The organism is Muricomes intestini (assembly GCF_004346165.1).
In the GTDB taxonomy this organism is placed as follows: Bacteria; Bacillota; Clostridia; order Lachnospirales; family Lachnospiraceae; genus Muricomes; species Muricomes intestini.
Genome location: NZ_SLZZ01000022.1, coordinates 1 through 57,117, shown reverse-complemented (window position 1 = coordinate 57,117; position 57,117 = coordinate 1). Strand labels below are relative to the sequence as shown.

Here is a 57,117-nt window from a genome sequence, read left to right as displayed (position 1 = left end):
CATGAGAAAGTAGCCCGAGCAGGGCGGATTTCGAATGTTTTTAGGATTGCGGGAGCACAAAGTGCGGAGCAATCCGTAGGTATCAGGGGTCAAAATACCTTTTGACCCCCACATCATTTTTTTTGTAGTAACAGTTCAGCCATGCAAATTTTCGACAGCATATGCAGGAGAAAGCTTGCTTTCGTATGCATATGCTGCCGAAAATTCATATGGCGCTCTGCCGCAGCGAGATGAAGCGCAGCACATGTCCTTGGTTAGCAACCGTAGTGTGGTTGTTTAACAAGGACGGTACCCTTGGGGTGGAATCGAGCTGATGGCTGAACTGTTACTATTTGTACAATTGCAGCGAATATTATAAAATGGATGGTGAGCCATGTCAAAAGGCTCACCATCCACTGCTGACCAATACGCTCCAAATAACAAGAAAACCGTAGATTTTTGAGCTTGATTCTAAATAGTTACCTTTATCTTATGGAAGCACTATAAATTCCCCGGATTGACCCAGCCAGTGTCCTATCAAATTCTTCCTGGGTCTGACTATCACCGAGTCCCTGAGTAAGGGCACGTGAGAAACTTGCCACAACCCCTGGGTTCTTTGCAAGCAGAGTATTTGCCTCATCCCGGCTGTAACCTCCGGAAAGCGCTACAACTCTCACTACTCTCGAATCTTCCAGCAGATCAGAGTAGAAACCATCTTTCGTAGGCAGAGACAACTTAAACATCAGCCTGGTATCTGAAGGAATCTTATCCAAATGAGTTAACAATTCTTCTTTCAAAATTCTCTCAGCCCTTTCCTTTTCAGGACTGTAAATGTCAACCTCCGGCTCTAATATGGGAACCAGACCCTTTTTGGCAATCTGAATACCAATTCCAAACTGCTGGTCTACAACCTCCCGGATTCCGTTTTTATTTGCCAGTTTAATAACTGAGCGCATTTTTGTCCCGAAAATATGCCTCTCGACAGCATGTTCCAAAAGGGTGCCAAGGTCAGGCATTGGTTTCATGACCTGTACTCCTTCCTCCTCCGGGGCAAGACCTTTATCTACCTTCAGAATAGGAAGAATTCCCTTTTCCTCCAGAAGGTAATCTGCCGTATATTTACCATCCATCTTCCTGTCCATCGTATTTTCAAACAAGATAGCTGCTAATATGTGTTCAGACGTAAAGGCTTTGCTCGTAATAATTCTTGTTCGCATCTTATGTACAAGTTCAAACATTTCTTCATCATTATGATACCGTGACTCATCAATGCCATAAAGCTTCAGAGCCTTAGGCGTGCTGCCACCGCTTTGATCCAGAGCTGCAATAAACCCTTTTCCTTCATGCATCCTTTTCAACTGCATTTCATTCATTCAAAATACCTCCTATTCTACTGTCTGTTTCCAAATCACTATCTATATGTCCATTCTAACACTTCTTAGCGAAACTTTCATTAAAATTTATATGTTTTCAGATATTTCAGGAAATGCATTGAATTATTTATACTATGGCCTGCCTACCTCGATCAGCAAACGTATCCATTTTGCCCGGCTCTATTTTACTCTGAAGCACAATTTCATCAATTTCTCTTGCCCTCAATCGTCTGCTCTATGATATTTTTCATCATGTCACCCGTCAGCTGACCGCTGACATATCCAAATACTTTTCCGTCCCCGGTAATCATAAAAGTAGTTGGGTAGGAATATATGCTGTACTGATCAAACAGGCTGCCGCCGGTGTCCATTAGAACAGGGTATGTATAACCATTCTCCTGCAGAAATTTTTGTACTCCTTCTTCATCCTGTTCCTGCCCATATCCCGGTGCTGCAATTCCAAGAATAACAACTTCCGGGGCTTCCTCACTTTGATAGGACTCATATAATTTCTGGATGTCCGACATCTCTGCACGGCAGGGTGGACACCAGGTTGCCCAGAAATTCATGAACACCGTTTTCCCCTTATAACCAGAAAGCTTATGCACCTCACCAAATTGATCTCTTAATTCAAAATCAACAGCATCTTTGAGTCCGGCGGACTCATCATCGTGCTCTTCCGACTTTCCGTCTTCCTCCCCGGATGTACCTTTCTCTGTTGCCTCTTCCTGTGAACCGCTTTCCTGTGAATTATCTTCTGAATCGTCTTCACGGGATTTCTTTTCTCCCTGAGCTTTCTGCGGCTCCTGTGACGTCTGTATACCCGACAAATATCCTGTAACGGCATTCATTTTCCCGGTAAACATCATAACACCTATTAGTATCATGAGTACTCCTCCCGCCTTTACAGTGTACTTCACAACATTGCTGTGTCTCTTAAACAGATCCAGTAATGTTGTACTAAACACTCCGACAGCCAAAAACGGCAGGATGAATCCCAAGGTGTAGACTCCAATCAAAATAAATCCAAGTGCCTTTGTGTTCGCCGAAGCAGACATTAAAAGAACACTGGACAGTGCCGGCCCAACGCAAGGTGTCCACGCAAAGCTGAAAGTGACTCCCATAATTAATGCAGTCCAAGGTGACATGGCAAGACCTTCCAGCTTAAAAGGCAGTCTGTGTTCACCGCCAAGAACTTTGGAGGTTCCAAATACTCCCAGCTGATACAGGCCAAAGGCAATGACCAGAATTCCTCCAATTCTTGCAAATAATACCTGATTTCCTTTAAAGGCAGCCCCCAGTGCAGATGCGCCAAGTCCCAGGACAAAAAAGGTAAAACTGATTCCTATGACAAAAAATAAAGTGTTAACTATAACCTTTTTCCTGTTATAATGAACTTTCCCATCCTCTCCTTTTGTTCTTGTACCTCCCGACAAATAACCAATATAGAGCGGAATAAGTGGAAGTACGCAGGGGGAAAAGAAGCTCAGCAGTCCCTGAAAAAACACCGTAAAAACCGGCACGCTAACATCCAGCGAAAATCCCATATCTCATCTCCTTCCTGCAAATTAATGCTCTAATAATAAATTTTTCCTTCATAAATTATTTCAGATTTTCCATTTCTTACATCAACTTTTGTCACCGCACAATTCTTAGGAATCCCATCTTCCCAGAATTCTGCAATCTTCTTTTTCCCTTTTATTAAATTCAGCATTGCTGTAAGTGCCGCGCCATGTGAAGTGATCAGTATTGACTTATTCACCAATTTCTGATTTTCATATAACGCTTTCAAAAATCTCTTAACTCTGTCTGACAGCTGCAAAATAGATTCCCCGCCTTCTGGAACTTTATAATGCACCGGATCCGTAAAAAGCTTGTTGAACTCATCACTTCCCGGTTCCTGGTTTTCCCCGCGGCAGTGCAAACCTTCTGCAGCCCCAAATCCCATTTCTAGGATTTCCGGTTCTTCATATATGGGTACATTTCGACCCTCTAGTATAATTTCCGCAGTTTCCTTCGCCCTGACCAGCGGACTTGTATATGCAAGATCAAAAGTAGTATTCTTTAGTCCCCTTGCCGTTTCTTCTGCCAAATATACTCCATTCACATTCAGAGGGATATCAGAATGCCCCTGAACCCTGCCTGCCTTATTCCACGCTGTCTCTCCATGACGTACAAGATATAATTTCATATGTATAATCCTCCATAAATAATATGATGATACCAGGGTCAAAAGGTCATGCGTTTCATGCTTGCATGAAAAAGCATGACTTTGGGACCCGTAAAACATGAGAAAGTAGCCCGAGCAGGGCGGATTTCGAATGTTTTTAGGATCGCGGGAGCACAAAGTGCGGAGCAATCCGTAGGTATCAGATATCCCTTAAACTGATGCTGTTTAAAATCATCTATTCCCCCTCAGTATAATCGACCCACATTCTTTCGTCAACTTGCGGCTTGTCTTATTCCGTTTCTGCCACTATAATGGTATATATAAAATTTTTAGGAAAGGAAATGCATATGAAGAAAATTACAAGTTTCACAATAGACCATCTCAGACTCGTACCCGGACTTTATGTATCCAGGAAAGATTTTGTAAATGAAAGTCCTGTTACAACTTTCGATATCCGAATGACTAACCCGAATGAAGAACCTGTTATGAATACGGCGGAAGTCCACACCCTAGAACATCTGGGTGCCACCTTTTTAAGAAATCATGCAGAATATAGTGATAAAGTGCTGTATTTTGGACCTATGGGATGCCGTACAGGATTTTATCTTCTCCTCTCCGGCAATTATGAGTCCAGGGACATTGTGCCTCTTATGAAGGAAATGTTCAGTTTTATTGCATCTTTTGAAGGGGAAATTCCAGGCGCTTCTGCAAAGGACTGCGGAAATTATCTGGATATGAACCTGCCCATGGCAAGATATGAAGCCAAAAGATATTTAAATAATGTGCTGCTTGATATTCAGGATAATCAGTTATATTATCCCGAATAATCTTTTTTTAGTACTGTTTTCTTTATACAAGAAAATGTTCGTTCCTCGCCTTCTTCGGCAAGCATCCGCAGAAGGCTTTCCAGGAGTGCTTCTGTTTCTTCGTGCATCAGATAGTGGCCTTTTCCTGCCAGGAAATATTGGAGAGGATCTGAGTCCTGATAATCTGACCCCTTATATATTTTTCCGGCAGCTATTCTGTCCAGAAACATTTCTACCACATATCGGACAGGCATTTTCATTCCCACCATATTCTTCTCGTCGTCTAACCCATAGTCTATCCAGTATTCGTAATGGTGTTTGTTCCGCCCCTTATGATGGAGCCATGCATAAGAGCAGCCTTTGTCTTCTCTTTCTGCATTATTGGGGCTCCGGTTCCCTTGATAATACTTACACCCCACGCTGAACTCCGTCCAGCCGTATTTTGATAAATCATGAAGGATTCCCTGTTTATACAGTCCAACCCGGAAGCACTCTTTCATAACCAACATTTTGTGTCTGGTTATCGTGCAAAAATGCTTTATTGCTTTCATATTATTTAATCGTCCTTTCTTGCTTTGTCGTCTTCCGGTATCTTTATTTTCCAATCAAAAATACAATGCTTCTTTCTTTTACAATCATTTTTTTCTGATTTTCTAAAAGTATCGGCTTCCCCCACTCTCCGGCTGACGTATCTGCGGCCCGGTGCCACTTTTTACCGGCGGGCAGCGTGGGAAGTGCAAAGAAATGTTCGATCCAGTGCATATTATATGCAATGAAACAGTCCGTATCCCCCAGCTCTTTCCCACAGTACAATACTCCCAGCTGCCGGCTTGAAATCTCTGACGGAATCTGCCATGCTTCTTCCCCGTGATAAGAGACATCCGGCATTCCACAGGCTATCCGGTCAAGTCCTAGAAGCGGTCCTTTTCTGTGCAGTACCATGTGAGCTCCGCGTAGTGCAATGAGTGCCTTTACATACTGGAACAATACATTATTATTCTTCAATTTATTCCAATTTAGCCAGGACAATTCATTGTCCTGACAATATACATTGTTGTTTCCCTTCTGGGTGTTTTCGAACTCATCGCCGGCCAAAATACAGGGTGTGCCCTGGGCCGTTAACAAAAGGAAAAATGCATTCCTGATCTGCCTTTTTCTCAGTTCCAACACAGCCTGTTTTCTGCTTGGCCCTTCCGCTCCGCAATTCCAGCTGTAATTGTACTTTGGGCCGTCATGATTGTTCTCCCCGTTTGCTTCGTTGTGCTTAGCATCATAGGATACAAGATCATATAAAGTAAATCCAGTATGGGCAGTAATGTAATTGCACCCACCTGCCTCTCCTGTGTTGCGGCAAAGTGCACGCATCACATCCTCCACCATACCTTCGTCCCCTTTCAGGAACCTCCGCATGATATTCTGAAACCAGTCATCTTTTTTCCATATCTTAACACCCTTGAGAATCGGGTCTAAGATTACAGCTTCCCATGGAACCACATATGGATTAATCACAAAACCGTCAATATGATATTCCAACATATAATACCGGAGACATTCCACCGCTATCTGCGGAAGTATCCCCTCTGTAAAGGGCATCTCCATAGCCACTTCAATGCCCGCCTTATGACAGGATCTGACCATCCCTTTCAACTCTCTGCGCACATGATCTGATGCGCCATAGGATGCCTTGGGAGCGAAATAGCAGCCCTTCCCGTATCCCCAGTAATTCTGGCGTGCCCCCTCGTATTCTTTAAATTCATAAATTGGCATGCACTGGATCTGATTAATTCCCAGCTCTTTCAAGTAGGTCAGCTTTTCCGTCACTCCCAAAAATGTGCCTCTGTGTTTCACCTTTGATGAGCTATGCATAGTAAATCCCCTCACATGAAGACTGTAAGCTACCACCTCATGAAAAGGAATATGAAGCGGCTCATCCCCGTCCCAGTCAAAATCCTCTTCAGAAATCCGCCCCCTCACCTTGTGAGAATCTAGATTCACCTTCTGTCCAAACACCTTATGCCCCGTTATTTCCTTCACGTATGGGTCAATTCGCACTTTTTTGTCTACCCTGTAATTATATTCATACTGTGCAGCGTCCAGTCCCTCTACCGCAAGGAAGCGCACCTCCCCTGCAGCATCACGGGCATCCATAGGATACACCTGTGCAGGCTCATCCTCACCTATCCGGTACAAAAGCAATTCACATACTTTTCCTGCCGGAACAGAGAGCGCAAAATTCACCCTGCCGTCTTCGATTGTCACACCCAGTGGCTGTGGGCTCCCCTGCACTTTCCTCATATTCTCCAGATCCTCTCTCCTTTATTACTGCCAGCCGTCAGTTCCGTACATTTCTACATTATCCTTATTAATGAAAACTGTATCCACATAAGTCTCTTTCTCATAATCATTGCCTTCCAAAACAGCAATTGCTGTATCAACAGCCTTTTTACCAATATTAATAGGAGATTGTGCTCCCGTCCCGGCCATACAGGTGCCCGGCTCCAGCAATTTACTCTTCACTCCCGGTGAACCGTCCACGCCATAGACAAGCATATCCGTCCTGCCCGCGTCCTCAATAGCCTGCAAAGCCTCCAGGGCCACCTGGTCATTCCCGCACATTACTGCATCAATGTGGGAGAATTCTGACAAAATTGCTTTCAACTCACTTTGAATATTGGCTTGTGGCTCTTCTGTATTTATTCTCGCCAAAACTTCAAAGCCTCCATCCGCAATGGCTTCTTCAAAGCCTGTAATTCTTTCATTGACGGAATTCACAGATGGGTTCTCCAGAATTACAATCTTCCCGCCGTCCGGCTTCTGCTTTACTAAATCTGTGCCACACAGATACCCTGCATTTTTATTGTCAGAACCAACAAAAGCATTTGTCAGATCTGTGTCCCTGACCTGCGTGTCTATGTTGATAACCGGAATGTCTGCCTCTTTCAGAGCTTCCAGAGCCGGGGTTATTTTTTCCAAGTCCACCGGACATAAAAAGACAGCATCCACGCCTTGCTCAATCATTTGCTGAATCTGTTCAATCTGCAATTCCACATCAGAGCCTGGGTTTTTGGTAATAAGCTGAAATCCTTTTTCATTCAGCATCGTTTCTATGGACAGCTGCAGCGTCTCAAAATAAGGATTGTCCATATCAATACAACTATAACCAAAAGTGTAGACAGAATCTTCTTTAGTCCCCGCCTTTTCCTCTTTTTCTACTGCATTATCTTCAGGTGTACCTACATCCTTCTTGCACCCTGCAAACAGCATGCACGCTGCCAGAATTGTTAGAAATAAGCTAAATATCCGTTTTTTCATCGAATATCCTCCCATTATGTATAATTGATTTTACAGCTCAGCCGTCAGTTTGATTTTGCTGTAAACCAGTCTCTTTTATTCTAACGTGTTTCATAGCAATGTCAAGAGAGACAGGCGTATGTTTTTTCTTGCTTTTTATTTTCCTTTTTGTTACAGTGAATGTATCAACAATAAAAGGAGAAAATTTATGGACGAAAACGAATCACTCACCGTTACACTGACACTGGACAATGATGAGGAACTGGAATGCGCTGTTCTTACCATTTTTGAAACAGAAGGACAGGAGTATATTGCTCTGCTGCCTCTGGACGAAGAAGGTGAAAGCGGTGATGGGGATGTCTTTCTCTATCGGTTCCACCAGACAGATTCGGACGAACCTTCACTTGAGAATATTGAGGACGACGATGAGTATGAGCGCGCCGCCGACAAATTCGATGAATGGCTAGATTCCCTGGAATATGAGGATCTGGAGCCGGACGAAGCACCGGATGCGGATTAAACTTGTTTTTTCTCAAACAGTTCGTCTACAAAGCGGGAAGGATCCTTATCCTTTCCGTTTTTGTTTTTTACATATACAATCTTGAGGAGCTCCTTTGCCCTTGTCATGGCAACATAAAACAGCCGCCGCTCTTCCTCCTCCTTTTGTTCCTTGAGTGATTTCTTATATGGAATCTGACCTTCATTGGTTTCTATAATATACACTGTGTCAAATTCCAACCCTTTTGCAGCATGCATTGTCATCAGCCGTACCCCGCTTGAGTGCGGCTCTTTGCTGTTCTCCCTCATTTTCAACGCATTGGTGTATTCCTCCACATGCAAAAACCACCTCTCCAAAGAGGAAAAAGGGCGTGCCGCCTCTTCCACTTCTGAAAGTATCTCAAATAGATCACTTGCCTGCATCTTCCGGGCAGCAGCATATTCTCTCAGGAAATCATCATATCCTATTTTCTTGCGGAGGTACTGGATTGCCGCATAGGGAGCCATCTTGGCAAGCATCTTCAAATCCCACTCAAACTGGTCCACCCGGTCCAGCATCCAGTCCTTGTCACAATAGAATTTTCTTAAGTCCTCAAAAGCAACTTCCCTCCCGGTAAGGCTGTCTCTGCTAATGTATCTTTTTGGCTTGTTCATAATCTGCAGAAAGTCCTGGCGTATCCTGCTCCCAGCCGCCATTTTAAAATAGGCCTTTATATCCTTTGCAATGAAATGATTATATATATTGGGCAGATGCTCCCTCATCTGAAAGGGAACCCGATGCTCCCAGAGTGTCTCCGCAAGATTTCCTGCATCCGTGTGAAGTCTGAAAAGCACTGCAATGTCCTCCGCTTTTACTCCTGACTGTATACGGCTCTGTATCTCTTCCATTACATATCGGCTCTCCTCCGCCGGGTCTGCCACCTCCTGTACATGAAGGCTCAAGCCCTTAGTTTTTTTTGCATGGATTGCCTTCTCAAAACGTGTCTCGTTATTGCCGATAACTTTTAATGCATTCTGCACAATATTTGAGGTGGATCGGAAATTAATGTCGAGAAGAAGCTGCCGCAAATTTGGGTAGTCCTCTTTAAATTGAAACATCAGCTTTGAATCTGCACCACGAAAGCCATAGATGGACTGGTCATCATCTCCCACGGCAAAAATATTCTGCTGCGGCTCTGCCAGCATTTTAATCACATCATACTGTACTTTATTGATATCCTGAAATTCATCAATCAAAACATAATGAAACTTTTCCTGCCACATTTTCAAAATATCGGGTCTTTTTGAAAATAACTCATAGCAGAGTACGAGCATATCATCAAAATCAATTTTTCTTTCTCTCTTTCTCTGGGCCTCGTATTCCAGATAAATATTCCGGAAATCTTCCGGGCTGCATTTTGATGAATGGTAAGACCTTATGTCTATTCTGTTGTTCTTGACAACTCCAATTTCTGCCGCAATGTCCGAAATGAAATCTTCCTCATCAAAAATCTGGATCTCCTGCCGGCTGGCCACATTCTTGATAATCTGATATTTTTCCTCCTCAGACAAAATATTTCGGGAATCAAAGTGGTATGCCCACTTCAAAATTCCGTAATATATACCGTGAAAAGTGCCTACTGTAGCGGACAGGCTTTTCTTCCCCATCAGATTTTGAAAGCGGCTCTTCATCTCAGCCGCTGCATATTTAGTAAAAGTAATGACCAGAATTTCTTCTGGCCTAACCTTTAACTTCTCTATCAAATATTTCATTCTGTTCACAATCACTGTAGTCTTCCCGGAGCCCGGCCCTGCCAGAACAAGGCAAGGGCCGGTTCCGTGAGTGATCGCTTCTTCCTGAGCCTTACTAAAACCCATGTATTCCTCTTTCTGCCTAACTTAAAGCTGCTTCTAACTTTTCAATTGCAATCTTTATGCGCTTCAGAGACTCCTCTTTTCCGATAATCTCCATAATCTCCGTAGCTCCCCCCGGGGTATTCTGCTTTCCGGATACAGCCGTTCTCACAGGCCACATCACATAGCCGGTTTTGAAACCGTTATCCGACGCATACTTTTTCAAAGTCTCAAATAATGCATCATTACTGTAATCCCCCTGGGCCTCCAAAAGTGGAAGTAGGCTCGTAAGCACTGCAAAAGAGGTCTGCGCATTTGTCTTCATCTTCTTATGTGTGTACATACTGATATCATATTCCGGAAGTTCCTCAAAGAAGTCTATCTGCTCATTTATATCCGGGAAAATCTCGATTCTTGTCTTTACAAGAGCCGCGATTTTCTTCAAATTGTAGTCTTTTGTTACAGTCTCTCTAATATAAGGCTCTGCCATCTCGTAAAATTTGTCAAAGTCCATAGCCTTTAGATATTCCCCATTCATCCATTTAAGCTTTACCGTATCAAACACTGCCGGAGATTTGTTCATGTGATGATAGTCAAAGGCTTCTACCAGTTCTTCCAGTGAAAATATCTCCTTTGTATCCGCCGGACTCCAACCGAGCAGTGCTACAAAATTTACAACAGCTTCAGAAATAAATCCCTGATCAATCAAATCTTCATAGGAAGAATGTCCGCTGCGTTTGCTTAACTTCTTATGGTTCTCATCGGTTATCAGCGGGCAGTGCACATAAATCGGCACATCCCAGCCGAAAGCCTGATACAGGCGGTTATATTTCGGTGCAGAGGAGAGATATTCATTTCCTCTGACCACATGCGTAATTTCCATCAAATGGTCATCAATCACATTTGCAAAATTATACGTCGGGAAACCGTCAGATTTAATCAATATCATATCATCCAGTTCATCATTGGGAACCTCAATATCTCCGTAAATCTCATCATGGAAAACGGTTGTACCCTCATTTGGCACATTCAGGCGGATTACCCACGGCTTTCCGGCTGCCAGATTGGCCTTAACTTCTTCTCTGGAAAGCCCTAGACAATGCTTGTCATATTTCACAATATCAGTTCCGCTTTCTTCAGATACAGTGGTTTTTAAAGAGTCCAGTCTTTCCTTATCGCAAAAGCAATAGTAGGCATCCCCCTGCTCTACCAACTGCTTTGCGTACTTGATATACAGGCCGCTGGCAGAGCGCTCACTCTGCACGTAGGGGCCGTATCCCCCATCCTTATCCGGACCTTCATCATGAACCAGACCTGTCTTTTCCATAGTTCTGTATATAATATCCAAAGCTCCCTCCACAAAACGCTCCTGGTCGGTGTCTTCTACACGAAGGATAAAATCTCCCCCCTCATGCTTTGCTATCAGATATGCGTACAATGCCGTACGCAGATTACCCACATGCATCCGCCCTGTGGGGCTCGGTGCAAATCTCGTTCTTACTTTACCCATTTTTCTATCCCCGCTTCTTCTTTATATCTTATGTCTTACTCATTATAGGACAAATTGTATCATTCTTCAACATAGAAAAAACTTTCTATTTCTTTTCCTATTTTTTTTCAACCTTTTTTAAACGCACCCGAAACAGCGTGTCCATAATAAAAATAGCCAGTGCAATTACCCCTGCAATTTCCAGTGTCTGTGTCAGATAATAGCTGCTTCTGGCTCTGTCATCTGTAATAATATAGTACACAGTCCGGTACATCCCTGCTCCCGGTACCGTAGGCAGAATTCCCGCAATCAGGAAAATTGTCACTGGAGCTTTAAATATCCTGGCAAACGTATGAGAAGCTAGCGCAATTGCAAGAGCCGAGAAAAAAGTTGCAAGAACCGTACCAAAATTGTTATGCAGCCCAAGAAGATATACAAAGCTTCCTATTGCTCCTGCTGCCCCGGCATGGGGCAGGTACTTTTTAGGAGTCTCCAAAAGTATTGCAAATGCTACAACAGCTGCAAAAGAGCCGACTACTCCAAAAAATAATTTCACAGCAGACCACCTCCTGTAAAAAAATGATTTGCGAGGGCCATACCGGCCCCCGCTCCGAGGGCTATGGCCACAGCTTTTAAAAATGCCTCCAGAATTCTCGCTCCGCCGGAAATATAGTCACCCTGCAGAGTGTCACGCACTGCATTTGTTATTGCGACCCCCGGCACCAGGGGCATAATAGCACTTATAATGACTGTATCATTGTTCAGGAAGGGAAACAGTCCTTTTAAAAGCATTGCCGCTGCAGCCACTGCCAGAGAAGATAAAGTGTCCAGTATAAATCCGTTAATCTGTAATCTCTTTCCACCCGTTATCACCAGTGCCAGGATTGCCCCCACTGCCGCTGAAGCCAGCACCTCCGCACTGCCGCCGCCATACAGAGGTGCGAAGCCTGCAGGAACCACCACCGTAGCAAGATTATACACCCAGATACAATATTGCTTTCCACTGATGACTTTCAGTTCCTCAAAGGCATCTTCCAGAGATAATTCTCCTGTACAATAATTTCTGGATATTTCATTTACCCGCATAATCCGGTTCAGGTTCGTCCCTCTTTCCTGTACTCTCTTAATCATTGTAATTGGCTCCATATCCGGATTGCTGATAGTCGCCACGATTCCCGTCATCATCACACTGGCCTCTACAGTCTGGGTCCCCGCCGTGCGCAGGATGTGGTACATAGTATCTTCCACCCTGTATGTCTCCGCTCCGCTGCGCAGCATCAGTTCCCCTGCCATAACTGCCATATTCATCACAAGCTTATAATCCATATTCTTATCCTGCCTCCGCGAAGTATTCTAACATACTTCCGAAATAAATTCATCATTGTAAGGTAAATTTATGCTCCTTCCCGGAAGAACAGTATGCAAAACATAATTACCTGCCTGCAATTTCTTTTTCAGGAAACATGATCCTGTATTCCTCCACGTACTCTCTGGGCACGCATATTGTCAGGGCGCTGCCCTCCAGCGCATTTTCTGCAATCCCGACAATACCGCACTCCACCACATTCAGAACTGACAGCTTTGAGCCTGCAAAAGAATATTCGGCAAGTCCGGTTACGGAACCGGGAACCCTATAAATTCCCACCCGGTCTGCCGGAAATGCCAGAATGGAGGTCATGCTGCGGTCCAGCAGTACACCTTCACTGCTTACATAAGCAGGATTGTCTGTGCTCACTTCAATATCCGCGAGTTCCGTCAGGTCTTTCAGTGCACCTGCTTCGATAAAAGCCATATTGGCAGGAATGTGCAGTTCGCAGATACCAGCTCCCACCCCGGCGAAAGTCCCTGCCAGAATGCCTGTACATTCCTCCCCCGGAAACTCTAAGATACCATCTTCATTCAGCATGCCTGCTCCCGGGTCATAGCTGTAAATCATTCCTTCCTCGTTTACAAGGAATCCTCCGTATTGGTCTACAGGGGCTTCCCCATTACCACTTTCCTCCGGCTCCGTTTCTTCACCACCGCTTTCCTCTGCATTACCCGGATCCACAGTTTCCGGTGATTCCGTAACAGGATTATTTACTGCTGGCAAACCCTCCTTTTCCGGTGCCGGCGCTGTCGAAGAATCCCCCTGTTTAATAGGTACTGTAGGGATGTCTTGTCCGGCCGGTACTGTGGACGGTTTCTCATCCACCGGTTTTTCCGAGACGTTCGGGGCCGCTGCCCCAGAATTAGCGGGTGGAATTTGCGGTATCATATTACCCGGAAAAATATCCGATACAGTTTCGGAAATATTCTCCACTGACGGTGAAGCTACCATAGGCAGTACTCTTTCACCGCTCCGGGAAATACCCGCTTTTAGCCCGCTCAGCGGAACCTTTATATGCATAACTTCTTTTTGCATCCTTTCCTCGGTGCCTTTTAATTGTATGGTTTCCGCCGGCACTATCTCTGCTCCCTGTGCATCAGTCTCAGACCGGGGTTCACATGCAGAATTCGTTTTCGAAAAATCAACTTCCGGCAGTTCATGAGCCGTCCCGATAACAAAAGAAAATGAAAATATTGCTAATATTATACGCAAACCCCGCTTTCTGCCCTCATCAAATTCAACTCTCTTCACACACAATTCCATAATTCTCCTCCTCTCCCCCTGCCTTGCCGGGGTTCCTTTCTCCTTGGTAAAATAGATGATATGATATCAGGGTCAAAAGGCCATGCGTTTCATGCTTGCATGCAAAAGCATGACCTTGCTACATCATAACTATTTTACATACTAAAAAAGAATGCTGCCACAATCTGCAACATTCCTTTGCATTATTTTGGTTATTGTCCGGCCGTGCAGCAGTATACTGCCTGCTACCAGCTCCCGCCTCCGCCGCCGCCGAAACCTCCCCCGGAAAACCCACCGCCTCCGCCGCCGAAGCTTCCCCCGGAAGAACCACCTGATGAGCCTGAACTGCTGGGCTTTGGCACCGACAATTGGGTGGCTGCCTTATCAAAGCTGTTTACCATTAAACTATTGAACACATAGTAATCAAAAAATGTATATTGATGGTACGGTACATACCACTCAGGGGCCGGCAGTGAGAGATCTTTCAATTTTTCGGCGAACACATCAGAGAGTCCGAAAACATAAGCATAAGGTATGATATGGTAAAACCACTCCGGATTTGTTTTTGCCAGTTCATTCATACGCTCCAGCTCCGCAGTCTCAATAAAATCTCTTAACCCGGCCAGTTTCCCTATCCATTCCACACACTTCGGTGTTCTTTTTTTCATAAAACCTGCCATTGCCACCATTATCCCAGTCATAATCACTACCAAAAACAGCACCCAGACATATTGAAATATCTCTCTACGGTATACTCGTAGGATGTAGTTGATTACATATGCAGAGACGGCAAAAAGGCACATTCCTGCACTAATCTCTATGGTTACTCTCCTTGACTTTGCAGATTTCGCATACCATTTATCAACTCCTGTGCAGAATACAAAAGTCCCTGCTGCAAGAAGCCCCCACAAAATCACCTGGATCACCGTTTGAATCGTACCTGTAAGTGAATACCGCCCTGTGACAAGCATAAACCAGCCAAAAGGCAGAGTACAGCATACCGCTGCCACCCAACGGGAAATTCTGGATGCCGCAGTGTATAATCCGCCCCGCTCTTCAATAGAATTTTTGAGCTGCTTTTTTGCTATATCCAGCGTCCCTGCGAAATTATATGTCAAACTGTTGACTTTACGCTTATCGCTGCGTCCGAACAGTTTCTTGAATATAGTAATCTGATATCCAGGTGCATCTTTTGGAATATCCTTCAATTTATAGAGGCAGAGATTATTGCTCTTCTGCTCCTCAATGCGCAGATACCCTTGTTCTGCCCAATATATAATCAGGGAAATCATGTCTTTATTATCAGCATTATCATCGATAATGTAGCCTACCGCTGCACTGTCCAGATTATCCGGAGGCTGATATTGTACGGAAGGAATAATCTGCTCGTCTCTGCCGAATTTCAAGTATAAAAATACAATCAGCGCACACAGCACAACCCCAGGGAGAAGAAGCATCCATGGAAGGAAATCAACATGACCGATTCCGGTAAAATATCCTTCCTTCATCGGTGCATAGAATGTAACCCCATTCCCCATTGGAAGATCCCTCTGTAAAACCCCGGTCACTGTATTTCCCTCCCATGACAATGCAAGGATATCCGCCGCATCCGAGCGTTCTCCTTGTTCTCCATAGTAAAATTTCAACCTGTCATGGTCAAAATCCTTCGGGAATGTAACTGTAAATCGGCTGCCCGCCGGGATATCATTCTGCCACTGTTTCGGAAACACATTATAGTAGGCATTATTATAATCCTTCGTCTCAAATTGCGGTGTAAATGTGTAGGAAATCTGATATTCCCCGCCTGTTTTATACTCGCCTTCGGTGCCCAGACGCCCGAGCCAGCTGCCATTTTTCCTGCTGACCTCCAGAGGTTCATTTGCCTTTGCCTCCGTAATTTTTGCATAATAAGGCACGGATACCAGGTTGTCTTCTTGATCATAATCAACCACCGTTCCTTTATATGGGATATGACGGTAGATTCCCTGCCTGCCCGTATAAAAGCTCACTCCGATATTTTCTGTAACCTTATATGACTGGCCGCCCCCTATAACGATATCTGTATTAAAATACTGCGTTTCCATATTCTGATCCATTGTAAGCTCCGATTCTGAATCATCGAAGATACCTGAAGTCAGAAACATAAAAAGCACATAGAGAAGAACTGGAAAAAGCCACTTGATAGAACCATTTCTGGACTTACTCATGCCAATATCCTCCTCTTTTTAAAAACTCACCTTCACATTCTCTCTCTGTTGTGTCTCTGTCACTTCATACAGCGGTTTTCTCCTGAATCCAAAAATGCCCGCAACAATATTGCCCGGGAACATCTCCACCTTTGTGTTAAAGCGGTTCGCTACGCCATTATAATATCTTCTGGAACCAGCAATCTCCTCCTCAATCCGCTGCAGCTGATCCTGTAACTGCAGAAAATTCTGGTTTGCCTTCAAATCCGGGTAGCTCTCGGAAAGTGCAAAAAGTGATTTTAAAGTACCACTTAAAATATTATCGTTTGCAATCTTTTCTTCCTCGGTAGATGCATTCATCGCCGCGTTGCGTGCGGCAATCACCTTCTCCAGAGTTGCCGACTCGTGTTTTGCATAACCTTTTACTGTCTCTACATAATTTGGAATTAAATCGTATCTCTTTTTCAGCGATACATCCATAGCTGAAAATGCTTCCTCCGTCTTATTTCTGAGCCGGATAAACCCATTGTAGGAACCTACCAGCCAGATAACAATGATAACAATCACTGCAAGTATAATCCAAATTGCCATACCTCTAACCTCCTTTTTCTCGTTGGACCTTGCTGCCATTTTGCTGTAAGCACAGTCTTACTTTGGCAGAGTACTAAATAGATTTTATGTCCTGTTATTAAGATTATACATTAATTTCTGCTTTCACGCCAAGTTCTTTTTTATTCTTCTCCAATAACGGATCAATCACGTTTTTCAGATAAGCTTCCACCTGCTCCTTTGAACGGCCCACATATTTTACCGGATCCATTATTTTCTGCAGATCCTCCGGACTAAGATTAAACCCATCGTCCTGGGAAATCATTTCCAAAAGATTATTGTCCAGGCCTTTTTCTTTTACGTTTCTCCCTGCCTCCATGGACAATTTACGTATTCTCTCATGCAGCTCCTGTCTGTCTCCTCCCGCTTTTACAGCATCCATCATAATGTTTTCTGTCGCCATGAAAGGCAGCTCAGACATCAGATGTTTTTCAATTACTTTTGGATATACCACAAGTCCATCCACTACATTCAGGCACAGATCCAGAATACCGTCGACTGCCAAAAAACCTTCCGGAATACTCAATCGTTTATTTGCAGAATCATCTAGAGTTCTCTCAAACCACTGTACGGAGGCTGTAATTGCCGGATTCAGTGAATCCGCCAGAACATAGCGTGACAGTGAGGCAATTCTCTCACTTCTCATGGGATTTCTCTTGTACGCCATGGCAGAAGACCCAATCTGAGATTTTTCAAAAGGCTCCTCCACTTCTTTCAGGTGCTGAAGCAGACGGATATCATTGGAAAACTTATGGGCACTTGAGGCAATCCCCGCCAGTACGTTTATTACTCTGGTATCCACCTTTCTGGAATAAGTCTGCCCGGACACCGGATAGCAGGCCTCAAATCCCATTTTTTCCGCTATCATAGGGTCAATTTTATCAATAGTTTTCTGATCTCCATCAAACAATTCCAGGAAGCTTGCCTGAGTCCCTGTAGTCCCCTTGGAGCCCAAAAGCTTTAAACTGCCTAAAACGTATTCCAGATCTTCCAGATCCATCTCAAATTCCTGCATCCAGAGAGTGGCTCTTTTGCCTACCGTGGTTGGCTGGGCAGGCTGGAAATGTGTAAACCCTAAAGTTGGCAGTTCCTTGTACTTGCCTGCAAACTTCGCCAGCTCAAAAATCACATTCACCAGTTTCGTTTTTACCAGTTTCAGTGCCTCCGACATGATAATAATGTCTGTATTATCCCCAACATAGCAGGAGGTGGCTCCCAGGTGAATAATCCCTTTTGCCTTAGGACACTGCACCCCATAGGCATATACGTGGGACATCACATCATGGCGCACCACTTTTTCTCTTTCTTTAGCAACATCATAATTGATATCTTCTGCGTGAGCTTTCATTTCTTCAATCTGCTCATCTGTGATATTCAGTCCCAGCTCTTTCTCTGTCTCCGCGAGAGCAATCCAGAGTCTCCTCCATGTCCTGAATTTCTTATCCTGTGAAAAAATATACTGCATCTCCCTGCTCGCATAACGCTCGGAAAGAGGGCTGATATAACGGTCTGTACTCATATAGTATAATCTCCTGTTCTATAATGTAACATCCTGTCACTAGACTCGATAAGACCTCGTCAAGTGTCAGGATGTGGCTCGCACTAAGCTCGAAAGGACCTCACTAAGTGCTCTGCTCAAATTCATGGCTGATGTCTCTGCCGGGGACAGGCATGGGGTATTTCCCTGTAAAACATGCATCGCAAAAACTTAAGCCTCCAACCATATTTTTTAGCTTTTCCACTTCCATGTAGCCAAGTGTGTCTGCATCTATCATTTGACATATCTGCTCCGGTGTATGGGAATGTGCAATCAGATGCTCGTTGGACGGCACATCGGTTCCAAAATAGCAGGGAAACAGAAACGGCGGTGAGCTTATTCTTACATGCACCTCTGTGGCACCTGCTTTTTTCAGCATTCTGATAATGTTGGCACAGGTTGTTCCCCTCACCATGGAATCGTCCACCATGACAATCCGCTTTCCTTTGACCACCTCGGGAATCACATTCAGCTTAATTTTTACACTGGATTCCCTGTCACTTTGTTTTGGCTTTATAAACGTTCTGCCCACATAACTGTTTTTATGGAAAGCCATTCCATAAGGAATCCCGGATTGCTCAGAATAGCCTTTGGCGGCCACAAGTCCGGAGTCCGGCACACCAACCACCAGGTCTGCCTCCACCGGATAAGATTCTGCCAGTGCCTTTCCGGCCTTAATTCTGGCATGGTAGACATTCACACCGTCAATGGTACTGTCCGTGCGGGCAAAATAGATGTATTCAAATATACATCTGGCCTGCTGGTTGGCCGAAACTGCCATACTCATATCAGAAGCTATCCCATCTTTTGTAAAACTTACAATCTCACCCGGCAGCACATCCCGTACAAACTCAGCACCCGCTGCGGTTATTGCACAGCTCTCAGACGCAAGAATATAAGTGTTATCCTTCATTCCGATACACAGGGGCTTTATTCCAAGGGGGTCTCTTACGCCAATCAGCTTGCGGGGACTGCCTATAACAAGAGCATAGGCTCCTTTGATCTTTTTCATGGCATTTTTTACAGCATCTTCAACTGTTGATACATGAAGGCGTTCCCTTGCAATATGATATGCAATCACTTCTGAGTCAACAGTCGTCTGAAAAATGGCCCCTGTATATTCCAGTTCCCGCCTAAGTGCAGATGCATTGACCAGATTGCCATTATGGGCAATAGCAAGTGTCCCTTTTACATAATTGATGACCAATGGCTGTGCATTCTCAGCGCAGCTCCCTCCTGCCGTGGAATATCGGACATGCCCGACTCCCAGATTGCCTTTTAGTTTTTCCAAAGATTCTTCATCAAATACATCATCCACATGTCCCAGACCTTTTTGGGATAAAACTCTGCGCGTTCCACATGTGTCTGTTACTGCAATGCCGCAGCTTTCCTGTCCTCTGTGCTGCAGGGCAAAAAGGCCATAATATATGGATGGCGTCACATCGCCGCCATCCAGATCATATGCCCCAAAAACTCCGCACTCTTCACCTAAACCTGTAGTAAGCCTTTCCAATTTGTTCATGAATACACTCCTGATTATTGAATGCCGATACGGTGAAATACTTCTTTATATGCGTCCTCCACATTTCCCATATCTCTCCGAAACCGGTCCTTGTCCAGCTTCTCATGTGTCTCTTTATCCCACAGCCTGCATGTATCCGGCGAAATCTCATCTGCCAGAATAATATCACCGTGAAATCTTCCATATTCAATCTTAAAATCAATCAACTCAATTCCTGCCTCGTCAAAGAATTTTTTCAATACCTCATTTACCTTAAAAGTATACTCTGTGATCTTGTCAATCTCTTCTCTTGTGGCAGCCCCGATTGCTATGGCAAAGTAGTCATTGATCATCGGGTCCCCCAGCTCATCATCCTTATAACTGAATTCTAAAGTAGGTGCTAACAGTTTTCTTCCTTCTTCAATTCCAAGCTTTTCTGAAAAACTTCCAGCAGCCACATTGCGGACAATCACTTCCAGTGGAACAATCTCCACCTTTTTTACTGCGGTTTCTCTCTCACTGAGCTCTTCCACATAGTGCGTCGGCACACCTTCCCTTTCCAGCACCTGAAAAATATAGTTGGTCATCCGATTGTTAATCACACCTTTTCCAACGATTGTTCCCTTCTTCTCTCCGTTAAATGCAGTAGCGTCGTCTTTATAGTCCACAATTACAATATCCGGGTCATCTGTGGCAAATACCTTTTTGGCTTTTCCTTCGTAAAGCTGCTCCAGTTTTTTCATACGTTCACACCTGTCCTTTTGTACTTTCATTGAGTTAAGCTACCATAAAAGTATAATACAAGGCAATGGTAAAATCAATATATCCACTGCCTTGTATGGGTTCGCGTTCATTATTTATTTGCACCGGTATATATAAGTTATGCTTATGTGATATGCCTTATTTATCATTTATCAGTAGCCAACTTCCCAAGAAATCCTTTCATTCTGGCATTATCGGAGCCAAATACTTCCTCCGGTGTACCCTGTTCTTCAATGATGCCTTTATCCATAAATATGATATGGTCAGCCACATTTTTTGCAAAATTCATCTCATGGGTCACGATAACCATGGTCATCTGTTCTGCTGCCAGATCCTTGATTACTTTCAGAATTTCTCCTGTAAGCTCCGGATCCAGAGCCGATGTAGGCTCATCAAAGAAAAGTATTTTCGGATTCATAGCCAGTGCTCTCGCTATAGAGACCCGCTGCTGCTGTCCTCCGGAAAGCTGATAAGGATAGGCGTTTTCTTTATCTTCCAGTCCCATCTTTTTCAAAAGTGCCCTGGCTTCTCTGAGTACTTCCTCTTTTTCCCTCTTTTGCACCTTCAGAGGGGCATCTGTAATATTCTTCAGTACAGAAAAATGAGGGAACAAGTTGAAGTTCTGGAACACCAGTCCAAATTTCCCTTCATAGTGAATATCACCGCCATCCGGTGTCTCCAAATCTGTGGCACAGCGGAGCAGTGTTGATTTTCCCGAGCCGGAAGGGCCAATAATTGCCAGAACCTCCCCTTCCTCTACTTTCAGAGAAATGTCCTTCAATACTTCCACACCGTCAAAACTTTTCTTAATATGGCTCATTTCCAGTAAACTCATGCATTTCCTCCTACTTGTAGTAATCCAATTTCTTTTCCAGCAATTCCATCGTCACGGCCACAAGCAAGTTAAACAGATAATAGAATATTCCAGCTGAGACTAAAGGAATAATAGAGGTCTGAGATGATGCGATCTGTTTCGCTGTAGTAAACATCTCCGCATAGGCAATGGAAAATGCAAGAGAGGTATCTTTTACAAGGGTAATTACTTCATTTGTCACAGACGGCATAATTCTCTTGATTACCTGAGGAAAAATAATGCGGAAAAAGGTCTGCCCTTTATTGTAGCCTAAAAGCCGTGCCGCCTCATACTGCCCTGTCGGCATAGATTCAATGCCTCCGCGGTAAATTTCCGCAAAATATGCAGCGTAGTTGATTGCAAACGCAATGAGTACGGCACCGAGCCGGTAGGAAGCTGAAATCTGGATTCCAAATATGTAGTAGGGCCCAAAGTATACCACCATCAGCTGCAGCATAAGAGGGGTTCCCCGCATAATGGAAATATAAATCTTCGCTATCCATTGAATAATCTTTATTTTTGACATTCTTCCAAATGCCACAAGTAGCCCCAGTGGCAGGGAGAATAGCAGGGTCGCAAAGAATATGCCTATCGTACCTATCATTCCACCGGACAATTGTCCCAGCATAGCCGCAATACTTATGTTCATTCTTTTAATCCTCCGGATTTACTTGCCCAGGCAGACAGCATCCTCAACGCCCCACTTTTCTGCGATAGTCATAAATGTACCGTCTTTGGCCATCTCATCCAGCGTCTTTTGTACCTGGTCCTTAAGTTTCTCATTTCCTTTTTTAAAGCCGACAGCATACTGTTCGGTAGAAATAGAATCATCCAGTATAACGTATCCGTCTCCTCTTGATTCAATCTGATAATCTGCAACCCCCACATCCATAGCAACGGCTTCCGCTGCCCCTGCTTCTAAGTCCATGAACGCGGTATTATAATCCGGCACTTGTGTCAGTGTCCCAAATGTCCCTGCCAATTCCTTCTGATCCCCCTCCAGTGCTTTCAATGCAGAGGAATCAGCCTGTACTTCCACAATTTTACCTGCAAGATCATCTAAAGTCTTAATTCCCGAGTTCTGGGAAACTACCACCACCTGACTGTTATCCACGTAGGGCTCTGACCATGTATAGTCTTCTTCGCGCCCGTTTATGGTAAATCCGTTCCAGATACAATCGATTGTCCCGGAATTAAGCTCCATGTCCTTGGCATCCCAGTCAATTGGCTGTTTCTCCAGCTCCCAGCCGTTTCTCTTACACACTTCCTGGGCCAAATCTAAATCAAAGCCTACATATTCTCCGTCGTCATCTTTGTATCCGTAGGGCGGAAAGCTTGCATCAAACCCTACTGTAAAAGTGTCTCCCTCTTTCTTTTCCTCGTTGGTTACATCCGCCTTTTTCTCCGTCTTTGCAGAATTACCGGCAGATGCATCCTTACTTTTATCCCCACATCCCACTAAGCCTGCCGACAGTACAAGTATGGCTGCCATTGCCGCTGCCAAGTTTCTCTTCATAATATAATGTCCTCCTCAATCCAGTATACTGACCAGCCTATATTTTTCAAAACATAAACTGGCCAGCGCAATTCACTTTCTTCTTTTATCAATTGATTACTTTACCTTGCTAAAATACCTGCACATAATAACACATTTCGCACTTTGTGTCAAACGCCTTCCATGCTCAATTCCAGTCCCTATAAAACACACTTCACTTCCCCGGTTCTATATGTGGCTTCTTCTATACTGTTGCTTCCATTTTTCCAGCAGTGCAGCACTTCGCTCCATCTGTAAGTGCTCCTTGATATCTTCCATCTCCTGCCGCATTTGGGCATTGACCTCCACATAATCATCATGCTTCGTCAACAAAATATGATACTCCTCCAGGGACATATATTTATAAGATGCATAGAGATATGGCTTTAGCAGCTGGGTATCTTCGCATATCTGATAAGCTCTGTCATACATCTTGGCCGACTCCTGATACAGAAAAAGCCTTCCGTAGGCGGCTCCCAGGCCGGCATAAATCTTCCCATAGAACTTGGGATCCACACTCTCATCCGCTTCCTCATTGAGTATGGCCTGATACACAAGAATTGCCTCCTCAATTTCACCGCTCTCTAAAAGGTTGTCTCCCTTGAATTTCTGCCTCTCAATATCCTTCTGATTCTTCAGACGCTCCAGCACATTCTGAATACGGATCATCTCCGGCTCTCTGAATATCCTGGAGCTTTTCAAGATTGTCAAAACAAACTTCTCCACCGAACCGCGCATGCGGATAACGTCCCTTAAGTCTGCCGCCAGTTCCGGCATTCCAATCTCCTCGTCCAGCCATGTACAGAGCTGTTCATTCATAATTGTGTAATCCACCAGATAAAGATTATTACACAGATAATAGCATAATTCCTCAATTGTAAATATCTTACAATGGATCCTTGTAATTTCATAGGGATGCGTTGCATGTCTGTCATGACAGAGAATTAAACTTCCCATCGTTGCCTCCTAAATGTATAATCTTCTCCTCCTGGAAATCTGTAGGCAGGAAGAACTCTCCAAAGCCTACATCACGCACAGTGATCTTGCAGGTCTTCTCATCCAGAAATAGAGTTTCAATCTGAAGCCGCATAGAATACTCCCCTCTTTTCGGGAAGTTTTTTAAAGAAATCACTTCCGTCTTCAAGGTTCCCTGAACAAGAGATTCAACGTGCAGTTCAATGTCCTCAACATCTTCCAGCAGTACCTCCCACTGATTGTTGGACTCATACCAGTGCGCCCCCCAGGAGACGATAGGATACCACATTTCCTGTCCATCCACCCTCATATTAACTGTAATCTGGTCTGTCAGCTTTGTCTCCGACAGATACACCGGATCCTCAATATGCATGAACATCTTACGGTATGCTGTATAACAGGCACCCTTACTGTAAAGATTGTTCCCGATAAATGCCCGTCTTCCGTTGCACAAAACCCGCAGGGATGTGGGGTACCAGTTATTCTCAAAACCTTCTCCTGTCAAAAAAACGGAGGAAACAATCCGCTTATCGAATACACCTTCGATGAACTTAGTGAAACGTGCATCTGCCTCCTTTGCCTTGTCTTCATTCAACACAGGATAGACCGCGGCCAGTTCCTTCATATGAGCGCTTGCCACCTCGTCCACAGTTACAAACGTAGTCTTGCCGCCCCCCAGGCCGGGCTTTAACCGGCGCAGCATGTATGCCCTGATCTCATTTCTTTCACAGCAAAACAATGCCGCCTCATATTGCCAGAGCTCCTTCGGCTGATAAAACAAATAGTTACAGAAGCTTTCTTTATAGTCCTGGATAAAAATATGCCTTTTATCAACATTCATTCTGACCGCAATTCCCCGCAGGAGACGCGCCAACTCTTCAGTCAGCTCCGGCACACTAAAGACAATGCCTTCTATCTGCGGAAAAGGCTGCAGGGACATTTGAATGAACTTGGACAGAAGCCATACCGCATCATATGTCTCTTCCCCAAATTCAATCTTCTCTCCTGCCAGGCTCTTCTCCAAAAGCCTGGTCACTGTAAATCCTTCTTTAACAGTCACAAGACGCTTCGCCTCTTTGCCGTAGGCCCATGTATCTCTCAGCTTACCGATAATCAGAGGAATCTGATAATTATCAGAATCCACCTCCAGAGTCTCCGGTTCAAGCTGCTGATCGTTATAGAAGCTGATCTGGCAGGCCTTATCATTTATTTCATATCCAATTATATTGCCTTGTCCCACGATAAACCTCCTGCTTATGCTGATTGTTTCTCTTAATACCTTCCAAACATATGTACCGCTACTGCATCTTCTACTGCATAGGATTTCATCCTGTTTTCTCTCTCTTCGCCTTCACACAGGAGAATATCATTCAGGCGGCCATATCTCCCTAATTCCCCAGCCTCTACTTCCTTTATGCAGATTTCCTTATCACTGCGGTATGTATTGCCGTCGATTGTCTCTTTGAAATAATATTTCAGCTTTTCATTTGCAAACAGGACAAACTTTTTCACATAAAGGTCCTCATACATTGGGGTCAGCACTTCCATGGAATAATCCACCTCTTCAAAATCTCCCTTCTGGAGCTGATAGTAAAGCATAACACGGCTGCCCTTCTGACCTTTATATTCGATTAAGGTCTTGTCCCAGAGCTGAAGCTCAATCAACCAGTCCTTTTCATAGGCAAGGAAAAATGGAAAGTAAATCTGTTTTCCGCTGAGCTCCTGCAGAAACTTCTTCAATGTCTTGCGCGTCCCGGAACTGTATTCCCGGTTCGAATAATATTTCAGAACTGCAATCTTACAGATATCAATAGTGTCTTCTCCCTTTTCATACTCTTTACATATGATGTCGATTACACTCTTGCCTATCTTCCGGTCTTCCACCACATAACCTCTGGCCATATAGGCAAGATATGCCTGCTGAAGCCTGAAGTACGCACCTTCCGCATAATATTCCTCAAATATCTGTACCTCTGCAAATAACTCCTCCGAAAACAACATCTGTGTCAGAATCCGTTCTGCCAGGTTATGAGTATGAACCTCGTATTCTTTTGCCTCCCGCCAAAGCCTTTTCATGTCCACAGTTGCACCACAGTAGTAATTTGCAAGATAAGTCAGAATCACCTTGTCATAATTTCCCTGTTTAAACAGCTCAAAACAGATATAGGTCAGAAAATCATCATTCTCGTAATTGTTCTCCCTGATCGTTTTACTGCAGAAGGTGAACAATTCTTCTTCCTCGTAATTTTCTACCCCTTTTCCCTTGACAACGTCCAGGGTCAGAGGCTCCTCTTCTTCCTTCTGCCGGCTCATGCGCATACCGTTTAAATACTTTTTGCACATGTCCATATAGCGAAGCTCATAAAACAGCCGGCGGCTCTCATAAGGAATAGAGTCAGTGTAATGCCTTCCGTCCCTGGCCTCCCACACAAGACGGTCGGTCTTTGAATAAAGGAATACCTGTGCTCCTCTGTCAGTATAAGGTACTCTCTGCACAATATTCCCGTCGTCGGCTATGACATAAATAAACTTCATGTTCGGTATTTTGGTTGTAATTTCATAGGCATAGCAAATATCAAACAGTGCCTTAATCCGCTCTGTGTTCATGGCCTCCTCTACAATGAATCGCTTGTAGATAATACGCAGCCTCTCATCAATGTGTCGTCTTTCCAGCTGATTCCACGCAAATGCCTCCATCTCATCCCTGTAATGAGCATAAATTTCACTGGATTCATCTTCATATGTGATGAGATTTGAATACAATAGTGCACACTTGCGATAATCCAACATGTTTCCATGCATAAAATATAAATACACGGATCTGGGCAGTGCCTTATGAAAACGCTCCTCCTGGATAGAGACCATATAATATTCATATAGCTGTGCAATCTTTTGCTCCGATTCCACAGCATCTTCATACCATTTAAAATATTCCGGGCCCACACAGTTCCCTTTAATCAGCAGTGTACAGATAGCTGTAAGAATCATATACTCTTCATACATCTTATATGACAGAACCAGTGTTTCAAAAAGATGTCTGTCAAATTGCTTCAGCTGACTTGCCAGATTTGCCGTGTACAGAGCCAGCTCTTTTGTCATAAGCTTATGCTTTGCCGCGAAGTGAAGTACCTGCACCTCAAAGGTGCCCAGTTTCTTCAAAGAAGAGCTCTTATCACGGAAGCACTTAAAGGCCTCCATATAGAACCACACACTATGTGCCTTCTCCTCATAGAACTGACGTTCCAGCGCACGCAGACGCTCACTATAAATTTTATATTCTGAATCCACATTCACCAGCATACAGAGAATCATCCAGCTCTCCGGATGCTTCAAATAAGATTTGGACAATTCCTCTGCCACCCGCCTCTGGCCAATGGAGTCATTGCTCAATAAGGTAGTAAGATATAAATAATAAGAGCTTATTTCCACATTTTTACCTATAGCAAATCGATTGTAATTGTAAGACTCCAAAATCAGTTTTGCCTCGTCAAAACGATTTCCAAGAAGACAGATGTGGGCATGAACAAGAAGATATATTTCGTTTCTGCCGTTCTCATTCCGCAGATGTTCAATCTTCTTCAGTGACTCTTCCGTCCATGTGTTTAAATCAATCCGGCCCGCCTCATAAGTCAGGTACCTCTGGACAATGCTGACAAATTCCTTGTCTGCAGCACGGTATTCCTCGTCCCGCCTTACATCCTTTTCCACTACAATCTCATATTTGAGTGTCTCATAAGGTGTCTCAAGAATAATCTGACCAAAGTTGCTTCCCCTGTGGAGATGCTCTGTTGAAATGATATACTCCAGACGGTATGAATTTCCTATAAACTCTTCGGTGGTAACCTTGGAATGCTCTACTGTCAGGAAATCTCCTGCCGTATATACATCCACAAACAAAAATCCCCATGTATTTTTCTTCACTGTAAGGGTCTCTTTCCGTGCCTGCTCCACCTCCATAAATGCACGGCTCTCTTCTTCCAGTGTCAGGAATATCTTCTCCTTCTGCTTACAGCCCACCAGAAACTCTTCAAGTGCCTGCTGGTCCAGCTCCCACTTGCGCATATTGTTGTACAGTGCCTGTATGCGCTTGTCCTCATATTTCAATATCTCGTAAAAGTCTCTGGAGCGGAACAGCTTCTCCGCTTCTGCTGAGTCTCTGAAAGAAAGCTTCTTAAAATCCTCCAGGCTCTGGACTTTTCCATAACTTGTCATTACAAAAGGCTTCTCAATGATTGCCGTAAACGCAACATTGTATTCTCCTCCGTTGCAGACAATCGTAAATCTTCCATGCTCCACATGTCCCGGCAGCAATCCTGAGCCGTCATATGTATAATAAATATTAACCGGATTCCCATCAAAGCCCTGTTCTTCACAATGGACACGATAAGAAGAGGGGTATACAAGCCCCCTGATCGTTCCCTCTCCCTGATTCTGCAGGGAAAAACTTCCTTTGTACATCTCACCTTCCCCGACGCGCATAATAATCCGTGTCTCCGGGAAAATAATCTCCGGCTGAGGAATATGAAAATCCCCTTTGGAAAGACGTTTAATCTTATTTTTCAAGTTGGTCACCTACTCATATTTCTTTCATTGCATTTTTTCATAAGCACGCTATAATGAATTATATCATCTTTATGGTATTTCTTGCAACGGGTGAATAAAAGATTTTGAAAGGAGATTGTATACATGAGTACAATTTCAAGTTTTCACGGCAGTGATTTAGAAAAAGTTGCTGAGCACTACAAAATTCCTAAGGATTCTATCGTCAACTTCGGTGCTAATGTAAATCCTCTGGGGCTTTCCGAAAAGGTAAAGGGTGAAGTGGCCCGCCATCTGGATATTATCTCCTCCTATCCAGACAGAGAATATACTGACCTGCGCCGTGTCATCGGAAGTTACTGCCATGTCTCCCCTGACTATGTAATGGTGGGGAACGGTTCCACCGAACTCATCGCCCTTCTCATAGAACAGAGATGTCCGAAAAAAACTCTGATACTTGGCCCCACTTACTCTGAATATGCAAGAGAACTCTCCTTCTCCGAAAGTATACAGGAATACTATCATCTCAATCCAGATGAAAATTTCCGGCTGGATATTTCAGACTTTACTAAAAAGCTGCAGAATTGCTATGACCTGCTCATCATATGCAATCCAAATAACCCCACTTCCTCTGCAGTTACTACGGAAGAGATGCGGAGGATTCTCGAAATATGCAGGGAATTACAGACTTTCGTCATGGTTGACGAGACCTACGTGGAGTTTGCCTCTGATGTCTCAGAAGTCACTGCCATGTCTCTTGTGGAGGATTTTGATAATCTCATGATTCTGCGGGGGGTCTCCAAATTCTTTGCCGCTCCCGGCCTCCGCTTAGGGTATGGAGTTACCGGAAATACTTCCTTCCTCGCCGCTGTCAAAGAACACCAGATTCCCTGGTCTTTAAACAGCATAGGAGCCTTCGCGGGCAAGCTTATGCTGGAGGACACAGAATATATTCAGAAAACCCGCTCCCTCATTCTCAGTGAAAGAGCCCGGATGCTGCAGGAGCTGCGCCGTTTTCCGCAGATTACCGTTTATGAGGCCCAGGCCAACTTCATACTGATTCATATACACAAGGACAGGATTACTGCCGCAGATGTCTTCGTCTCCTGCATAAAAAATGGACTCATGATACGTGACTGCTCCTCCTTCCAGTGTCTGGAAGGTGAATATGTACGTTTCTGTATCATGCGTCCCGAAGATAATTTACGGCTGCTGAAAGCACTTGGGGAGACGATTTCATGAACACTCCTGACAGAACGGCCTCCACATAGTCTTCTATTTTGTTTTTAGTATTAAAGCTACAAATACAAGATCCTCGTTCCCTGTGTTTTTAGCCCCATGTCCTTTTCCGTCTTCACAGAACAGGACATCTCCCGCTCCTATAGGGACTGCTTTGCCATCATCATCGTACATTCCCCGCCCTGAAAGGATATAATAGGTTTCTGTCTCCCCATGATGCTCATGATATCCCAACTCACAATTTGGCTTCAGCGTAACCTGAGAAAACATTCCACAATGGCTGCCCAGCTGTTCCGGTGTAAGCAGAGCCTCTTTCATAATAAACCCGGCCCCTCCGTTTGCTCTTTCTACTGTTTCTACTTTTCTTTCTCCTGCTTTTGTCATGCCATTTTTCCTCCTGTTTTTAAAATGTCTTTACCATCTGGCGGTAATCCAGATCTTTATATCCCAATCTTTTATAAAGTTCCCTTGCTCTGGTGTTATCCTCTTCCACCTCCAGGCGGAAGCGTGTGACTTCCTCTTCCCGGTTCTTTTCTACATAATTGAAGAATTCACTGCCTAATCCTTTCGAGCGGTACTTCTCCATGATATAAAGCTCTTCCAGCCAGTACACATACCCTCCTGCTTCCTGAGAAAATGTCTTAACCAGCATTCCATATCCTGCCGGTTTCCCCTCATATTCCATGATATAAATCTTTACATAGGTGTCACTTTTCATGCACTCCTCAAAAGTACGCTCTATATAAGAATCCGGTATCGGATGCAGTACCGCCGGCGAACGGTAAAAATCATGTGCCATATTCAGATATAATTCTTTGTCGTCTAATTCTAATTCGCGTATCATAATTTCTTAGTTAACCTCCTGTTAGCTTTTATCATTTTGCACCCATTCCTTTTCTTCTTCGACACAAGAAGATTCGACCTGCAGGATAGAAATCAATGAATCGTGTATTTCCTGACTTTCATTGAAAGCACCGTCCTTCGTACACCATATAAGACAAATTCCAAGAATCTGATTTCGGATTGTGTGGTAGATGTCCAGCGGGGCTCGGGAATTGAGAAATTGCCCTTCCCTCTGCCCTTTTTTTATTATCTGCAGTGTATTTTCTTTCGTGCTGTCCTCTGCAGACGGGAAAAAAGTAGAACGGCCATTTTGCAGATTTATCATAATAATAGTTGACAATATGTCAGAGCCCATCTCCACTGTCCAGTCTATGGTAGGCTTAAAAAGAAGCCACAGCTTCAGCCAGCAATTGTCGGTAGTAATGATTTTGGACTGATATTGCTGTGGAATTTCGATATCATCATAGAAAGAGTCGATAATAGCGTCTTTGCTATTAAAATGATAATAAAAGGTTCCCCTTTGGATATTCAGAGAATCACAGATATCTTTTATAGATACATTTTGATATCCTTTATCTTTAAATAACCCTATTGCTGTGTTTATAATTGTAATCTTAGTTTTTGCTCCATCACTTGGCATATAAGTACCTCTGCTATAAATATATAGGATGATACCAGGGTCAAAAGGTCATACGTTTCATGCTTGCATGAAAAAGCATGACCTTTTGACCCTGGTATCATAGGATAACTGTACCATAAAAAAAATATAGTGTAAATAGCACTTCTTTTTATTGACAAAATAATAACAATGCTATATAGTTTAAATTATACATGTGTATAAAATAAACTATATAGGAGGCAAAGAATATGGGAAGACTTCAGGCTATATCTAGGCCCTGGAAAATCGGGAACATGGAAATCAAAAACAGAACTGTTATGGCGGCAATGGGTATACATTCTCAGCGGATGGTAAACCATGATAACAGTTACACACAGGATGGCATCGACTATTTTGTTGAAAGAGCCAAAGGAGGCATAGGTTTAATTATAACAGGCGGAATGGCTGTACAAAATAAATATGATTCCGTAGAAGGCGGAAACTGTGTGTTAAATTCCGGCGATGAATTTATTACAAATACCAGGAAACTGACTGACGAAGTACATAAATATGGAGCAAAGATCGTCTGTCAGTTAAGTGCCGCCTCAGGACGTACTGCACCGGTGTGGTTTATGTCCGGAGAACCAATTGCTCCATCTGACGGACTCCCCAATGTCTGGAAGCCGGAGATTAAGCACCGCGCATTAACAAAAGAAGATATTGAGATGTATTTACACGGCTTTGAAGTAGGCGCCAGATTATGCAAGGATGCCGGATTTGACGGTGTTGAAATCCATGCAATGCACGAGGGCTACTTACTGGATCAGTTTTCATTGGCAAATATGAATACCCGGGAGGATGAATATGGCGGCCCCAGACTGGAAAACCGTTTAAGGTTTGCAAAGGAAATTGTAGAAAGAATTCACGCTGCCTGTGGTGACGATTTTCCGGTCCTTATGCGCTATAGCGTGACATCAAAAATGAAGGGCTTTAATCAGGGTGCATTACCTGGTGAAACATTTGATGAATTCGGTCGTACAAGAGAAGAGTCTATAGAAGTGGCAAGGCTGCTGGAAAAATACGGATATGCTGCTTTAGATGCAGATAATGGTACCTATGATTCCTGGTTCTGGGCACATCCTCCGGTATATATGCCGGAAGCATGCAATCTGGAAGACTGCGCATTTATCAAAGAAAAGGTAAACATTCCCGTAATCTGCGCAGGGCGTATGGAAGATCCTGCGGCAGATGACAAAGCTATCAGGGAAGGGAAAATTGACGCGATTGGTCTGGCAAGAAGCTTATTGGCCGATCCCTATTGGCCCAAAAAGGCTATGAATGACAAGGCAGAGCATATTCGCCCCTGCATCGCCTGTCATGTTGGCTGTCTGCAGAGAATCTTTAATATGAAGGATATGAGTTGCGCATTGAATCCCGCCTGCTGCAATGAAAAGGCTTATGAGTTAAAACCCACCGCTTCGCCAAAGAATGTGATGGTAATTGGCGGGGGTATCGCCGGTATGGAGACCGCAAGGGTCTGTGCTTTGAGAGGTCATAAAGTAGACTTGTATGAAAAGGCAGACCGCCTGGGAGGAATGTTTATCGCAGCTTCATCTATGAGCTTTAAGAAGGCAGACAGGAAACTCATCTCCTGGTATGAACAGCAGATGAAAGAGACAGGTGTTACTGTCCATATGAATTGTAACGTGACGACCGACCATGTCAAGCTCGAGAACCCAGATGTGGTTTATGTCGCAACAGGTTCTGCTCCCAGGATTTTATCAGGCGTTCCCGGGTCCGATTCTCCCCATGTAGTATCGGCAGTAGATGCGCTTCTTGGCAAGAAGCCGATCGGTGAGCATGTGGTAATTATAGGCGGCGGTCTTACAGGCATTGAAATTGCTTATGAGCAGGCTTTGACAGGAAAAGAAGTAAATGTTGTAGAAGTTCTTCCAGAAATCTTATCTAAAAAAGAAGATTTATGTGCGGCAAACGAAAACATGCTCAGAATGGCTATTGAGCAATATCATATAGGCATCCATACAGATACACAAATTGTTCAGATTTCTGAGGACAGTGTTACAATTGAAAAAGACGGAAAACAGACAGTCCTTCCGTCCGATACAGTCATCAGCAGTATTGGATATATTTCTGAGCATTCACTTGCAGAGCAATTGGAAGATTGTGGAGTGCAGTTCGAAACACTTGGAGACTGTGATCACGTATCCAACTTAATGGGTGCAATATGGAAAGCATTTGAATCCGCAAGCAAAATTTAAAGTACAAACTGCCCGCAATAAATTTACCCCACCCATTTCAGCAAAAACCTTTGCGTTCTTAGAAATTATGGGTATAATATAGGTAACTAACAAGGAGGGCAGAAATATTTACACATTGGCCGTGCAAGCTCGCTTGCTAAGGACAATTTGTAAATATTTCTATTCGGCGCTTAGCCGAAGCGAGATGCAGCGAAGCGCATGTCCTTGGTTAGCAACCGTAGTGTGGTTGCTTAACAAGGACGGTACCCTTGGGGTGCAGTCGAGCTAGCCCTCTGGAATAGAGGAAGGCAAAAAATTTACACATTGGTCGTGCAAGCTCGCTTGCTAAGGACAATTTGTAAATATCTCTATTCGGCGCTTAGCCGAAGCGAGATGCAGCGAAGCGCATGTCCTTGGTTAGCAACCGTAGTGTGGTTGCTTAACAAGGACGGTACCCTTGGGGTGCAGTCGAGCTAGCCCTCCGGAATAATGCTTTATTTATCACATAAACACAGGAAGGATGGTACAGTATGGAATTAAGCGAAGGATTAAAGAAAATATTTCTTGCTGGTGTAGGCGCCGTTGCAACTACAGCCGAAACAGCAAAAGATGTGGTGGACACTCTGGTAAAAAAAGGTGAACTTACCGTCGACCAGGGAAAGGTTTTAAATGAGGAGCTTAAACAGAGCACAAAGACGAAGGTAAAAGAACATGTTTCAGTCACTGTAGTAAAAGAATTTAAAGATGCTATGGCCGCGGTAAACCATATGTCTCCCGAGGAGCTGGAAGAACTAAAAGAAAAGATTGCAAAAGCTGAAAAGAGCACCAAAGCTGAAGCTGCTGACGCCCCGTCAGAACCCGCTGGAGAAGAACAAGAAGACAAAGGAACTGAAAAACCCGCTGAAGAAAAAACAGATAAAGAAACAGCTGATCCTGACAATTCATTTACCGGCAATTCAGAAAACTAATGATAGGGAATTATCTATGGATAAGACAAATGCAGCTCAGATTCAACGTGAAAATGTGGCTCCGGCTTCCCAAAAGCGGCTTGGCGAGATTCTTAGTGTACTAAGAAGGCATCAGATCACACATGGTCTGACTCCTGTCAGGCTCCGGGAAATACTGGAGGACTTAGGACCCACCTATGTAAAGCTTGGACAGATTATGTCCATGCGCTCAGATATGCTCCCGGAAAACTATTGCCGGGAGCTTACAAAACTGCGCACAGAAGTGAAGCCTTTACCCTACGGTTTGGTGTCCCGCCTCATTGAAGATGAGCTAAAAGAGCCTGTGGAAAATATCTTTTCCCACATAGATGAGATACCCCTTGGCTCCGCCTCCATTGCCCAGGTACATCCTGCTGTGCTGAAAGATGGCAGGAAGGTTGTAATCAAGATCCAGAGACCTTCTATCAGAGAGATTATGAAAAATGATATTTCTCTGATGAAAAAGGCAACAGGTATTTTGAAACTGGCCACAGGGACCAAAGGATTGATTGATTTTAATACGATTCTGGATGAGCTCTGGAAAACCTCCCAGGAGGAGATGAATTTTATTCAGGAGGCGGCAAACCTGGATTTGTTCTATGCCAATCAGAAAGATATCGCCTATGTAACCTGCCCCCAGGTCTTTCATGCGTTTACTACGCCCCGGCTTCTTGTCATGGATTATATTGACGGGATTCAGATTGATGAAATTGAACATCTGAAGGAACTGGGCTATGACATGACAGAAATCGGTCAAAAAACCGCTGAAAATTACTGTAAACAAATATTGGAGGACGGGTTTTTCCATGCGGATCCCCACCCCGGCAACCTCTGGATTTCCGGCGGACAGATTGCATGGCTTGATCTCGGCATGACAGGACAACTGCCCGAGCACAACAAACAGCTGCTGAAAAAAGCAATCGCTGCCATCCTGGAACAGGACATTTATTCATTAAAGAATGTCCTTCTGACTTTTGGCGAACCACAGGACAGGGTAAACCATGCACGGTTGTACACAGATATTGACGATATCCTCAACAGATATCTATCCATGGATTTTGGCACCATGAAACTGGGTGATCTGATAGACCGGCTGTTTTCACTGTTGAAGGAACACCGGCTTGCTATCACACCGGATATCACTCTGCTCGGCCGCAGTATGATTACCATGGAAGGAACGCTTACCCTCTGCGCCCCCGATGTGAGTATTCTACAGATACTTTCTGCCCACATGTCCTCTCTTATGCTGAAGGAAATAGATGTAAAAAAATTGTTACGGCATAATGGCCGTAAATTATATGCTTCTCTGGATAAGTCCATGGATATACCCTCCCAGCTTTCAGACTTGTTGAACATCACTAAGAACGGGCAGGCACAGCTCAATCTGCAGCTGTCCGATTCCGAGGAAGTCCGTAAAGATATGCAAAGAACTGCCAACCGGTTTATCTTAAGTTTTATCGCTGCCGCACTATTTATCGGCTCCGGACTTACTGCAGGGATTGATGCAATTCCCCACTGGTTTGGCATACCCTGGATCAGTTTTCTGGGTTACTCCATATCCGGAGTGCTGATACTTGCACTGCTGATCCGTATCCTGTTAGATCACCGAAAAAAGTAAGTGCCTGCGGCTCCGTTTATTTTGAAGGCCAGGATATCTCAAAAAAGGGACTTGAAAACCACCGCCGCAATCAAGATCCTTTCATCTTTTAAAAACTCAAGGGCAGGCACTTCACGTATCTGTACCTTATCTTCTTGCGGACAGTAAGCTTTCCCTGAATAATCCGGGCCTCCTCCATAACAAGGCGATACAGCCTTTCATGAATTTCTTTGGAAGGAGGCTGTTTTCCGAACATCGTCTGCTGAACTGCCTGCTGAATCCATTCCCAATCCTGTCCAGATATTTCCGGCAGGGTTATTTTTAATTTTTCAAAAGCAGAACCACTGAGTGAATTTTCCCTGGGTGTCCCTGCAACCTCCGCGATGTCCCAGAGCATAAGATAGAGAGAAAGAATTCCCCTGCCGTCTGCATATTCTCTGGCCGTTCGAGCCTTCTGTCTTCTTCTGACTGATGCATGAATCCAGAAAAGAAAGGCAGCAAGAACCAGTACCGCTGCTGCGGCCACCCAATTTTCTTTTTGGGCCCGATTGCTGGAAGAGGCGGGGGGCGCTGCCGCAGGATTATCTCCTGTATAAGGGAGCGTATGTTCACGTATCATCCATCCATTGTCATAAGTCTCACACCAGGCATGTCCCATTTCTCCGGTCACTTTTGCCCTGTAACTTCCATCCTCCTGCTTTTCAAATGCCGACACCGGTATGGAATATCCGGCCGCATATCTGGCCGTAAAACCCATCATACGGTACATCAGTGTGGCTGTCGTGGCAAAATGGACACAAAACCCTTTCTTGTTCTCAAACAAAAAATATTCGGCAAAATCCCAATCCCCGGGAGTCGTTCCCGGACTATAAGAATAGACCGTATTTTCCTCAAATTCCGTCTGTATAAAGTTTGCTGCATCCTTCACATTGTAAATGTTCTGCTTTTTACACAACTCCATAAGCCGGGACAAATTCTCCGGATACTGACTGTATTCTGCATAGACCTTATCGTCCGGCTCAACTGTCTGCCAGCTGCTGTCCGCATAATCCTTTCCATATTCCAGCGGCAGATAATAGGTACTCTCAGGTAAAGTGCCGCTCACCACCCACAATCCTTCTCCATCACCAGGCTGAAATGAACCAATATTCCGCAGGTTGGAGTTTTCTGTTCCCGTCAGAAAGGCAGGACGTCCCCCGGAAGATGTGCCGGCTCCCTGCCCCATATCTAAAGGATCATCCTCTGGAACCTGCCCGGAGTCCACATACTTCTCATTATCCTCCTCATTTTTTTCCTGATTAGAAGCATTTTCCCCCTGGTTATCGTCATGCTGCTTTTCTTTACCTGTCCTGACCGCATCCTCCACCTTTTGGATAACTCTGGTCTCAACAAATGCACGGGCCTGAAAATATCGGCCTTCTTTGTTTTCCTTTTTTGCCTCGATTGGTTGTGCAGCTTCCCAAGAAAGTATACTGAGAATCAGAAGAAATCCCCCTGCCGCCACAGCTTCTCTCCAGACTGTTCTGCCACTATGTTTCCCGCTAATGGAATAATAGACTCCCGCTGTAAAAAACAGAGAAATACAGGCTTGTACAGAAGGAAAGGCCCCTTCTACAGCTGCCAGAAACACAGGGAGCATAAGCAGCACAAGAACCACAGCCTTTCCTTTATCCCGGCTCAGCATAAAAGAAAAAACTGCCAGCAAAGGAAGTGTCACAACCGCAATTCCGACACCAAGCCAGACATCTGCCGTAACCGGCACATTATAGAGAAGCAGTGGAACATTTCCTTCATCATGAACCCGCAGATAAGCATTTGCCAAAGAATCAAGAACTGCCACAGTCAAATTTTTGTTTTTCCATATCAGGGACGAAATCAAAATCACTCCGGCTGCCCCGGGAATTATTTTCTTCTTTCCCCGAATGCCCGCGAACCACACGCATAAGGCAGAAAAAGCGAACAAAGGCATATACAGCCATTTTCTGTCCAACTCTATGGGAAAAACAGACAGCAGGCTCTCCCACCAGGCAAGGGCCAGAAATCCGACTGCCAGCGTCCTCGCCAAAAACAGTACAAACTTGTCCATGCTGCCTACGAAAAACTTTTTATCGTTTTCTTTCCACAGCCGTATGCCCGTTTTTTCTGCACGTCTTTTCTTCATTCAACCTTCCCCCTACAGAAGCAAAACATCCTGCTCCTCTCCATTTACACGGATTTTTCCAGCTCCATCAATGACAACAATGCTGCTAAAATGGTCTCCCCAAAATGCATGCTCATAATAAACTTTCATGATGTCCCTGCTTCCATATGGCTCCATATCCAGCATATGATATATAAATTCATAAACAGCTTCTTCGCTGTCTATTTTCCGCTTTATAACTCTTTCATTCTTCTCATCAAACCAGGCTGCCATATGAATACACTTTTCCAGAACCAGTGTAAAGCTTAAACATGCCGCACGCTCCAGCATCTGATCAAGTTCCGTGCTGCTTTGGTTTTCTTTGGATAAGTCCAGCCAGAGGAGCACTGTACATCCAAGGGGAAAACCATATTCTTTCACCATAAACCGATCCTCTTTTGCCGACAGCTTCCAGTGAATATTAGGTAAGATTCCGATTGTTTTTTTCTCCGCCAGCGGAATTGTGCGGTAAAAGAATCCCGGCAAATCATATACTTTCATCTTTTTCAGAGAAATTTCCACACGCCCGCAGTATGATGAAGTGAAATAAAAAAACGTTTCTTGATTACTGTGAGCTTCTGCCATGCCGGATACGCGTTTTTTCGCTTGCCGGGTTTTCCCCTGCAAACCAATTTGGAGCAGGAGCTCATACTTTCCGTTCCAGACAAGAGACTTATTTCTTATCCATAACCCTATCCGCATTTTCCGGTTCTTTTCTCCTGTCTCCGGCAAGCTTCCCAATTCTGCCGTAAGGCTCCTGCAGACAAGGTGCAAATATATGGCTGAAGCCAAAGGATATAAAAATTCCAGAACAAGGGCAACAGACAAAACAGAAGTGTCATACATTACAAATAAATATCCGGTTGTCAGAGCAAACAGTATATATACTGCTATCCTCTTCCCCATTTATCCGCCTTTCCCCTCTTTATGGACGGTGGATTTACCTCCGCCAGAATCTGTTCTAAAATGTCTCCGATTCTTATATGTCCTACTTTTGCTCTCGCGCTCAGCTGTATACGGTGTATTGCAACACAGGAAAATACATCTGTCACATCATCAGGAATCACATAATTCCTGCCCTTTAAATAGGCCCCTGCCTTTGCCATCGCCGTCAGTGCAACCGCCCCCCTGGGGCTTAAGCCCATGACAACATCGTCTCTTCCCCTGGTTGCCTTTGCCAGCTGGGCAATATACGTATAAACCACATCGTGTACATATACTTCCCTAACCTCCTCCTGTGCTTCTTTAAGCCACTGCACCGTCACCACCTTCTCCACTGAATCAGCCGTGCGGCCCCGCCTGCTTCTCTTCAAGATTTCTACCTCTTCTTTCACAGACGGATATCCCATCTTAACACATATCATAAAGCGGTCCAGCTGGGATTCCGGCAGAAGTTGAGTTCCTGCGGACCCCACAGGATTTTCTGTCGCAATTACAACAAACGGCTCCCCGGTCTTCCGGGTTACACCATCCACTGTCACCTGCCGTTCTTCCATGACTTCCAGAAGTGCCGATTGAGTCTTAGGAGAGGCCCGGTTGATTTCATCCGCCAGCAAAAAATTACACATCACAGCACCCGGCTGATAGACAAACTGCTCTGTCTCTTTCTGATATAAAGTAAACCCGGTTAGATCCGCCGGAAGCACATCCGGCGTAAACTGAACCCGCTTCTCCTTTAAACCCATCGCTTTGGAAAACGCCAGAGCCATTGTAGTCTTCCCTGTTCCAGGAATATCCTCCACCAGAACATGTCCTCCCGCGAGAACCGCCATCATAATCTTCTCCGCCACATCCGCCTTCCCCACAATAGCCTTCTGGATCTCTAAAAGCACTCTGCCGGCAGCATTCTGATAATCAGACAAATAAATTCCTCCCCTGCGCCATATTTGACATCATTATATCATATCTACATGAAAATAGAAAAGGAGCGAATCTTGTTTATTTTCAAGATCCGCTCTCTGCATTTATTGCTGCGGGGTATCTGACTTATGCGAAAAATGCTTTCATGTCGTCTTCTACAGTTGTAATTCCTGCGATTCCAAAATTGTCTACCAGAACCTTTGTGACGTTCGGTGACAAGAAGGCCGGCAGTGTCGGTCCTAAGTGGATGTTCTTCACGCCGAGGGACAGCAGGGCTAACAGAACGATAACAGCCTTTTGCTCATACCATGCGATATTATAGATAATCGGGAGGTCATTGATATCATCCAGTCCAAAGACTTCCTGCAATTTCATTGCAATGACTGCCAGTGAATAGGAATCGTTGCACTGACCTGCATCCAGTACTCTGGGAATACCTCCGATATCGCCCAGATTCAGCTTGTTATATCTATACTTTGCACAGCCTGCCGTCAGGATTACTGCATCTTTAGGCAGTGCCTCTGCAAATTCTGTGTAGTAGCTGCGTGACTTCATACGGCCGTCACAGCCTGCCATAACTACAAACTTCTTAATAGCACCTGACTTTACGGCATCTACAATTTTATCTGCCAGTGCGATAACTTGACTGTGGGCAAATCCGCCGACAATCTCTCCTGTCTCTATTTCTACAGGCGGCTGACATTTCTTTGCATGCTCGATGATCTCACTGAAATCTTTCTTACCGTTCTCATCCTCCGGAATATGCTTACAGCCCGGAAATCCTGATGCACCCGAAGTATAAATTCGGCCTTTACAGCTGTCCTTCGGAGGCACAATGCAGTTTGATGTAAACAGAATTGGACCGTTAAAGGTGTCAAATTCTTCTTTCTGTTTCCACCATGCATTTCCGTAATTTCCTACAAAATTAGAATATTTCTTAAATGCCGGATAATAATGGCCCGGTAACATCTCAGAATGTGTATACACGTCTACCCCTGTGCCCTGTGTCTGCTCCAGCAGCATCTCCAGATCATGGAGATCATGTCCGGAAATCAGGATGCCGGGATTTTTGCCCACGCCGATTGGCACGGATGTAATCTCAGGATTTCCATAAGCTGCTGTATTAGCTCCATCCAATGCTGCCATAGCATCCACACCAATTTTTCCTGTCTCCAGGGTCAATGCCACCAAATCATCTACACTCAGGCTGTCATCACGTGTTTTTGCCAAAGCTTCCTGCATGAACCTTTCAATCTCAGGAAAAATCTGTCCATAAGCTTCTGCATGGAACAAATAAGCTGCCATACCTTTCAGGCCATAAGTGATTAATTCTCTTAAACTGCGTATATCCTCATTCTCAGTAACCAGAACACCGACCTGACTGGCTTTTTCATCCCAGTCGCCGTCCCCGTTCCACAAAGCAGCCTCTGTAAGACCTGACTGATTTTTCAGCTCACTTCTTAGCTTCTTAGTGGTATCAACTGTTTTCTGAATCTTATCTATGATTGCTTCATCATCAAAATTGGCATTGGTGATTGTAGTAAATAAATTATCTGTCACCAAATGATTTACAGCTCTTTCAACATCAGTTTCTTCTTCTCTGAGACGGGTGGTCACCTCACTTAATCCACGGGATGCATATACTAATAAATCCTGCAGATTTGCTGTTCTCGGTTTTTTACCACATACTCCGCCATTTGTACAGCCTTTACATCCGACTGTTTCCTGACATTGAAAACAAAACATCTTATTCTCCATACTCACTTGCTCCTTTCATTTCTGTAAATTGTTTTTCATTACATGATTAGAGTTTACGTGATTTAGATTTCTTTTTATGTTGTTAAAACAACATAATCATATTTTTTACTCTGCATCCTTCCTTTTCAGTTCTTATTTAATTTTAAATTTTTCTTATTTATAGATTCCATAAGTTTTATTAGCATTTTGTACATAGATAATCCCATTCCCGGGCTCATCCATATTAAGCTGATCTTTGATCATGGAAGTGATCTCTTCCGTTTTATCTGTCTCTGACAATATGATGACAATCTCTTTCTCCGGCTCAATGTCCATGGAAAATAATTTTCTCGTCTCGTGAATTCCTGAGCCCCTGGCATTCATGATAGTGCCGCCCTTAGAGCCGGCTTTCGTGGCCGCGGTAATTACATCTTCGGCCTTCCCCTTATCTACAATGACTGTGATGACATGATACATAGGGTTCTCTGCACCTCTTTCTTCTTTATTATTCCTGCATACAATATGCTTCGTTCCAAGAATACCACAGATAGATGTTGAAAAAGCTATCCCATGATTTGGTCTGTGGAACTGATATTCTTTATTAAGTTCTTCCAGCGCCATATAAGCGACTTCCCTCTCAGCAGCCATATAGACAATCTCTTTTCTCACCTCGGCAAGTCCCAGAAAATCCAGAAGGCCGCTTCCTGCAGCACCCCTTCCCAGCGTGACTGTCCCGCCGGAAACACCGCATCGCTTTGCTGATTTTATTACTCTGCTGCCCCAATCGTAATTTACAATCATGCAGATCAGCTCAATATTCAGCTTATCATCCATTATTCTCCAGTCCTCCTTTTTTGGATTTCATCTTAAAAATAAGACCCAATATCTGAAGCGCTATTATAGGAGTCATTGCAACCATTGCAATCACACCGAATCCATCTACCAATACATTTGCTCCTTCTATGGATTCAGCAACGCCCTGAGCAAATGCCAGAATAAACGTAGCGGTCATCGGTCCCGAAGCTACACCTCCCGAGTCGAAGGCAATACCCACAAACAACTCCGGCACAAAATATGACAGCACTATTGATATAATAAACCCCGGCAGTAAATAATGCCACAACTTTATTCCCGGAATCAAAATTCTTATAACGGACAAGGCAACAGCTAATGCTACACCCAGAGCCAGGGATACCATTACTACCTTTCTTTTTACATATCCGCTTGTCACTTCCTCGATCTGATGAGTCAGTACATAGACTGCCGGCTCTGCAAGAATCGTGACCATACCGAGTATAAGTCCGACTAAAACAACATATACCGGGCTGTCCATAGAGGCCAGCTTATATCCTACAATACTCCCTACCTCCATAAATCCTGCATTTACCCCCGTCAGGAACAGAACCAGTCCAATAAAGGTAAATAATATTCCAAACAATATCTTCCGTACTTTTGTTTTTGACAACTTAAACGAAACTTTTTGAAATACCAGAAAAATAAGTAATATAGGAGCCAGAGCAACCAGCACTTCCTTTGCTATAGTAGAAACCTGCTGAAAAAATGGTGCAAGAACCGCTGATGATTCTGTCCCGGACATTTCGAGGCTGCCGGAAATTTTATCTGATTTCGTGATAATGCTCATGATTAAAACCCCAAAGATTGCACCTGTGGAGGATATTCCAACAAGACCAAAACTGTCCTTCTCTGAAGATTTACTATCTTTCTTTAATTTTGAAACACCTATTGCAAGAGCCAGTATAAACGGAACCGTCAATGCCCCTGTCGTAGCTCCCGATGCATCAAAAGCTACCGCTATAAATTCCGGAGAAGTAAATATGGCAAGAATCAGAATAATGCCATATAAGATAGTAAGCAGCTTATTGAGTGGAAAATTATAAACGATTCTGGCAAGCCCTATAGATAGCATTACCGCAATGCCTAAGGATACCACAATAAGAATAGCCACCTTCGAAATTAACCCGCCTGTAACCGAATCAACCTGCCCGGCTAGTATATGGAGATCGGGTTCGGCAATGGAAATAAAGAAACCAAGCAGTAAACCGGCGATCACCACAATAGTAACTTTATTCGGCTTTATCATTCCCGCTCCCATGGTATTTCCAATTGGGGTAATGCCCGTATCAACTCCAAGCAAAAATATAGTCAGTCCAATAATAACCAGAAGTGCCCCGATAAGAAATCTAAGCATGACCGGTCTGTCAAGAGGTGTCAAAGTAAAATTAAGTATAATCACGATTGCCGTGATAGGCAGTACGGAAAGCAGGACTTCTTTTAGTTTAGATATAATTACACTCAAATGGGAATCTTCCTTTCTTCTGTTTTTACAATTAACATAGTTTCCTGTGCACAGTGGCCCAAACAGGCCGTCTTTATTATTGTACACAAATTTCCTAAAAGAAGTCAACCCATTAATAGAATAATCAGTCTTTTTCCTCATTCTCTGTAACAGTTCAGCCATCAGCTCGATTTTGCTGCGCTTCATCTCACATATTGATTTCCAGACGGACAAGTGCACCCTTTGTTCTTGGAGAATTTTCCAGTGTCAGTCTCCCGCCCTGATGCTTCACAAACGAATCTACCATAAACAGTCCCACACCATAATGGTTCCGGGAATTCCTGCTTTTATCGCCCTGATAAAACTGCTGCGTTCCCCTGCGTATGCCCTCTTCTGTAAACCCCAGGCCGCTGTCTTCTATTGCAAATAAAAGTTTACCGCTCTCCTCTTTTATAGAAATACAGATATCCCCTCCCGCCGGTGTATATTCCAGAGCGTTGGAAAGCAGATTCTCCCAGGCCCTTAGAAGAAGCTGTCTGTTACTTTTAATATAATCTGGAATGGAAGAAATTACAACCTCCAGATTCTGATGGTTTGCCTCCGCAAGCATTTTCGCACTTGCTGCAAATGCTTCGGCAGTCTGTCTTACATCTACTTTTTCTTTCTGAAACTGTGACCCTTCCTCCGACTGCAGCATTCTCTGCAGAATCTGTATATACTCTTCAATCCGTCCTGTCTCCTGTAAAATGTATTCTTCGCATTCCCGGGCTTCCTCAGCCGATTCAGCCTCCTGCATAAGCTGCGCATTTCCCCGTATAACAGTCAAGGGTGTCTTAATATCATGAATCAGTGCGCCTATCTGCTGTCTGCGCGCCTCTTCCATTTTCCACTGTGCCTTCAGAGAAGCTTCCAGAGCCTCCCTCATCTTCTCCAGAGACTCCATAACCTCGTCAACCTCCCGAATCCTTGTATCCGGCTTTTCAAATTCCAGATCCTTAAGTCTTACCTTTTCCGTCACCTGCTTAACCGATTTTAACTCTCTTCCGACAATATTCCCAAATTTTCGGCTCAGAAGAACAATCCCAATCAAAAATATCAGCAGGATCAGAATTAGAACCGTTTCGGGAAAACCAGGCAGCCATTTCCTGAGAAGAGGATTTACAAATTCTGCTTTTAGACGATATGCAGCAATACAAACCTCTTCCTTCCTTTGGAAATATTTCAGATATCCCATATTTGGGTTGCCGGAACTCCCCCGTGCATATTCATTCCACATTTTATTTTGATTTTTTTCATTCATATTTCCGTAGAGATAAGTTCCGTCCGTTTGAAAAACCCCATAACTGCACCCGTCCGGTATTAATTCATCTGTCACAGTTTTGGCATTCTCAATTTCCTCCCGGTTATCCTCCAGCATGTTTTCACTATAATTTGCCGGCAGGATCTCCCCTGTCTGGGGGAGAAAGAAAATCATAATCCAGCAGGCCAGTAAACTTGCCGCCGTCAGTCCAAAAAGGCAAATAGAGAAGCGCCAGAAAACAGATTGTAATGTTATTTTTTTCTTTACTTCCATTTATATCCAATCCCCCATACTGTCTCTATTGGGTTCATTTTGTATTCCGCAAACTTTGCCCGTATGTTTTTCACGTGCTCTGTGATTGCCGTCACATCTGAATCTCTTTCATAGCCGAATACCTTCTCGAAAACCTGCTCCTTGGAAAATACCTGGCCGTGATTGAGAGCCAGATATTCACTGATCTCGTATTCACTTTTCGTCAGCGGCACCAAGTGGTTTTCGATTTCAGCCTGCTTTCCCGCAAGGTCAAACAAGACTCCCGATATCTGTACAGCATTCTTCTTCTCACGCTTTTCCCGGCGCAAATGAGCCTGTACCCTTGCCCTTAGTTCTCCAATCCCAAAAGGTTTCATAATGTAATCATCTGCACCTGAGCCAAGAGCATTCATAATACTACTTTCATCTGTTCTTGCGGTCAGAAAAAGTAAGGGGCAGTCCACCTGGCTGCGGATATCCCGGCAGAAACTGATTCCGTCTGTGCCCGGCATCATAATATCCAGCAGAATCAAATCATATCTGCTTAAAAACAATGTATCCACTTCCCCGGCACTTTCGCAGACCGTTACCGTATGTCCGTCCTTTTCCAGAGCGCGGCGGATTAACGCCAGAATCGCTTTGTCATCATCTACTGCCAGAATATACGCCATAGCACTTTCCCTCTCTAAACATTCAGTTTGATCGTCAGTCTTCTATCCTGCTGCCCTCGTAAACATGTACCCATACAAAGAACAGCACGCCCCCTGCCAAAGTAAGAAGCCCTACCAGTATTATTCCAACTTTTGCCTGGTCCGTCAAGAAAGATATATTTATATTTCCCCGGATATACGAAATGTAATACATCGTAAAGCGTCCTGCCCAGGCACAGGGGAAAAATATCCAGATTTCGTCCCCCATTCCGGTCAAAAAAAGCGCCGCCAGAAGACTTCCCACGATTCCAGCCCCGATTGTAATACCTTTTGAAAAACGCAGCCCAAGATATAAATGAAAGCAGTAGGCAAAAAACTGAGGCAGCCACAAAAGCATGGCCATTATTAAGTAAAAATTCGCCGGAAGCTTCAGGTTGGATTCTCCGCCGCCAAAACCGATGCCGAATCCTGCCGTGGCAAGAAAGAGAGCAGCCAGGTTACAGATAAGCAATACGGCTAACTTTTCTGCCATAATAAAACATCTGCTCTTTGTCACACCAAAAAGATTTTGCAGGTGTCCGGCTTCTTTTTCCTGATCCGCTGCCAGAGCACAGATGATACCCACAAGAGTAGGGCAGACCACAGCTAAAACCTCCAGGTAACCGGAAATTTTTCCCCAGTCATTCCAGCCTGTGTAGTGATAATAAAGAAGAAATATGGTAATTCCTGTCACAGGCATTACAAGGTGTATCCATAGAATCCATGTTCTGCGCATTTTTAAAAACTCGGATGCCATAGCCCGTCCTAATTTTCCCATCCTGTCTCCTCCTTTCTCTGATACCATTTGGCAGTCAGTATATATAAAACAATAAATAATAGCAGAGACGCTACAATTCCCCGAGGTATGACATTGGGGTTTAGTACTCCCTCAAAATAAGTCTGGCTCTCCGGTACTGCTGGAAGATTGTTTGGCAATATCTTAAGTACCGGGCACATCAGACGATTGATATAGGTAAATGGATTCAGCAGCCACCACTTTGATAACGCACCTAAAACACCTAATGCTATGTTTCCTGCGAGTCCCAGGATCATTCCTGCTGCAAAACCCAATATATGAAAGACGAACAGCCAGAGCGGAATCTGCCACATAATTAAGATAATCCAAAGCAGGACCGCCTCAAAGCCGGCTGTCCCGGAAATCGTCCTGCTGCCTCCTGCGGCAAATATCCGGCTGATTGTTTCCTCCGCGGCATAAATGATGATTGCTGCCACAGCCAATGTCTTTAAGATGTATGCAGCCTTTGCAGCCCACACCTTTTTCAAATCAATAGGCAATGCACTGATTACTCGGTTCTTCAGTTTTTTCTCCCTCTGAACAGCAAAAGCCGCACTCAAAAGAAGCAGCATGGGATAGAACGTGGTATAAGACCAGTTGAACTGGTTCATCTGGTAATAATAACCCGCATTCTGTGTTGATAAAAAGACAGGTATCACAATAGCGAATAAAGGTACCAGCCAAAACAGCTTAGCAGTGACTGTATGCGTGTGCTTCAGATTTTCTGCCTTTATATATGCCTTCAACATATCGCTTTCCTCCTGTTCTTCTTCACTACTTCTGTAAAAAGTTGTTCCAGGTCTTCTCCCTGCTTCATACCGCCCTGATAACCGAGGACACCTTCTGATATAATTCCAATATAATTGGCTATCTGCTCCACCTCGCTTAAAATATGGCTGGAAACAATCACCGTTATCCCCTGTGCCGCAAATCCACGGATCAGTTCTCTTAGCTCCTGGATTCCAAATGGATCCAAACCATTTGCGGGTTCATCCAGAATCAACAGCCGGGGATGATTTAAAAGAGCTGCCGCGATTCCCAGCCTCTGTTTCATCCCCATGGAAAACTGTCCTGCCCGCTTCTTTTTAGTATCCTTCAAATCTACAATATCCAGCACTTCGTCAATACGCCCCCGAGGCTCCCCTAAAAGCAGCCTTCTGACCTCCAGATTCTCCCTGGCTGTCAGATTCTCATATAATGACGGCTGCTCAATTAGGAGCCCCGTTTTAACAAGACATTGTCTGGACCACTGCTCTCCTTCAAATAAAATCTCACCCTCATCCGGACGCAGCATGCCCGAAAACATTTTCAACAGAGTAGACTTTCCCGCCCCATTAGGCCCAAGCAGCCCATAGACACACCCCTCCGGTATCATCAGTGAAATATGATCCAAAACCATCTGACCGTGGAAAGATTTACACACCCCTCTTGTCTCTAAAATAAAATCCTGCATTTTCATCCTCCTAACACCTTTTTCCTTACTGCTTTATAATAAACAGCAATTCTAAGGAATTTATAAGGAACAACAAAATAGGTAAAATTGTATCAATGATTGCACTCTCTTCTCTTGCGTATTTTTACTTTTATGATAAAATAAGACATACATACAACGAGGAGGACACATGGATGTATTGTTTTAGAAAAGTAACAGCTGATTTATACTGGGTCGGGGGGAGTGACCGCCGCCTGGAACGTTTTGAGAATATGTTTCCTGTCCCAAAGGGCATCGCTTATAATTCCTATCTGCTCCTGGATGAAAAGACTGTGCTCTTTGATACAGTCGATAATGCTATAGGCCGGCAGTTTCTGGAGAATGTAGAGGGAGTGCTTTCCGGAAGGGTTCTTGATTATCTAATAATCAATCATATGGAGCCGGATCACTGCTCTCTCATCGCAGATTTGCTGCTCCGCTATCCGGATATGCAGATTATCGGAAATGCAAAGACTTTTCCCATGATTGACCAGTTTTACGGGATGGATATTGAAGGGAAAAAGAACATCATAAAAGAAGGGGATACTTTCTCCTGCGGAAAGCATACTCTTCATTTTATTATGGCTCCTATGGTACACTGGCCGGAGGTAATGATGACCTATGATGAAACAGATAAAGTACTGTTTTCCGCCGATGCTTTCGGAACCTTCGGGGCGCTTGGAGGAAATATTTTCAATGATGAAATAGACTTTGACAGAGACTGGCTGGATGAGTCCCGCCGGTATTACACCAATATTGTGGGGAAATACGGCGTACAGGTACAAAATGTGCTGAAGAAGATATGCCCCCTGAAAATTCATTATATCTGCTCTCTCCACGGGCCAATCTGGAGAAACAATCTGGAATATATACTGGACAAATACAATCTGTGGAGCAGGTATGAACCGGAAGTTAAGGGTGTCATGATTGCTTATGCTTCCATGTACGGCAATACAGAGAATGCCGCCGATGTACTGGCTGTCAGGCTTGCCTGTGCCGGTGTGAAAAATATTGCCGTTCACGACATTTCCGGAACCCATGTGTCTGAACTAATATCAGACAGTTTTAAATACAGTCATCTGGTACTGGCTTCTCCCACATATAACGCTGGTATTTATCCTGTTATGGCGAACTATCTGGATGATATGAAGGCATTGAATATACAAAACCGCACGGTGGCCGTACTGGGAAACGGAACTTGGGCACCCATGTCTGCAAAACTGATAGAAGCTAAAATCAGTGAAATGAAAAATATGACACTCCTGACAGAGAACTTCGCGATAAAATCTGCATTGAAGGAAACGCAGCTAGGCGCTTTAGATGAACTTGTGGGAAAATTGGCAGGAGAAATCGTTGGAGAAGCGTAATAATTTTCTTTGAAAAAGAGTCTGGCTTGCCAGACTCTCCCGTCTACAAACGAAGATGCTTTGTTTGCCTTTTCTCAACGCTGTCACGACTGCATAGACTGTCCGCCGTCTACATGGAGTACCTGCCCGGTGACATAAGAAGCATCATCACTGGCAAGATACACATAGGTAGGAGCCAGCTCCACAGGCTGTCCGGCCCTCTTCATAGGCGTGCTTGAGCCAAAAGTTTCAATATAATCAGCAGGCCAGCTTGCTGGCTGCAGAGGCGTCCATATTGGTCCGGGGGCAACAGCGTTCACCCGGATTCCATGGGACACAAGGGAGCGCGCCATAGAACGTGTAAAACTGACGATGGCACCTTTAGTGCTGGAGTAATCAATAAGCTGATCATTTCCGTTGTAGGCCGTAACCGATGTGGTATTGATAATGGTACTGCCGCATTTCATGTAAGACAGAGCTATTTTCGTCATCAGAAAGATTCCAAAAAAGTTAATCTGAAAAGTGGTTTCCATCTGCTCCATAGAAATGTCCTGAATATCATCCTGGGGAAACTGTACACCGGCATTATTTACCAAAATATCCAGGCTGCCCAAATCTGAAACACACTTTGCTGCCGCTTTTCTGCAGAAGGCTTCATTCCGCACATCACCGGCAAATAAAAGACATCGTCTGCCCTGTGCTTCTATACATGATTTGGTCATCCTTGCATCCTCGTGCTCATTGTAATAAATAATACATACGTCTGCCCCTTCTTTAGCAAACGCTACAGAAACTGCTCTTCCAATCCCACTGTCACCACCGGTCACAAGGGCTACCTTGTCTTTTAACTTCCCAGTTCCAATATAATTGGGATTGTCAAAAATCGGCTTTGGCTCCATAAGGCTTTCCAACCCTGGCTGCAAATCCTGATGCTGGGGCGGAAACTGAATTGGAATCTTCCGGCATTCCTCTTTATAACCTAAATTTTGGTTAAACTTGCGCATTATTAATCTCCGGTAACATTTTATAATATTATATGATACGAAGGTCAAAAGGTTATGTGTTTCATGCTTGCATGAAAAAGCATGACTTTGGGACCCGCAAAACATGAGAAAGCAGCCCGAGCAGGGCGGATTTCGAATGTTTTTAGGATTGCGGGAGCACAAAGTGCGGAGCAATCCGTAGGTATCAAGGGTCAAAATACCTTTTGACCCCAACATCATTATATGATACGAAGGTCAAAAGGTTATGTGCAATAGGTGTCAGAGTCTTTTATTTAAATTCACTTTGACCGGGATAATTAACAGCAATATAGCTCTTTCCACGGTTAACTTTGATCTCTTCTTTACTTTCCTGATCGTAGAACCGCAGATAGGAAGTCTCATCGTTGGTATCTTTGTTCCAGTATATCTTCTGGACACCGCCGTTTGAAACATAGTAACCCACAGCCGTCTCACTTCCGTCCCAATCCACATTCTTATGTCCAATATCATCTCTGACCGAAATCTCCGTTTCAAGCACAAATACATTTGTAAATGCAAGTTGTGTATTTGAGCGGCTGTCCATCTGCGGGTTTCCGTTTATCTGCTTCAGATAAGTCTTCGTTGCAGGATCATAAGTCAAAGTAGCCGTAGCAGCGCCAAAATTGATATTTACCGTGTTACAGTCTACTCCCTTCGGCTTCAGCTGCTCCTTTAATCCGTTGAATCTAAATGCTGTGTCCTTCTTGTTTTCTGTCAGGTCTATTCTTCTGCCTTCAGACTGAACAACCGCGGAAAACTTCGGACCGTCGAAATATCCTGTATGCTCCAGAGAATAGCCTGCATTTATCCTGTCCTGATCACGTCCGAAAAGCCCGCCGGCATTATTCATTCCGTCATATTGATCCAGATTCAAAGCCTCCAGATAATCTGAGATACTGTCGTCGATTCCCCAGTTTACATAGAATGCATCATAGCCCTGGGAAAATGCAGGAAAATAATAGCGGCAGCTTCTGACTGCACAAACCTGAGGCATTGCTGTATAATCCCCGTACATTGCCATAAAACGAGTCACATCCCCCTCGACGGGAATTTCATATATAATATCTGCTTCCGCCACACCATACTGTGGCAGCGCATCCTGCACATTATTCACCATAACTGCCACAGGCCTTTTCCCTATGGCCCCATCCGACAAATCTCCCAATCCGGTTAATAGATTCTGGTTTGCCGGAATCTGTTCGGCCGGTTCCTCCTTTTTCTCCGGCTTCTTATCCTCCGTTTTCGCGGGTTTCGCCGGTTTTTCTGTTTCTTCAGCTTTTTTCTTGCAGCCTGCTATGCTAAACAGTACAAGAAGTACAAGCAGTATAATACCTGTTTTTTTCAGTCTTTTCATATGAGCCTCTCCCTTATTTTTCACCTTTGTGTTTTTAGCTTATATTCTTTACTATCCAATAGCCTTTCCTCGGAGAACCTACCCTTGATAAATATTGCAACTCTTTCAATTTTTTAATATTGGCCTCTATCCTTCTCGATGAAATCCCTATAATTTCAGATAATTCCCTTGCTGACAAATATGGATTATTTCCTAACTCAGTCAAAATCTGCTTTTGAACATTTGAAATTGCTGTGTATTCACTGACTTCCCGGACTTTATCTCCGACGTTTTCTCCGATGTTTTCTCCGATGTTTTCTCCGATGTTGACATTTTTCGTTCTCATGTCAAATGAGTAATCATCATCAAGGGGAACACTGATTCTGAACACATCTCCTTCTTTCAGCTCCGGTTCTTTTCCCGAATATAACTTTCCATATTTAAACAAGTTCCTAACCCCGGATCCTAATTGATCTGATAAACCAATATTTCTAAAAAATGCAGCAATAATCGGGTTCTTAGGATTTGGCTCAAAATCATCCGGCGTCAACACACCCTCTCGAACAGCTCGATTTGCATTTTCTACAAACATTCTGTCCTTCTCGATTACAAATTTTGCAATATAAGTGCTTGTCATTTCCCGATGAATCAAAGTATTTACAAGCATTTCTCTTGCTATAATATTTCGGAGACTTACCCTTCTGTCCTTTTCAAGGAAAAACTTATCCCACAGATGCTTCTCTGCAAACCCCATCAGCTGTTCATAACTTTCAATCAGATTGGTCTGCACAATTAAACGGTCATCATATCTGTCTACATTCACTTTTCGCAGCAATGCATCTGTTCTGTACCCAGGAACAACTGACAATATTGTTTCGTCTTTTCCCAGCAGCATGACAGCCGCTAAATTATATCCTTTTTGCCCGGTACCCACATCTTCCCCATACAAACCGGCACTTCTTAAAAATTCTTCATCATTCATACTTTCCCATGGATGCTTTCCTCCGGCATTATTAATCGCCATCTGCCTCACTTTAGGTAATAAATTCATCCGTAACTGTTCGGTCTTCAAATAAGGATATATTCTCTTTTCAGTAAAGATGTTTTGTTTGCGGATGTACATAGATGCAATCTGACTTGTTGCTGTAACTTTTACATCCGCATCGTCTACTCTGTCATAAATAACTTTCTTAAAACTATGCACTTCTGAACTTGGAGGTACATGAACATGAATAATTGTTTTGCCTTTATACTCCACAATCTTTGCTTCAAGATAAACTGTTAGCTGAAACATATTGGGATTGCTGATTACTTTTATAAAGTTCCTGATCATATCAGCAGCTGCCCTCTCAGATATACCGACGACATGTCCATCATCCGCAATTCCCAAATAAATATCACCACCATACCTGTTTAAAAAAGAGCAGACTGTCTCATATGTGTCATTTTCGATTCCGTTACCACACCTTTTAAATTCAACTGCGATAGTTTCACCTATTGTAATAACATTATCCATTATTTTTTCAACCATTACAGCTTCTCCTATTTACACCTTTTCAAATTCCTTAAAGCAACTTTTCAATGTCTTTTATTTCAGTTTTGCTCCATCCTTGAAAGCATATCCAGCTTGCTCTCCCAGTCTCAAATATGTGTTATTTACCGGATCAAAGGTAATCGGGTCAAGCTTCATCGGATCAATCTTTCCCTGCTCATCAAGAATACTTTCGTCTGCGCTGACATTCATAATTTCTCCAACCAAACGGCAGGATTCTTCATCATAGCTTATCAGTCTGCATTCCAGCGCCATGGGCAATTCGTTGATTAGCGGCGCATCCACGAACTCGCTTTTAATCGTATGAAATCCGGTTTTCTCAAATTTATCCGGCACATCATTGGCAGATACAATTCCCACATAGTCACATTCCACCACATGTCTGGCATCCGCCATGCTGACAGTGAACGCGCTGCGCTTAAGAATGTTCTTAACTGTCTTATGCCCTGCGCTAAGGCACATAGAAATTTGATTGCTTTCACTGATTCCGCCCCATGCAGCATTCATGGCGTCGACAGTCCCATCCTCTCCATAGGTAGCAATAATTAATACCGGCTGCGGATAAGTGTACGGTTTTGCTCCAAAATTCTTTCTCATTGTAAATTCCTCCAATCTGTAGCTGTTCCAATCTTCATACTAAAATATCTTCTAATTTACGCTTTGGGACATAGTGTACGTCATTTTCATCTCTGTAATATGTTGTGCTTTCTCCAGCTTCTATTTCAGTCAGCACTACTTTCTCTTTGGGCTTTCCCAGCGCGACTGCCAGTACCGGAGTTAAATTCTCAGCCAGATGTAACGCAGACTTTAATCTTCCCGGACTAAAATTTGCAATCATACACCCGCCAAGTCCCTTTTCAGTTGCCGCCAACAGTATCGTCTGAGCTGCAATTCCTACATCTTTCTGGTGTGCCGCCAATGATTCTCTGATATTCGTATCCTGACAAATTACAATAAATCCGGTAGGACACATTCCTTCGTGGGGGATCTGCAGGCCGGGCAGGGCTGCTGCCCACTTTGTCAACGACTGAATTGTATGAACAGCGTCTGCCTCCCAGGCTAGAAAATACTTAAATGGCTGCGCATTCACACTGCAGGCTGTCAGCCGCGCACAATCCACCAGTTCCAACAGTACCTCTCGGGATATCTTGTAGGTTTCATCATATCCACGGCAGCTTCTGTTGGCAATCACTAAATCCCTAAACATTTTTATCTTCACCTGACCTTTCCTATTTTTCTCCTATGATTCTGTTTGCCTTTTCCCGATATGCTTCCATAATTTCCATTATACTTCACCCTTCTTTTTTTCACAATATTAAGTCTACGACAAAATGGCTGAAAAATGAAACTGTGAAAGGGCTTTCCAGTACAGACATTTGTTGCTGCTCTATTATTTTTTTGTGTAAATTCTTTATATTACGATGTAGGGGCCGCTATTGTATAAGTACCTAGTGCCCCTCCTGATAGTGTTCCCTAATATAGTTGATATCTCTCTTGATTACATAATTGCTTTGCTATTCTTGTATCCATTCCAATAATTCTTTTTTTACTTGTTCCAAAATGAATTGACCTATGCTTTCGTCAACATCTTCTCCAATCAAAGTACAATTTAATGTGCATGTATTCCGAAATGTACTAATAGAAAGCTGAAAGTCAGGGGGACGCCGATAGGTTCCCGTCAAATAACATTTATTGATATTACAGTCGTGAAAATACAGCTTTTCATGGTCTATTATTCCCATATTGGTATAGGAAACAGGGAGCAAATGATAGCTTTTTTTAATTGCTTTCTTTAGTACAAAACAAGGTGTTTTATGAAAAGCAAAGTTAAGCAGCCATATACCTGCAAAGCAACGGCAGCGGTTTTTTTGGAGGGTCATTTCAATACAAACCTGTGATAAGGTTTCGCTGAACGTATGCTGTGGGTTGATTTCTACGATAATCGTTTTATAAATTCCAGTCATATTTGCTACAGTTAGATTATCTTGCTCTAGCTGAAACCTACGCAAATCAGCCGGACAGGGTAAAATTATCTTATCCGTGTTTTGTAAACGGGCTATGACACGGGCATAGGCCGCAATAAAAGCATGGTTAAGTGTTGCACCGCTTTTCTTTGCTTTTACATGAATTGCAGTCAGATCATTTGGAGCAATTGTACTATTCAAGCAGAAAAACTTTGTACCACTGTTAAAAGTCCGCAAGGGACTAACCTCAATTTGTTTACCATATTTTGTTTGCTCTGTTTCAGATTGAACACGAATATTCTTCAAAAGAGGGGAAATATCCCTTGTGTTTTGCAATTTATTGCCCAAAGAGGCGCCGTTGTAAAGTGACGATAACAAATAGAGGTATTGCAAAAAACCCGAACCATCGGCCAAAATATGGCTCATTCCAATGACCATAATGTTTCCCTGTTCTTCCTTAGAAAAGGTGATCTGCAACTGGGCATTTCTACTTAAATCCCACCAAAAATCAGCTTCAAAGCCAACACGGTCAAGAATAAATACATTTTCAACAGTTAAGCCCCGGTCGACAAGGCACCTACGCTTAAAGTCATAAATATAAAGAATTTCGGGGACATATTGACTGGATAGATAAACTGCCTTTTTCAATTTTTCAATGTCAAAACTTCCCTGTATTACCATTCGGCAGTACATCAACGGATATACTTTGTTACTATAAACCATTTCAACAAAATCCAAACTTTCACATTTTGTCGTATTATTATGTACACTCTTTATTTTTCTGTGGCAAAATTCTATTAGTTTCATTGTGTTACCTCTATATCCCCATTGTTTGTCTCTACTTTAACGGTTACGGTCGGATTGTTGCCGACAACCCCGCTATCAGAACCAACCGCATTATCCAATGTGACATTCCCGGACGAATTATCAATACGGAGCATGGATGAATCTATGCTCATGTCAGAAAAATCAATATCTCCATTCGTTGAAGTAACAGTAAGATTTTCATGGTATGATTTCGGCAAATAGACCTCGATATATCGAGAAAAACCGCCCTTAAAAAACGGTTTGCCGCCCTCACTTATATGGATACTTTCATTGCGCTCCGTTACGTTTGCATAATAGCTGCTTTTATTTTCTGTCATGTATTCTTTAATCGTAAGCGATGAATAACATAGCGTTCCAAATTTCAGATCCGATATGAGATAATCTATCTACATGAAGTAGATGAATCAGGATTTGCCAATACTTGA

At 43.7% G+C, this 57,117-nt stretch carries 50 protein-coding genes; 7 read left to right on the top strand and 43 right to left on the bottom strand.

All coding sequences use genetic code 11. The annotated features are described in order from the left end of the window. Window positions 1–464: 464 nt before the first annotated feature. The 3 genes from EDD59_RS13555 to EDD59_RS13545 form a co-directional block, all read right to left on the bottom strand. A complete protein-coding gene (locus EDD59_RS13555) occupies window positions 465–1,352 on the bottom strand; it encodes a fructose bisphosphate aldolase (RefSeq protein WP_132382782.1) in 888 nt (295 codons plus the stop codon). A gap of 206 nt (window positions 1,353–1,558) precedes the next feature. Beyond that, window positions 1,559–2,899 (bottom strand): cytochrome c biogenesis protein/redoxin, encoded by a 1,341-nt coding sequence (locus EDD59_RS13550; RefSeq protein ID WP_132382780.1) that lies wholly within the window; start codon window positions 2,897–2,899, stop codon window positions 1,559–1,561. Window positions 2,900–2,928: 29 nt separating this feature from the next. Next, a complete protein-coding gene (locus tag EDD59_RS13545) occupies window positions 2,929–3,543 on the bottom strand; it encodes a histidine phosphatase family protein (protein ID WP_132382778.1) in 615 nt (204 codons plus the stop codon). 326 nt (window positions 3,544–3,869) lie between these two features. Between EDD59_RS13545 and EDD59_RS13540 the strand changes: the two genes are divergently transcribed. Next, window positions 3,870–4,349: an S-ribosylhomocysteine lyase gene (locus tag EDD59_RS13540; protein ID WP_132382776.1), complete on the top strand. Its 480-nt coding sequence runs from the start codon at window positions 3,870–3,872 to the stop codon at window positions 4,347–4,349. Here EDD59_RS13540 and EDD59_RS13535 read toward each other — a convergent pair. Genes EDD59_RS13535 through EDD59_RS13525 form a run of 3 tightly spaced genes read right to left on the bottom strand, consistent with a single transcriptional unit; the run spans window position 4,337 to window position 7,640 of the window. Then, window positions 4,337–4,879, bottom strand: coding sequence for a DUF5662 family protein (locus EDD59_RS13535; RefSeq protein ID WP_132382774.1), 543 nt, complete (start codon window positions 4,877–4,879; stop codon window positions 4,337–4,339). The genes EDD59_RS13540 and EDD59_RS13535 overlap by 13 nt on opposite strands. Before the next feature lie 43 nt (window positions 4,880–4,922). Beyond that, on the bottom strand, window positions 4,923–6,623 hold the full coding sequence (locus EDD59_RS13530) for an alpha-amylase family glycosyl hydrolase (RefSeq protein WP_132382772.1): 1,701 nt from the start codon (window positions 6,621–6,623) through the stop codon (window positions 4,923–4,925). Window positions 6,624–6,647: 24 nt separating this feature from the next. After that, window positions 6,648–7,640 (bottom strand): sugar ABC transporter substrate-binding protein, encoded by a 993-nt coding sequence (locus EDD59_RS13525; protein WP_132382770.1) that lies wholly within the window; start codon window positions 7,638–7,640, stop codon window positions 6,648–6,650. A 187-nt stretch (window positions 7,641–7,827) separates the two neighbouring features. Here EDD59_RS13525 and EDD59_RS13520 point away from each other — a divergent pair, with 187 nt between their 5' ends. Beyond that, complete coding sequence (locus EDD59_RS13520; protein ID WP_132382768.1) at window positions 7,828–8,139, top strand: DUF1292 domain-containing protein; 312 nt, start codon at window positions 7,828–7,830, stop codon at window positions 8,137–8,139. On the opposite strand, the gene EDD59_RS13515 is transcribed toward EDD59_RS13520, so the two are convergent. The 16 genes from EDD59_RS13515 to EDD59_RS13440 all read right to left on the bottom strand — a co-directional run bounded on the left by EDD59_RS13515 (window position 8,136) and on the right by EDD59_RS13440 (window position 28,570). Further along, window positions 8,136–9,974: an ATP-dependent helicase gene (locus EDD59_RS13515; RefSeq protein ID WP_132382766.1), complete on the bottom strand. Its 1,839-nt coding sequence runs from the start codon at window positions 9,972–9,974 to the stop codon at window positions 8,136–8,138. The two genes, EDD59_RS13520 and EDD59_RS13515, sit on opposite strands and share 4 nt — an antisense overlap. Before the next feature lie 16 nt (window positions 9,975–9,990). Then, complete coding sequence (gltX, locus tag EDD59_RS13510) at window positions 9,991–11,460, bottom strand: glutamate--tRNA ligase (protein ID WP_132382764.1); 1,470 nt, start codon at window positions 11,458–11,460, stop codon at window positions 9,991–9,993. A gap of 97 nt (window positions 11,461–11,557) precedes the next feature. Beyond that, window positions 11,558–11,995 (bottom strand): threonine/serine exporter family protein, encoded by a 438-nt coding sequence (locus tag EDD59_RS13505; RefSeq protein ID WP_132382762.1) that lies wholly within the window; start codon window positions 11,993–11,995, stop codon window positions 11,558–11,560. Then, window positions 11,992–12,765, bottom strand: coding sequence for a threonine/serine exporter family protein (locus EDD59_RS13500; protein ID WP_132382760.1), 774 nt, complete (start codon window positions 12,763–12,765; stop codon window positions 11,992–11,994). The genes EDD59_RS13505 and EDD59_RS13500 overlap by 4 nt, the downstream gene beginning before the upstream one ends. Before the next feature lie 106 nt (window positions 12,766–12,871). Then, window positions 12,872–14,071 (bottom strand): hypothetical protein, encoded by a 1,200-nt coding sequence (locus tag EDD59_RS13495; RefSeq protein WP_132382758.1) that lies wholly within the window; start codon window positions 14,069–14,071, stop codon window positions 12,872–12,874. Between the two features lie 224 nt (window positions 14,072–14,295). Next, on the bottom strand, window positions 14,296–16,257 hold the full coding sequence (locus tag EDD59_RS13490) for a DUF2207 domain-containing protein (RefSeq protein ID WP_243117430.1): 1,962 nt from the start codon (window positions 16,255–16,257) through the stop codon (window positions 14,296–14,298). Between the two features lie 18 nt (window positions 16,258–16,275). Next, window positions 16,276–16,827, bottom strand: coding sequence for a LemA family protein (locus EDD59_RS13485; RefSeq protein ID WP_207670408.1), 552 nt, complete (start codon window positions 16,825–16,827; stop codon window positions 16,276–16,278). A gap of 103 nt (window positions 16,828–16,930) precedes the next feature. Continuing rightward, window positions 16,931–18,364: an adenylosuccinate lyase gene (gene purB / locus EDD59_RS13480; protein WP_132382754.1), complete on the bottom strand. Its 1,434-nt coding sequence runs from the start codon at window positions 18,362–18,364 to the stop codon at window positions 16,931–16,933. 103 nt (window positions 18,365–18,467) lie between these two features. Continuing rightward, the gene (purF, locus tag EDD59_RS13475) at window positions 18,468–19,904 is read right to left on the bottom strand and encodes an amidophosphoribosyltransferase (protein ID WP_132382752.1); all 1,437 of its coding nucleotides are present in this window, start codon (window positions 19,902–19,904) and stop codon (window positions 18,468–18,470) included. A gap of 14 nt (window positions 19,905–19,918) precedes the next feature. Next, window positions 19,919–20,626 carry a phosphoribosylaminoimidazolesuccinocarboxamide synthase gene (gene purC / locus EDD59_RS13470; protein ID WP_132382788.1) on the bottom strand — a complete coding sequence of 236 codons (708 nt, stop codon included), beginning with the start codon at window positions 20,624–20,626 and terminating at the stop codon, window positions 19,919–19,921. 164 nt (window positions 20,627–20,790) lie between these two features. Then, entirely contained in the window at window positions 20,791–21,480 is a 690-nt protein-coding gene (locus tag EDD59_RS13465) for an amino acid ABC transporter ATP-binding protein (RefSeq protein WP_132382750.1), read from the bottom strand. Window positions 21,481–21,490: 10 nt separating this feature from the next. Further along, a complete protein-coding gene (locus EDD59_RS13460; protein WP_132382748.1) occupies window positions 21,491–22,147 on the bottom strand; it encodes an amino acid ABC transporter permease in 657 nt (218 codons plus the stop codon). 18 nt (window positions 22,148–22,165) lie between these two features. Beyond that, on the bottom strand, window positions 22,166–23,014 hold the full coding sequence (locus EDD59_RS13455; RefSeq protein WP_132382746.1) for an amino acid ABC transporter substrate-binding protein: 849 nt from the start codon (window positions 23,012–23,014) through the stop codon (window positions 22,166–22,168). Between the two features lie 207 nt (window positions 23,015–23,221). Then, entirely contained in the window at window positions 23,222–23,989 is a 768-nt protein-coding gene (locus EDD59_RS13450; protein WP_132382744.1) for a hypothetical protein, read from the bottom strand. Further along, the gene (locus EDD59_RS13445; protein ID WP_132382742.1) at window positions 23,964–25,247 is read right to left on the bottom strand and encodes a DUF5716 family protein; all 1,284 of its coding nucleotides are present in this window, start codon (window positions 25,245–25,247) and stop codon (window positions 23,964–23,966) included. Before EDD59_RS13445 ends, EDD59_RS13450 begins: the two co-directional genes overlap by 26 nt. A gap of 32 nt (window positions 25,248–25,279) precedes the next feature. Further along, window positions 25,280–28,570 carry a DUF5717 family protein gene (locus tag EDD59_RS13440; protein WP_132382740.1) on the bottom strand — a complete coding sequence of 1,097 codons (3,291 nt, stop codon included), beginning with the start codon at window positions 28,568–28,570 and terminating at the stop codon, window positions 25,280–25,282. A 123-nt stretch (window positions 28,571–28,693) separates the two neighbouring features. Between EDD59_RS13440 and EDD59_RS13435 the strand changes: the two genes are divergently transcribed. Further along, on the top strand, window positions 28,694–29,788 hold the full coding sequence (locus EDD59_RS13435) for a pyridoxal phosphate-dependent aminotransferase (RefSeq protein WP_132382738.1): 1,095 nt from the start codon (window positions 28,694–28,696) through the stop codon (window positions 29,786–29,788). 33 nt (window positions 29,789–29,821) lie between these two features. On the opposite strand, the gene EDD59_RS13430 is transcribed toward EDD59_RS13435, so the two are convergent. Genes EDD59_RS13430 through EDD59_RS13420 form a run of 3 tightly spaced genes read right to left on the bottom strand, consistent with a single transcriptional unit; the run spans window position 29,822 to window position 31,268 of the window. After that, entirely contained in the window at window positions 29,822–30,169 is a 348-nt protein-coding gene (locus EDD59_RS13430) for a cupin domain-containing protein (protein ID WP_132382736.1), read from the bottom strand. Between the two features lie 19 nt (window positions 30,170–30,188). Next, on the bottom strand, window positions 30,189–30,629 hold the full coding sequence (locus tag EDD59_RS13425; protein WP_132382734.1) for a GNAT family N-acetyltransferase: 441 nt from the start codon (window positions 30,627–30,629) through the stop codon (window positions 30,189–30,191). 21 nt (window positions 30,630–30,650) lie between these two features. Further along, window positions 30,651–31,268 (bottom strand): TetR/AcrR family transcriptional regulator, encoded by a 618-nt coding sequence (locus EDD59_RS13420; protein WP_132382732.1) that lies wholly within the window; start codon window positions 31,266–31,268, stop codon window positions 30,651–30,653. A gap of 227 nt (window positions 31,269–31,495) precedes the next feature. Here EDD59_RS13420 and EDD59_RS13415 point away from each other — a divergent pair, with 227 nt between their 5' ends. The 3 genes from EDD59_RS13415 (at window position 31,496) to EDD59_RS13405 (ending at window position 36,088) form a co-directional block, all read left to right on the top strand. Beyond that, window positions 31,496–33,505, top strand: coding sequence for an oxidoreductase (locus tag EDD59_RS13415; RefSeq protein ID WP_132382730.1), 2,010 nt, complete (start codon window positions 31,496–31,498; stop codon window positions 33,503–33,505). A 509-nt stretch (window positions 33,506–34,014) separates the two neighbouring features. Further along, window positions 34,015–34,452, top strand: coding sequence for a phasin family protein (locus EDD59_RS13410; protein ID WP_132382728.1), 438 nt, complete (start codon window positions 34,015–34,017; stop codon window positions 34,450–34,452). A 16-nt stretch (window positions 34,453–34,468) separates the two neighbouring features. After that, entirely contained in the window at window positions 34,469–36,088 is a 1,620-nt protein-coding gene (locus EDD59_RS13405) for an ABC1 kinase family protein (protein ID WP_132382726.1), read from the top strand. Between the two features lie 88 nt (window positions 36,089–36,176). Here EDD59_RS13405 and EDD59_RS13400 read toward each other — a convergent pair whose 3' ends face one another. The 11 genes from EDD59_RS13400 to EDD59_RS13350 form a co-directional block, all read right to left on the bottom strand. Further along, window positions 36,177–38,228 (bottom strand): transglutaminase-like domain-containing protein, encoded by a 2,052-nt coding sequence (locus EDD59_RS13400; RefSeq protein ID WP_132382724.1) that lies wholly within the window; start codon window positions 38,226–38,228, stop codon window positions 36,177–36,179. Window positions 38,229–38,240: 12 nt separating this feature from the next. Further along, window positions 38,241–39,152 (bottom strand): DUF58 domain-containing protein, encoded by a 912-nt coding sequence (locus tag EDD59_RS13395; RefSeq protein ID WP_132382722.1) that lies wholly within the window; start codon window positions 39,150–39,152, stop codon window positions 38,241–38,243. Next, window positions 39,137–40,108, bottom strand: a complete 972-nt coding sequence (locus tag EDD59_RS13390) for an AAA family ATPase (RefSeq protein ID WP_132382720.1) — start codon at window positions 40,106–40,108, stop codon at window positions 39,137–39,139. Before EDD59_RS13390 ends, EDD59_RS13395 begins: the two co-directional genes overlap by 16 nt. A gap of 124 nt (window positions 40,109–40,232) precedes the next feature. After that, a complete protein-coding gene (gene hcp / locus EDD59_RS13385) occupies window positions 40,233–41,864 on the bottom strand; it encodes a hydroxylamine reductase (protein WP_132382718.1) in 1,632 nt (543 codons plus the stop codon). Between the two features lie 153 nt (window positions 41,865–42,017). Beyond that, the gene (locus EDD59_RS13380) at window positions 42,018–42,677 is read right to left on the bottom strand and encodes a P-II family nitrogen regulator (RefSeq protein WP_132382716.1); all 660 of its coding nucleotides are present in this window, start codon (window positions 42,675–42,677) and stop codon (window positions 42,018–42,020) included. Then, on the bottom strand, window positions 42,670–44,322 hold the full coding sequence (locus EDD59_RS13375; protein ID WP_330572139.1) for a DUF1538 domain-containing protein: 1,653 nt from the start codon (window positions 44,320–44,322) through the stop codon (window positions 42,670–42,672). Before EDD59_RS13375 ends, EDD59_RS13380 begins: the two co-directional genes overlap by 8 nt. A 25-nt stretch (window positions 44,323–44,347) precedes the next feature. Then, a complete protein-coding gene (locus tag EDD59_RS13370; RefSeq protein ID WP_132382714.1) occupies window positions 44,348–45,712 on the bottom strand; it encodes a sensor histidine kinase in 1,365 nt (454 codons plus the stop codon). After that, window positions 45,703–46,362, bottom strand: coding sequence for a response regulator transcription factor (locus EDD59_RS13365; protein WP_132382712.1), 660 nt, complete (start codon window positions 46,360–46,362; stop codon window positions 45,703–45,705). The genes EDD59_RS13370 and EDD59_RS13365 overlap by 10 nt, the downstream gene beginning before the upstream one ends. A gap of 34 nt (window positions 46,363–46,396) precedes the next feature. Beyond that, a complete protein-coding gene (locus EDD59_RS13360) occupies window positions 46,397–47,158 on the bottom strand; it encodes a lantibiotic immunity ABC transporter MutG family permease subunit (protein ID WP_165920944.1) in 762 nt (253 codons plus the stop codon). Next, window positions 47,146–47,925, bottom strand: a complete 780-nt coding sequence (locus tag EDD59_RS13355) for a lantibiotic immunity ABC transporter MutE/EpiE family permease subunit (RefSeq protein ID WP_132382708.1) — start codon at window positions 47,923–47,925, stop codon at window positions 47,146–47,148. Before EDD59_RS13355 ends, EDD59_RS13360 begins: the two co-directional genes overlap by 13 nt. Then, complete coding sequence (locus tag EDD59_RS13350; RefSeq protein ID WP_132382706.1) at window positions 47,919–48,629, bottom strand: lantibiotic protection ABC transporter ATP-binding protein; 711 nt, start codon at window positions 48,627–48,629, stop codon at window positions 47,919–47,921. Before EDD59_RS13350 ends, EDD59_RS13355 begins: the two co-directional genes overlap by 7 nt. Window positions 48,630–48,802: 173 nt before the next feature. On the opposite strand from EDD59_RS13350, the gene EDD59_RS13345 reads away from it, so the two are divergent. Further along, the gene (locus EDD59_RS13345) at window positions 48,803–50,014 is read left to right on the top strand and encodes an FprA family A-type flavoprotein (protein ID WP_132382704.1); all 1,212 of its coding nucleotides are present in this window, start codon (window positions 48,803–48,805) and stop codon (window positions 50,012–50,014) included. A gap of 83 nt (window positions 50,015–50,097) precedes the next feature. Here EDD59_RS13345 and EDD59_RS13340 read toward each other — a convergent pair whose 3' ends face one another. The 7 genes from EDD59_RS13340 to EDD59_RS13310 form a co-directional block, all read right to left on the bottom strand. Then, the gene (locus tag EDD59_RS13340; protein WP_132382702.1) at window positions 50,098–50,997 is read right to left on the bottom strand and encodes an SDR family oxidoreductase; all 900 of its coding nucleotides are present in this window, start codon (window positions 50,995–50,997) and stop codon (window positions 50,098–50,100) included. A 268-nt stretch (window positions 50,998–51,265) separates the two neighbouring features. Continuing rightward, complete coding sequence (locus EDD59_RS13335) at window positions 51,266–52,369, bottom strand: DUF3048 domain-containing protein (RefSeq protein ID WP_330572137.1); 1,104 nt, start codon at window positions 52,367–52,369, stop codon at window positions 51,266–51,268. Window positions 52,370–52,403: 34 nt separating this feature from the next. Further along, on the bottom strand, window positions 52,404–53,879 hold the full coding sequence (locus EDD59_RS13330; protein WP_132382700.1) for an RNA-binding domain-containing protein: 1,476 nt from the start codon (window positions 53,877–53,879) through the stop codon (window positions 52,404–52,406). 57 nt (window positions 53,880–53,936) lie between these two features. Next, window positions 53,937–54,497 (bottom strand): flavin reductase family protein, encoded by a 561-nt coding sequence (locus EDD59_RS13325; RefSeq protein WP_132382698.1) that lies wholly within the window; start codon window positions 54,495–54,497, stop codon window positions 53,937–53,939. 34 nt (window positions 54,498–54,531) lie between these two features. Further along, window positions 54,532–55,107, bottom strand: a complete 576-nt coding sequence (locus tag EDD59_RS13320; protein WP_132382696.1) for a nitroreductase family protein — start codon at window positions 55,105–55,107, stop codon at window positions 54,532–54,534. Between the two features lie 307 nt (window positions 55,108–55,414). Further along, complete coding sequence (locus EDD59_RS13315; protein WP_132382694.1) at window positions 55,415–56,671, bottom strand: condensation domain-containing protein; 1,257 nt, start codon at window positions 56,669–56,671, stop codon at window positions 55,415–55,417. Beyond that, window positions 56,668–57,009: a DUF4097 family beta strand repeat-containing protein gene (locus tag EDD59_RS13310; RefSeq protein WP_132382692.1), complete on the bottom strand. Its 342-nt coding sequence runs from the start codon at window positions 57,007–57,009 to the stop codon at window positions 56,668–56,670. The genes EDD59_RS13315 and EDD59_RS13310 overlap by 4 nt, the downstream gene beginning before the upstream one ends. Between the last annotated feature and the right edge of the window lie 108 nt (window positions 57,010–57,117).

Coding starts and splice junctions, on each gene's coding strand:
- EDD59_RS13555 (WP_132382782.1), bottom strand. CDS start 1,352: ATGAATGAAATGCAGTTGAAAAGGATGCATGAAGGAAAAGGGTTTATT.
- EDD59_RS13550 (WP_132382780.1), bottom strand. CDS start 2,899: ATGGGATTTTCGCTGGATGTTAGCGTGCCGGTTTTTACGGTGTTTTTT.
- EDD59_RS13545 (WP_132382778.1), bottom strand. CDS start 3,543: ATGAAATTATATCTTGTACGTCATGGAGAGACAGCGTGGAATAAGGCA.
- EDD59_RS13540 (WP_132382776.1), top strand. CDS start 3,870: ATGAAGAAAATTACAAGTTTCACAATAGACCATCTCAGACTCGTACCC.
- EDD59_RS13535 (WP_132382774.1), bottom strand. CDS start 4,879: ATGAAAGCAATAAAGCATTTTTGCACGATAACCAGACACAAAATGTTG.
- EDD59_RS13530 (WP_132382772.1), bottom strand. CDS start 6,623: ATGAGGAAAGTGCAGGGGAGCCCACAGCCACTGGGTGTGACAATCGAA.
- EDD59_RS13525 (WP_132382770.1), bottom strand. CDS start 7,640: ATGAAAAAACGGATATTTAGCTTATTTCTAACAATTCTGGCAGCGTGC.
- EDD59_RS13520 (WP_132382768.1), top strand. CDS start 7,828: ATGGACGAAAACGAATCACTCACCGTTACACTGACACTGGACAATGAT.
- EDD59_RS13515 (WP_132382766.1), bottom strand. CDS start 9,974: ATGGGTTTTAGTAAGGCTCAGGAAGAAGCGATCACTCACGGAACCGGC.
- gltX (WP_132382764.1), bottom strand. CDS start 11,460: ATGGGTAAAGTAAGAACGAGATTTGCACCGAGCCCCACAGGGCGGATG.
- EDD59_RS13500 (WP_132382760.1), bottom strand. CDS start 12,765: ATGGATTATAAGCTTGTGATGAATATGGCAGTTATGGCAGGGGAACTG.
- EDD59_RS13495 (WP_132382758.1), bottom strand. CDS start 14,071: ATGGAATTGTGTGTGAAGAGAGTTGAATTTGATGAGGGCAGAAAGCGG.
- EDD59_RS13490 (WP_243117430.1), bottom strand. CDS start 16,257: ATGAGTAAGTCCAGAAATGGTTCTATCAAGTGGCTTTTTCCAGTTCTT.
- EDD59_RS13485 (WP_207670408.1), bottom strand. CDS start 16,827: ATGGCAATTTGGATTATACTTGCAGTGATTGTTATCATTGTTATCTGG.
- purB (WP_132382754.1), bottom strand. CDS start 18,364: ATGAGTACAGACCGTTATATCAGCCCTCTTTCCGAGCGTTATGCGAGC.
- purF (WP_132382752.1), bottom strand. CDS start 19,904: ATGAACAAATTGGAAAGGCTTACTACAGGTTTAGGTGAAGAGTGCGGA.
- purC (WP_132382788.1), bottom strand. CDS start 20,626: ATGAAAAAACTGGAGCAGCTTTACGAAGGAAAAGCCAAAAAGGTATTT.
- EDD59_RS13465 (WP_132382750.1), bottom strand. CDS start 21,480: ATGAGTTTACTGGAAATGAGCCATATTAAGAAAAGTTTTGACGGTGTG.
- EDD59_RS13460 (WP_132382748.1), bottom strand. CDS start 22,147: ATGAACATAAGTATTGCGGCTATGCTGGGACAATTGTCCGGTGGAATG.
- EDD59_RS13455 (WP_132382746.1), bottom strand. CDS start 23,014: ATGAAGAGAAACTTGGCAGCGGCAATGGCAGCCATACTTGTACTGTCG.
- EDD59_RS13450 (WP_132382744.1), bottom strand. CDS start 23,989: ATGGGAAGTTTAATTCTCTGTCATGACAGACATGCAACGCATCCCTAT.
- EDD59_RS13435 (WP_132382738.1), top strand. CDS start 28,694: ATGAGTACAATTTCAAGTTTTCACGGCAGTGATTTAGAAAAAGTTGCT.
- EDD59_RS13430 (WP_132382736.1), bottom strand. CDS start 30,169: ATGACAAAAGCAGGAGAAAGAAAAGTAGAAACAGTAGAAAGAGCAAAC.
- EDD59_RS13425 (WP_132382734.1), bottom strand. CDS start 30,629: ATGATACGCGAATTAGAATTAGACGACAAAGAATTATATCTGAATATG.
- EDD59_RS13420 (WP_132382732.1), bottom strand. CDS start 31,268: ATGCCAAGTGATGGAGCAAAAACTAAGATTACAATTATAAACACAGCA.
- EDD59_RS13415 (WP_132382730.1), top strand. CDS start 31,496: ATGGGAAGACTTCAGGCTATATCTAGGCCCTGGAAAATCGGGAACATG.
- EDD59_RS13410 (WP_132382728.1), top strand. CDS start 34,015: ATGGAATTAAGCGAAGGATTAAAGAAAATATTTCTTGCTGGTGTAGGC.
- EDD59_RS13405 (WP_132382726.1), top strand. CDS start 34,469: ATGGATAAGACAAATGCAGCTCAGATTCAACGTGAAAATGTGGCTCCG.
- EDD59_RS13400 (WP_132382724.1), bottom strand. CDS start 38,228: ATGAAGAAAAGACGTGCAGAAAAAACGGGCATACGGCTGTGGAAAGAA.
- EDD59_RS13395 (WP_132382722.1), bottom strand. CDS start 39,152: ATGGGGAAGAGGATAGCAGTATATATACTGTTTGCTCTGACAACCGGA.
- hcp (WP_132382718.1), bottom strand. CDS start 41,864: ATGGAGAATAAGATGTTTTGTTTTCAATGTCAGGAAACAGTCGGATGT.
- EDD59_RS13380 (WP_132382716.1), bottom strand. CDS start 42,677: ATGGATGATAAGCTGAATATTGAGCTGATCTGCATGATTGTAAATTAC.
- EDD59_RS13375 (WP_330572139.1), bottom strand. CDS start 44,322: ATGGCTGAACTGTTACAGAGAATGAGGAAAAAGACTGATTATTCTATT.
- EDD59_RS13370 (WP_132382714.1), bottom strand. CDS start 45,712: ATGGAAGTAAAGAAAAAAATAACATTACAATCTGTTTTCTGGCGCTTC.
- EDD59_RS13365 (WP_132382712.1), bottom strand. CDS start 46,362: ATGGCGTATATTCTGGCAGTAGATGATGACAAAGCGATTCTGGCGTTA.
- EDD59_RS13360 (WP_165920944.1), bottom strand. CDS start 47,158: ATGGGAAAATTAGGACGGGCTATGGCATCCGAGTTTTTAAAAATGCGC.
- EDD59_RS13355 (WP_132382708.1), bottom strand. CDS start 47,925: ATGTTGAAGGCATATATAAAGGCAGAAAATCTGAAGCACACGCATACA.
- EDD59_RS13350 (WP_132382706.1), bottom strand. CDS start 48,629: ATGCAGGATTTTATTTTAGAGACAAGAGGGGTGTGTAAATCTTTCCAC.
- EDD59_RS13345 (WP_132382704.1), top strand. CDS start 48,803: ATGTATTGTTTTAGAAAAGTAACAGCTGATTTATACTGGGTCGGGGGG.
- EDD59_RS13340 (WP_132382702.1), bottom strand. CDS start 50,997: ATGCGCAAGTTTAACCAAAATTTAGGTTATAAAGAGGAATGCCGGAAG.
- EDD59_RS13335 (WP_330572137.1), bottom strand. CDS start 52,369: ATGAAAAGACTGAAAAAAACAGGTATTATACTGCTTGTACTTCTTGTA.
- EDD59_RS13330 (WP_132382700.1), bottom strand. CDS start 53,879: ATGGTTGAAAAAATAATGGATAATGTTATTACAATAGGTGAAACTATC.
- EDD59_RS13325 (WP_132382698.1), bottom strand. CDS start 54,497: ATGAGAAAGAATTTTGGAGCAAAACCGTACACTTATCCGCAGCCGGTA.
- EDD59_RS13320 (WP_132382696.1), bottom strand. CDS start 55,107: ATGTTTAGGGATTTAGTGATTGCCAACAGAAGCTGCCGTGGATATGAT.
- EDD59_RS13315 (WP_132382694.1), bottom strand. CDS start 56,671: ATGAAACTAATAGAATTTTGCCACAGAAAAATAAAGAGTGTACATAAT.
- EDD59_RS13310 (WP_132382692.1), bottom strand. CDS start 57,009: ATGACAGAAAATAAAAGCAGCTATTATGCAAACGTAACGGAGCGCAAT.